Source organism: Flavonifractor hominis (assembly GCF_040095835.1).
GTDB classification, from domain to species: Bacteria; Bacillota; Clostridia; order Oscillospirales; family Oscillospiraceae; genus Flavonifractor; species Flavonifractor hominis.
Genome location: NZ_JBBMFT010000009.1, coordinates 1 through 54,583 on the forward strand (window position 1 = coordinate 1; position 54,583 = coordinate 54,583).

The window sequence follows — 54,583 nt, forward strand, 5'->3', positions numbered from 1 at the left end:
CCGGTGACGGCGGCGATGGACAGCGCTCCGGTCTCGGAATCATAGGTGTAGCCCTCGCCGGCGGTCAGGGTCTCGCCGGCCATGGTGACGGTGACGGTCTCGGGCAGGAGGTAGCCCTCCTCGGCGGTCAGGGTCACATTCAGGGGCTGGCCCTCCTCCACCTGGGCGGGAGCGCCGTCGGCGGTCAGGTTGGTCAGGGCGTAGGTGACGGCGTAGGTCACAGCGGGGACCTGGCCGTCGGTCAGGGTGTAGGTGTACAGCTCAGTGCCCTCGGCGTCGGACACGGTGAGGATGTCCCCATTCAGGATGATGTCGCCGGCGGTGCTCAGGCTGAGCTGAGCGCCCTCCAGGCCCACCAGAGAGACGTTGGACAGGAAGGCGTCCTTGCTCAGCTCGGCGGGAATGGTGATGGTGCGCTCGGTCTCATCCACGGGGTAGGCGCTCTCCAGCCGCCAGCCGTGGATGGTGAGCTCGTTGATGGAGGGGGCCTTGGCGTTGGCGCCCTCGCCGCTGGGGACCTTCACCACCAGGTAGCGGACCAGCTGCTGGTCCAGCACGTCGTGGACGGAGGTCTGGTAGTTGGTGTTGCCGGTGAAGATCTGGGTGTAGCCCTGCTCGGCAAAGTCCTTGTCCTTGGCCGCGCCCTCGCCCCACTCGCCGTCGGCCTTGGCCCACAGCTGGTAGTCATAGGCGCGCTCGGTGGGACGGTAATACTGGCTGTCCACGCTGGAGATGTGCCACACATCGCCCAGGTCCACTTCCAGCCAGTGGCCCCAGCCGCTGTCCACGCTCTTGTCGTAGCCAGACCAGCGGGTGTCCGGATCGCCGTCCACCGCCTTATCGGCCGAGTTGGTGCTGTTCTCCTCGCAGGAGGCCCGGACGGTCTTGTCCAGAGCCAGGTTGCCGGTCACCACCACGGTGGCCGGGTTGCTGGCGATGCCGCCCACCACGCAGTAGTAGTAATAGGTGCCCTCGGTGTCGGTGGAGAGGGTCAGGGTCTTGCCGGTGGCGCCGGGGATCGCCTGGCCGCCCTCGTTGCTGGCGGTGGTGTTGGAGTACCACTGGCAGGCCGCGCCCTCGGCGGTCTCCACGGACAGGGAGGCCCCGGCGTACAGGGGCAGCAGGGTGTAGGGCTCCGGCTGGCTCAGCAGGGGCACGCTCTCCACGGTGTACACCGTCTCACGGCCCAGGGAGTCGGTGACGGTGATCTTGTCCCCGTCGGCGATCCAGGCGGAGGAGTTGCCGATCTTCAGCGTGGCGCTGCCGGTCAGCTTCAGGTTCTGCTTGACGGTGTCCGCCAGCTCGTTGGCCGGGATCTGGATGGTCTTGGCGTCCTCATCGATGGAATAGGCATCGGAGCTCAGACGCCAGCCGTACACCTCCAGCTCGCACACGGAGGGGCCGAAGGCGCTCTTGTCCGGGCTGTCGGTGACCTTGATGAGCACATAGCGCACCAGGCCCGCGTCCTCAGGCACCGCGTCGGACACGGTGGTCACCTTCTCGGACGTGCCGTCGGCGACGATCTGGGTGTAGCCCTCGGCGGCCAGGTCCCGGTCCTTGCCGGTGTTGCCCCAGTCGGTGCCCTCGTCGCCCTTGACCCAGATCTCATACTTGTAGGTACGCTCGACGCCCTTGTAGTGGGAGGCGTCGATTTGAGAGAGGTAGTAGCCCTCGCCCAGGTCCACCTCGATCCAGTCGCCCCAGACATAGTTGCTGGAGAAGCCGGACCAGCGGGTGTTCATGTCGCCGTCCACCGCCAGATCGGCCGTGTTGGAGTTCTCCACATGGGAGGCCTTGGCCGGCTGGTCCAGGGCCAGGCTGGTGTTGGAGAAGAGATAGGTCTTCTGCGTCACGCCGTCCTCGGCGGTGACCACCAGCTTCATGCCTACGGTCAGCTCGGTGGCCTCGTCGCTCACCGGCTCGCCGGCGGCGGTGCGCAGCTCATAGCTCTGGTTGTAGGAGTCCACGATGGAGGCCTTGAACTCGCCCCAGGTCAGCGGACCGGAGAGCTGGATCTTGTCGTTGTTCACCGTCACGGCCTCGTTGTTCACGCTCAGGGAGACGGTGTAGGTGAAGCTGTCGATGCAGTCCTGGGCGTCCTGGGTCTTGAGCACGAAGCGCAGCAGGTTCTCGGTGGAGCGCTCCAGCTGCCAGCGCTGCAGGGTGCCGTTGGCCAGGGCCGCACGCAGGGCGTTGGGGTCGGGGCTGACGGCGGGGGCCTTCACATCGCCGCCGTTGAGCACGTCGTCCAGGTGGCTGGTGTGGGCGTAGAAGTCGGTCATCACAAAGCCGTCAAAGCCCCACTCGTCCCGCAGCACCTCGTTGAGCAGCTCGTAGTTGGCCGTGGAGTGGGTGCCGTTGATGCAGTTGTAGGAGGACATGATGGACCAGGGATGGGCCTCCTCCACGGTGATCTGGAAGCCCTTCAGGTAGATCTCCCGCAGGGCCCGCTCGGACACCCGGGAGTCGCCGTCCCAGCGGTTGGTCTCCTGGTTGTTGCAGGCGAAGTGCTTGAGCTGGGAGGCAAACTTCTGGCTCTGCACGCCGTTGGTGATGGCCACGCCCATCTTGCCCGTCAGGTAGGGGTCCTCGGAGAAATACTCAAAGTTACGCCCGCCCAGAGGGTTGCGGTGGATGTTCATGCCCGGGGCCTGCCACAGGCTCATGCCGAAGTAGCGGGCCTCGTTGCCCATGGCCGCGCCCAGCTGCTCAATGAGCTCCATGTTCCAGGTGGAGGCCTGCATGGTGGCGCAGGGATAGAAGGTGGAAGTGGTCTCCCAGGTCTTCTTGCTGCCGTTGTACTGGATGCCGGCCGGGCCGTTGGAGGTGCCGATCAGCGGAATGCCGTACACGTCCAGACCCGCCAGGCCCGTGCGGTGGCCCTTGTTGGACTCGGGATTGGTGCAGCCCACCATCTTGATGAGCTCATCGTCGGTCATGCGGCTGATGAAGGTGGTCAGCAGATCGTCCGCCGCCTGCTGGGCCTGCTCGTCCGCGTCGGGGGCGTTGGCCGCGTTGAAGGCCTCCACCACCTCGGGGAAGGTGATGAAGGGATCGTCCGACTCGGGCGGGTTGGTGTACTTGGCCTTCATCTCGGCCTCGGTGACCGAGTCCTTGGGGGCCGACTCGGTCTGGGTCAGCGCCTCATAGGTGCCGTCGGAGGTCAGGCGCTGGGTGAGCTTGGTGGTGTCGGGTACCATGTGGTGCTCCAGCTGCTCCACCACCTCCAGGGCGGACAGCTTGTAGGTGTCCACCTGCTGGGCATTGCGCACCGAGTTGCCCACATAGAAGGTGTAGTCCCCAGCCTCCAGAACATAGGCCGCCTCGTGGCCGGTGCGGCCCACGTCGTCGTAGCTGGCCATGTCGTCAAAGGCAAAGCTCATGGTGACCGTCTCGGACGCGCCGGGGCCCAGCTCGCCGGTCTTGGCGAAGGCCGCCAGCTCCCGGGCCGGCTGGTCCAGCGCACCCTCGGGCGCGCCGTAGTAGACCTGCACCACTTCCTTGCCGGAATAGGTGTCACTGTTGTTGGTCACCTTGGCCGTCACCGTCACGGTCCGGTCCCGGCCCTCGCCGGTCACCTCCACCGTCTGGTCGGTGATGGCAAAGTCGGCGTAGGACAGGCCGTAGCCAAACTCGTAATTGACCTTCTCGGCCGCGCCGGGAATGGTCTCAAAGTAGCGGTAGCCGACGTAGATGTCCTCTTCATAATTGGGGTTGCTGACGCCGAAGTTGGCGGTGGTGGAGTAGTCGTCCAGACTGGCCGCCCAGGTGTCCACCAGCTTGCCGGAGGGATAGGCGTCGCCGCACAGCACGTCCGCCATGGCCGTGCCGCCGTCCATGCCGGGCAGGTAGACCACCATGGCCGCGTCAATGTCCGCATTGTCCTTCAGCCAGGAGGTGTCCACCACGCCGGTGACGTTGAGGATCACGATGACCTTCTCAAAGCCGGCCGCCTCCACCGCGTCCAGCATGGCCTGCTCGTTGTCGCTGAGCAGGAAGTCGCCCTTGCCCGACTTGCGGTCGGAATCCTCGCCCGCCGGACGGCCGATGGTCACGATGGCGGTGTCCGCGTTGGCCGCCGCCTGGTTCACCTGCTCCTCGGTGACCGCCATCTCGCCGCCGAACATGATGACCGCGCCCTGAGTGGTGCCGTAGCCGTAGGTGCGCCCGTCGTTCTTCCAGTAGTTGTCGTAGTAGTCCTGATAGGACTGATACAGATCGTCATACAGGGTGAGATACCCCGCATCTTCCTTGGCCTTCAGCCCGTCGTATAGGCTGACGTAGCCCACCTGGTCGTTGGCCGACTCAAAGTTGCCCGAGCCGCCGCCGCCCCAGATGAAGTCCACCTGGTTGATGCCGAAGATGGCCACCTTCTCCCCCTTGGACAGGGGCAGGGCCTTCTCACCGGACTCCCCAACCGCGCGGTTCTCCAGAAGGACCATGCCTTCCTCCGCTACGGTGCGGGCCATCTCGATGCCGCCCATGTTGCCGGTGGCCTCGCTGGGCTCGGCGTTGTAGGCACCCGCCTGGGGCAGAAGTCCGCCCACCATCACGGCAGTGAGGCCCAGCGCCAGAAGCCGCCTCATGTGTTTCATAGATGTGTCTCCCTTCTTTCCTTTTTTCCATCCGGGCAAAGAATCGTGCAGAACTCCGCATGCCTCCTTTTTCCTGCGCCTGCCGCTGTCCACGGCAGAAGGACGGCCACAAGCCGTCCAGGATACCATAATTTTACTACAATCCCATCGGCCGGTCTATCATCAAATTGCGAAAAATCACACCCGTACATCTGTGCAGAAATGCGAAGCTACACAGGAAAAATTGAAAAAAGATGCACGCAAACGGGAAACTTCTCCCCCAAAAATCACCGGGGTTGAGGAGGGGGGAGCACGTGAAGAACGAACGGACACGGCTGCTGCGCCGGATGGAGGAACTGGCCCGGTGCAGAGTCAACGACGCGGTGAAGCTGGCTTTTCTGGACGCCGGGGACGCACAGGTCATCGACCGGCTGGACCTGGCCGCGCTGACCGAATTCAAGCGCAGCGCCTCCGGCGCGGTGGAGATCCGCCTGGTGGACCGCATGGCCGTCCTGGAAAAGCTGGTGGAGCTGACCGGCGGGGCGGAGGAGAGCGCCGCCGCCTTCTACCGGGCCCTGGCGCTGGGGGCCCGGGAGAGCGGGGCGGACGATGGAAATTGAGCGCTTTTCCCCCAAGCAGCGCCAGGTGCTCACCTGGTGGTGCCCCGGCTCGCCGCATGAGGCCAGGGAGGCCATCATCTGCGACGGCGCGGTGCGCAGCGGCAAGACCCTGTGCCTGGGGCTGTCCTTTTTCTCCTGGGCCATGGCCGGCTTCGACGGCGCAGCCTTCGGCCTGTGCGGCAAGACCGCCGGCGCCCTGCGGCGCAACCTGCTGGGGGAGCTGATGCCCCTGCTGGGGGAGTTGGGCTTCCGGTGGGAGGAGAAGGTCAGCCGCAACCTGCTGAAGGTCCGCTTCGGCGGGCGGGAGAACACCTTCTACCTCTTCGGCGGCCGGGACGAGGGCAGCGCCGCCCTCATCCAGGGGGTCACCCTGGCCGGGGTGCTGCTGGACGAGGCCGCCCTCATGCCCCGCTCCTTCGTGGAGCAGGCCTGCGCCCGCTGCTCGGTGACCGGCAGCCGGCTGTGGTTCTCCTGCAACCCCGAGGGGCCGGAGCACTGGTTTTACCAGGAGTGGATCCGCAAGAGCGGGGCGCGCAACGCCCTGTACCTCCACTTCACCATGGAGGACAACCCTGCCCTCTCCCCCCAGGTGCGGGAGCGCTACCGCCGCAGCTTCAGCGGCCCCTTTTACCGCCGGTTCGTGCTGGGAGAGTGGGCCGCCGCCCAGGGGCGGGTATACGACTTCTTTGACGAGAGTATGGTCCGGCCCGCCCCGGAGGGGGAGATGGAGCGCTGGTGCGTCTCCTGCGACTACGGCACCGCCAACCCCACCTCCATGGGCCTGTGGGGCCTCCGGGACGGGATCTGGTACCGGGTGGAGGAGTTCTACCACGACTCCCGCCGGGAGGGGAGGCAGATGACCGACGGGGAGTACGCCGACGCCCTGGAGCGGCTCACCGCCGGGCGGAGGATCTGGAAGGTGGTGGCCGACCCGTCGGCGGCCAGCTTCCTGGAGACCCTGCGCCGCCGGGGCTGGCCCGTACAGCCCGCCCGCAACGACGTGCTGGCCGGCATCCGGGTCACCGCCGGACTGCTCAAAAGCGGACGGCTGGTCATCTGCCCGCCCTGCCGGGACGCCATACGGGAGTTTTTCCTCTACCGCTGGGACGAGACGGCGGCGGGGGACCGGGTCAAAAAGTGCCACGACCACGCCATGGACGACATCCGCTACTTCGCCGCCACCGTGGCGGCCGGGACGGAGGACTGCCTGGACGGGTTCTGCGTGGAGCGGGGACGGTTTTAAGAGGAGGATGCCATGGGACTGTTGCAGAAAAAACAAACGCCGCAGGCCGCGCAGGCGGTCCAGATCCGGGAGGGGGGCAGACACCCCTTCGGCGTGCTGGACAGCTACGTGCCCCTGCGCAGCGGGGAGAATGAACTCTACCGCAGCATCCGGGAGGCCGTGCCCATCGTGGACGCCGCCATCTGGAAGCTCATCCGCCTGGCCGGGGGCGTGCAGGTCCGCTGCCGGGACCGGCGGGGACAGGAGGGGCTGGACTGGTTTCTCACCCACGTGGACACCGGACGGGGCCAGCGGGGCCTGCAGTCCTTCCTGGATGCCTACCTGGATTCCATGCTCACCTGCGGCCGGGCCGTGGGGGAGATCGTACCCGACCGCAGGCGGCGGGACATCGCCGCCGTGCTGTGCGCCGACCCCGCCGACGTGGAGATCCACCAGGGGGACTCCCCTTTGTCCTTCACCCTGTGGGGCCGGGACGAGACCGGCCAGACCCGGCCCCTGCCCCGGCAGGAGCTGCTGCTCTTCACCCCCTTCCAGCCCGAGGTGGGCAGCCCCTACGGGGTCAGCCTGCTGCGGTCCATGCCCTTTCTCACCGGCATCCTGCTGAAGATCTACCAGGCCGTGGGCATGAACTGGGAGCGGATGGGCAACCTGCGCTTCGCCGTGGTCTACAAGCCCGGGGACAACCCCCTGGACCAGTCCATGGCCCAGCAGCGTAGCCGCCAGATCGCCCAGGAGTGGTCGGCCGCCATGCAGGCCGGCCGGGAGGGGTGCGTGCGGGACTTCGTGGCCGTGGGCGACGTGGACATCCGGGTCATCGGCGCAGACGGCCAGGTGCTGGACAGCGAGGTGCCCGTGCGCCAGATCCTGGAGCAGCTGGTGGCCCGCACGGGCATCCCGCCCTTTTTGCTGGGCTTGTCCTGGTCCTCCACCGAGCGGATGAGCACCCAGCAGGCCGACATGATGACCAGTGAGATCACCGCCATCCGCCGGGGCCTGGAGCCGGTGGTGGAGCGCATCTGCGAGCTGTGGCTGCGCCTGCACGGGCTGGACAGCCGCGTGGAGGTGGACTGGCAGGATGTGAACCTCCAGGACCTGGTGGAGGAGGCCAGAGCCGAGCTCTACCGGGAGCAGGCCAGGACGGTGCGCATGGAAAACGACGCCAAGGAGAAAGGAGCGGGACTATGAACGTGACCAAACAAGCGGGGGTGGACCGGGGACTGGAGGTGGACCAGCGGGAGCTGGAACAGATCAACGCCATGAGCCGCAGGCCCCTGAACGCCGAGGAGGTCTATGCCTTCGCCGTGCGGCTGTGCGACAACGAGGTGGACCGGGACCACGAGCGCTTCCCCACCGCCACCCTGGAGGAGCTGGCCCCCCTGTTCGTGGGAAAGAGCGGGCTGTTCGACCACCAGTGGAGCGCCCGGGGCCAGACTGCCCGCCTCTACCGCACCGAGCTGGTGCAGGAGCCCGGACGCACCACCCGGGCGGGGGAGGGCTACTGCTACCTGAAGGGCTGCGCCTACATGCTGCGCACCGAGAGCAACCGGGAGCTCATCGCCGAGATCGAGGCCGGGATCAAAAAGGAGGTCAGCGTGGGCTGCGCCGTGGAGCGGGCGGTGTGCTCCATCTGCGGCGAGCCCATGGACCAGTGCCCCCACGAGAAGGGGGAGAACTACGGCGGCGCGGAGTGCTGGGCCGAACTCACCGGGGCGGCCGACGCCTATGAGTGGTCCTTCGTGGCCGTGCCCGCCCAGCCCATGGCCGGGGTGATCAAGGCCATGGACCGGGACGGCCGCTCCCGCCTGGAGCGGGAGGCCGCCCTGGGGCGCAAGTATCTCCAGCAGCTGCGCCAGGAGGTGGTCCGGCTGGGCGGCCTGTCCGGCCTGGAGCTGGAGCACGGCGTGCTCTGCCGGATCGCCCGGGCCCTGGAGGAGCCCGAGCTGGACGCCCTGCGCCGCTCCCTGGAGCGGCAGGCGGACCGGAACTACCCGGTCCAGACCCAATTGCACTACGACGGCGGCGCGGACCGGCCCGATGAGCGGGACGGCGCGTTTCGGATCTGAACAAGCGCCGAGGGGAAAGGAGAACAGGCAATGAGCAAGATTTCGTTTGAAGGCATCGGAGAAGTGGCGGCCACCTTCGCCTGCGAGGCGGAGGTACAGGCCGGCCAGGTGGTGGGCCTCACCGGCGACGGCACGGTGGGCCCCTGTGAGAGCGGCGGGCGGATCTGCGGCGTGGCCCTGTCCAGCGAGGACGGCTATGCCGCCGTGCAGATCGGCGGACTGTGCCGGGTGGCCAAGACCGGCGAGGAGGTTACCCCCGGCTTTGCCAAGCTCTCCGCCGACGGCACCGGCGGCATGAAAAAGGACGAGGCCGGCGGCACGGAGTACCTGGTGCTCCGGGTGGAGAGCGACGGCATGGTGATCCGGCTGTAAGAAAGGGAGGATGCGGGATATGGCTTATCGATACGACAATCTCAGACTGGAAAAGGGTATGTACAACGAGGCGGGGCGCACCTTCACCCAGGTGCTGGAGCGGGAGGACCCCGACGCGCAGTACAAAGGCACCGCCCTGGAGGGGCTGGACGCCTATCAGCGCCAGCTCAAGCGCTTTGACATCAAGGTGAAGGGCGCGGGCAGCGACGTGGTGGAGAAGTTCTTCGCCACCAGCCAGTCCGCCGTCCTCTTCCCCGAGTACGTGGCCCGGTCGGTGCGCCAGGGCATGGAGGAGAGCGACCTGCTCCCCCACCTCACCGCCGCGGTCACCCGCTTTGAGGGGATGGACTACCGCTCCATCGCCTCGGTGCCCGACGACGACCAGAAGGCCCTGCGCCGGGTGGAGGAGGGCACCGCCATCCCCCAGACCGCCGTCAAGACCCAGGAGAACCTGGTCAAGCTCCACAAGCGCGGGCGCATGCTGGTGGCCTCCTACGAGGCCATCCGCTACCAGAAACTGGACCTCTTCTCGGTCACCCTGCGGCAGATCGGCGCGCACATCAACCGCATGCACCTGGAGGACGCCATCGACGTGCTCATCAAGGGCGACGGCAACGACAACCCCGCCCAGGCCTTTACCGTGGGCAGCGAGCCCATCGGCGGCAGCGCCGGCACCCTGGGCTACGACGAGCTGGTGGACTTCTGGGCCCAGTTCGACCCCTACGAGATGAACACCCTGCTGGTCTCCGGCGAGATGATGCGCCAGATGCTCAAGCTGGACGAGTTCCAGAACCCCCTGACCGGCCTCAACTTCCAGGGCACCGGCAAGCTGGCCACCCCCCTGGGCGCCACCCTGCTGCGCACCTCCGCCCTGGAGAGCGGCACCCTCATCGGCCTGGACAAGCGCTACGCCCTGGAGATGGTGCAGGGCTCCGACGTGATGGTGGAGTACGACAAGCTCATCGACCGGCAGCTGGAGCGGGCCGCCATCACCAGCATCTCCGGCTTTGCCAAGCTCTTCACCGACGCATCCAAGGTGCTGAAGCTGAAATGACAGAGCAGATCGTAGCCATGGCCCGCAGCCTGGGGCACCTGGAGCCGGACCAGGAGCCCGCGCTGGAGGCCCTGTGCCGGGCGGCCCGGGGGGAGCTGGCCGGACGGCTGCGGGAGGGCATTGCCCCCGAGGACTGCGCCGGGGCCTTCGTGCTGGGCTGCGCCTGGCTGGCCCTGTCCTGGCTGGCCGGGGCGGAGGACGGGGCGGTGGAGCAGTTCACCGCCGGAGAGGTCTCCATCCGCACCCGGGGCAGCGGCGAGAGCGCCCAGCGGGCCGCCGCCCTGCGCCTGCAGGCCGAGACGGTGCTGGGGCCCTACCTGGCCGACCGGGGCTTCGCCTTTCGGGGGACGCCGGGATGAAGGGAAAGTGGAAGCAGATCCTGGAGCGGTACGGGCAGACGGTGACCCTCTGCCGGGGGGAGGAGCGCACCCAGTGCCGGGCCTTCCTCCAGCCCGTGCGGCAGACCGGTACCGACGCCTGGCAGCACCTGCCCACCCCCCTGGGCGAGGTGCGGCGGGACCGGTGGATCTATCTGGGCGACCCGGAGGTCTCCCTGGAGGGGGAGGCGTGGCTGCTCTGGCAGGGGCGGCGCTTTGACATCCGGGTGGCCCACCACGTGTGCGTGGGGGAGCAGTGGAGCCACTGGTGGGCTCTGCTGGAGCCGGGAGAGGAGGCGTGAGCATGGACTTTGCAGCCATACGGGAGCGGGTGGCCGAATATTTGCAGGGGCAGGGGATCGACGCGGTGAGCGCCTTCCCCGCCGGCGAGCGGGCCAGGCGCAGCGGCGTGGTGGCGGCGGTCTCCCTGCGGGCCTGCCAGGGCGGGCCCGAGGGCTTCCGCGACTACCTGGGCGAGCGCTACGACCCGGACAGCGGCACCTGGCAGGAGCTCTACGGGCGGCGGGTGCGCCTCACCTTCGGGCTGGACCTGTACGCCGGCCGGGAGAGCGGCGAGGCGGGCATCCAGCGGGCCTACGACCGGCTGGCCGAGGCCTTCCAGTGGGAGGGACCGCCGGGTCTGGCCCTCACCGAGCTCTCCTGCGGAGAGACCGTATTTGATCCCCAGGCCGGCCTCTACCGCCGGCCGGTGGAGGCCGTCTGCCAGGGCTACCTGTACGCGGTGGCCCAGGAGGGCGGCGCCTTCCTGGATTTTATTGTGAGAGGAGAGAGGCAGATTTGAGCACGAGCATCCATGAGCGGCCGGGGGTCTACTCCAGCTACGACATATCCACCGTGGTCAGCGGCAGCAGCGGCGGACAGAATGTGGGCCTGGCGGCCCTGTGCACCAAGGGAGAGGAAGAGAAGATCTACCAGCTGAGCCGGTATGAGCAGGCGGTGGAGGCCTTCGGCGCCGAGGAGACCCTGAGCCAGCTGGCGCGCATCCTCTTCCTCAACGGCGCGGCGGTGGTCAAGGCCGTGCCGGTGGCCGACGAGGAGAGCTATGCCGCGGCCTTCGCCCGGCTGGAGGCCGAGGAGGACATCGCGGTGGTGGTGTGCGACAGCCAGCAGCTGAGCGTGCAGCAGGCCCTGCGGGACAGCGTGTGCAGCGCCTCCGAGGCCCGGCGGGAGCGCATCGCCGTGGTGCCCGGCGCCGCCGGGGAGGACCCGGAGGCCCTGGTCACCCGGGCCGAGGGGCTCAACAGCGAGCGGGTGGTGCTGGTGGCCCCCCTGGGCGGGGACGGCGGGGCCCAGGTGGCCGCCGCCGTGGCCGGCGCCATCGCCGGGGAGAGCGACCCCGCCGTGCCCCTGGGAGGGGCCGAGCTGCGGGGGGTGAGCGGCCTGGCCGCCGCCTACACCGACGACGAGCTGGACGTCCTCATCCGGGGCGGGGTCACGCCGGTGGAACAGAGCGCCGGCGTACTCAGCGTGGTGCGGGGGGTGACCACCCGCACCAAGAGCGGCGAGGTCCCCGACCAGACCTGGCGGGAGCTGACCACCATCCGCATCGTGGACGACGTGATCCCCACGGTGCGCAACGCCCTGCGCGCCCGCTTCCGCCGGGCCAAAAACACCGAGCAGAGCCGGGGGGCCATCCGCTCCCAGGTGGTGCTGGAGCTGGAACAGAAGCTGGCGAGGGAGATCATCACCGGCTACGACGGCGTCACCGCCCAGGCCGACCCGGAAAACCCCACCGTGTGCCTGGTGGACTTCTCCTTCACCGTGGCCCACGGGCTCAACCAGATCTGGCTGAGCGCACACATTACGGTTTGAGAGGAGCGGCGGTATGAAGATAAGCGGATTTCCCACCAGCAGTGACATCTACCTGGAGGTGGACGGGGTCAAGGTGGCGGTGGTGCAGAGCTACACCGCCCGATCTACCCGCACCAGCCAGAACGTGGAGGCCTTCGGCGAGGACGAGCCGGTGGCCGCCATCCCCGGCCAGCGCACCCACGTCATCGAGCTGACCCGGCTCTACGCCACCGACGAGGCCATCCGGGACGGGCTCAACTTCCACGACCTGAAGGACTTCAGCCTGGTCATCTGCAAGCCCGACCGGAAGATCATCTACTCCGGCTGCCAGTGGAGCGCCATCGGCGAGACCGGCGCGCTGGGGGCCATGGTGGTGGAGAAGATCACCATCGTGGCCGCCAAGCGGATCGAGACGGCGGCCTGAGGAGGGAGAGAGCCATGCTGGAGGGAAAGGAACGGCTGCGCCTGGAGGACGGGCGCACCCTGCGGCTGCTCTCGGCCCTGGAGGTCCTCCAGGCCCGCCGGGAGGCCGCCGGGCTGGCCCGCAGTGAGGAGGAGCAGGCCCTGTGCACCAACGCCTGCCTGCTGGCCCGGGCCCTGGAGCGGCAGGGCGGACCGGTGTTCCGGGACGGAGCGCAGGTGCTGGAGTGCCTGAGCGCCCGGGAGATCGGGGCCCTGGCCGGGCGCTGGGCCGCCTTTGACCGGGCGGAAAACCCCTCCCCGGCCGACGACGAGCAGCGGGTACAAGCGGCAAAAAAAGCCTGGAGCACGCGCCGGATGCGCGCCTTCGCTGGCGCGTGCTCCGGGCCTTTGGGGCGCTTCCTACGGAGGAGCGGGCCAAACAAATGAAGGCGCGGGACTACCTCTGGTGCGCCCTCAACCTGGTGCTGGACCGGGAGGAACAGCTGCAGCAGCTGTGCCCCGACTGCCGCAGCCGGGTGGAGGAGGAGCGCTGTCCCGTGTGCGGGGCACCCCGGGGCAGCTGCACGGGGAGCGAAAACGCCGCCTTTGACCGGCAGCGGTACGAGAAGCTGATGCGGGGGGAGAAGCCATGACCGATTACATTGCCCTGCTGCTGGCCGGGCAGGAGCCGCCCCGGGGAGAGGAGCCGGCCCCCGCGCTGGCCCGGAGGGAGGACGAGCTGTGGACCCGGGCGGAGGAGCAGGGGGACGGGGAGGCGGCCCCGGAGGGGCCCGCCGGGTCCCCCAAAGGAGAGAACGTCCCCGGAGCGGAGGCGTCCTCAGGGCCGGAAGAGGGAACGGACCAAACCGGGCAGTTGCTCCGGCAGACGGCGGGGGAGCTGCCCGAAAGCGCCGGGGGGAGGTTGGAGGGCGGAGCGGCCCTCCAGGAAAGGTGCTTACGCCCCGCCGGGACGGCGGAGGACGCTTCCTTCGGCCAGGCCTCCGGCGGGGCGGAGTGGCTGGACCAGGCGGTGCGGGAGAGCCTGCGCCCCTGGAGCGCCGCCGTGGGAAAGGCCGCAGGGACCGGCACGGCGGCGGTCCGTCTCCTCCCGGCGGAGGGGGCGCGGCCGGGGCTGGAGGAGCTGGACCGGCTGGTCCGGCGGGATGCGAGACGCTATGACGGGGGGTTTGCGCTGTTGTGAGATTGACGGCAATGCGGTACAAGGACTATGTGTGGCCCCACAATCCCAGGGTGTACACCATCGGCTATGAGCGGACCATGGGGGCCCAGAAGGTGCCCTTCGGGCGCTACTGGCTGCAGGATCTGGGCCCGGCCCAGCGGGTGATGCGGGGCGAAGGGGAGTTCGTGGGCGCGGACGCCTACCAGCAGTTCAAGGCCCTGGCCAGCGTCTTTTATTCCGACGGGCCGGGCCTGCTGGTCCACCCCGTCTGGCAGACCGCCTGGGCCTATTTCGTGGAGCTCTCCCTGGCCCAGGAGCCCCGGGCGGACTACGTGCGGTATACCTTCACCTTCTGGGAGGGGTATGAGGGGCACAACACCGGCGTGACGGTCCAGGCCGCCGCCCCGGCCCAGACCACCTCCGCCGCCACCGCCGCCGGGACCGCCCAGGCCCAGTGGCACACCGTCCGGCAGGGGGAGAGCATGTGGAGCATCGCCCGCAGCTACGGCCTGACGCTGGACGCGCTCATCGCCCTCAACCCCCAGATCAAAAACCCCAGCCGCATCCAGGTGGGCCAGCAGGTGAGGGTGGCATGATGCAGGTGGTGCTGACATGCTGGGACGGGCGCAGGCTGCAGCTGCCCGACCCGGTGCGCTGGAGCTTCCGCTACGGCGGCGACGCCCCCTGCGACAGCTGCTCGGTCACCTGCCTGTGGCAGCCCGGAGGGGAGGACCTGCTGGCCGAGGCGGTGACCCTCACCGCCGAGGAGGACGGCAGGCGGATCTTCACCGGCGTGGTGGACGAGTGCGAGCGGGGCTGGGACAAGACGGGCAGCCGCCTGACGGTGTCCGGCCGGAGCATGGCCGCCCGGCTGGTGGACAACGAGGCCCTGGGCCAGCAGTACCAGGTGGCCACCCTGGAGGACATCCTGCGGGACCACGTGACCCCCTACGGCATCCAGGCCCGGGTGGAGGTCCAGCTGCCCAGCGTGCCCGGCTTTACGGTGGACACGGGCAGCAGCGAGTGGCAGGTGCTCTACGACTTCTGCCGCTACCACGGGGGGATCACCCCCCGGGTGGACCGGCAGGGACAGCTGGTCCTCGCCCCGTGGGCGGACGGCCAGACGCGGGTGCTGGGGCCGGAGGCGGCCATCACCGCCCTCACCCTGCGGGACCAGCGCTACGGGGTGCTCTCCGAAGTGCTGGTGCGGGAGCGGGGCGGAGAGAGCGTCCAGCGGGTGACCGACGAGGACTTTCTGGCCCGGGGCGGGCAGTGCCGCCGGGTGGTGACCATGCCGGACAAGAGCGGCTACCAGGCCATGCGCTACTCCGGCCGCTACCAGCTGGAGCAGTCCCGCACCGAGCTGCGGCGGCTGGAGCTGGAGCTGCCCGAGGCCTTCTGCGCCTGGCCGGGGGAGCTGGTGCAGGTCCAGGGGAGCCAGCCGGTGGGCCGGGGGCTGTGGCGGGTGGCCGAGAGCGTGTGCGCCCTGGAGGAGACGGGGCGGTACACCCGCCTGAGCCTGTGTCCGCCGGACACGGCGCTGTAACACAACGAGAAAGGAGCGGCGGGCATGTGGATCGCGCGACAGGGGCGCCGGCAGACCGGCGCCCAGCCCCAGGCCCAGGTGGGCCGGGTGACCCTGCCGGGAGACCCGGCGGGGGTCTATCTGTCCGGGGAGCGGCGGGAGCTGCCGGTGTTCGCACCGGGGGGCTACGTCTGGCGCCCGGCGGCGGGGCGTGAGGTACTGGTGCTCAAGACCGGGCCCGACGGGGCCGCGGCCTGTGTGGCCGGGGAGCGCTGCGGCGCGGAGGAGGGGCTGGAGGAGGGCGAGGTACTGCTCCACGCGGGCAAGGCCTCCATCCGCCTCAGCCCCGACGGCACCATCTGGCTGGAGGGCCAGCTGCGCCTCAACGGCAGCCCGGTGAGCCTGGCGGAGGGATGAGATGGAACTGATGGTACGGGACGGGGACTATGTCCCCGATGACACCGGCGGCTTCCGCCGGGCCGAGGGGAGCGACGGGCTGCTGCAGCGGGTGCTGTGGAAGCTCTCCATCCCCCGGGGCAGCTTTTTGCCCCTGCCCGAGCTGGGCAGCCGGCTGTACCGGCTGGGCCGGTCCGCCCCCAGCGAGCGGGAGGCCCTGGCCCGGCAGTATGTGGCCGAGGCCCTGGCCGATGAGAGCGGGCTGAGCGTCACCGGGGTGACGCTGGAGAGCGGCGGAACGCTGCGCGTGGCGCTGGAGTGGGAGGGCGAGGCCCTCTCCGTGGCGCTGGAGACGGAGGGGATGTGACAGGATGACAGTGGACGAGATCTATGCCGGGATGACGGCGACCTTTCAGGAGCAGACCGGGCTGACCGCCGCGGGGGACGGGGATCTGGCGGTGCGCCTTTACGCGGTGGCCAGCCAGATCTACGCCCTGTATGTGCAGGGGCAGTGGACCCTGCACCAGTGCTTTCCCCAGAGCGCCCAGGGGGAGTACCTGGATCAGCACGCCCAGCTGCGGGGGCTGGAGCGCCGGGCGGCCACGGCGGCCGAAGGGAGCATCCGCTTTGAGCGGGACGGAGGGACCGAGACCGCCCTCACCATCCCCCAGGGCACGGTGTGCATGACGGGGACGCTGGTGCGCTTTGAGACCACCGAGCAGGGGAGCATCCCCGCCGGGGAGACCGGGGCCGAGGTGCCCGCCCGGGCGCTGGAGGCCGGGGCGGCGGGCAACGTGGCCGCCGGGAGCATCCGGGCCATGGCGGTGCCCCCGGTGGGAGTGAGCCGCTGCACCAATCCCCAGGCCTTCACCGGCGGCACCGACGCCGAGGACGACGAGACCCTGCGCGCCCGGGTGCTGGAGACCTTCCGGCGGATGCCCAACGGCGCCAACGCCGCCTTTTACCAGCAGCAGGCCATGTCCTTTCCCGAGGTGGCCGCCGCCGCGGTCATCCCCCGGCCCAGGGGGGTGGGCACGGTGGACGTGGTGGTGTCTACCGCCGCGGGCCTGCCGGAGGAGGAGCTGCTGGAGCGGCTGCGGCAGCACCTGGAGCAGATGCGGGAGATCGCGGTGGACGTCCAGGTCCGGGCCCCGGAGGAAAAGAAGGTCAACGTGACGGTGCAGGTGGCGCCGGAGGAGGGCGCGGACTTCGCCCAGGTCAAGACGGCGGTGGAGGAGGCGCTGGGGAACTGGTTTGACGGGAGCCTGCTGGGGCGCAGCGTCCTGCGGGCCCAGCTGGTGGCCCTGGTGTTCGGCGTGGAGGGCGTGGCCAACTGCGCCGTCACCACCCCCGCCGCCGACGTGAGTGCCGAAAGCGACCAGCTGCCCCGGCTGGGCACGCTGAGCGTCGTGGAAATGGGGGGCTGAATATGGGCTATGCCGAAGATCTGAGGGCCCTGCTGCGGCCCATGCGGATCTACCGCCTGGAGGGGAGCGTCAACGGCGGCGAGCTGGAGGCCCAGGGCCGGGCCCTGGACCGGGAGGAGCAGCGGCTGGAGGAGCTGGAGCGGGAGATGCTCCTCACCACCGCCCAGGACTGGGGGCTGGAGGCCGTGGAGGGCCTGCTGACCCGCCGGCCGGTGAGCACCACCCCGGAGGGACGGCGGCAGGCGCTGCAGGCCCTGCTGCGCATCGGCGGGGACAGCTTTACCCTGGCGGCCATCAACGACAACCTGAAGGGCTGCGGCCTCAACGCCGTGGCCAGCGAGACCGGCACCCCCGGCGTGGTGGAGATCTATTTCCCCGATGTGCCCGGCATCCCCGACGGCTTTGCGCAGATGCGGGCCATCCTGGAGGACATCCTGCCCTGCCACCTGGACATCCGCTACCACTTCTGGTACGCCACCTGGGCGGGGCTGGAGGCGCGCTTTGCCACCTGGGGGGACATCGAGGCCCTCGCTCCCACCTGGGAGGAGATCGAAAAGCTGGTATGAAAAACCGCCGGCCTGAACCAGAGTTCAGGCCGGCGGTTCTGTTTGGATCAGGGGCCGGTCAAAAAAGCGGGAGAGCACGGTGCGCAGCTGCTGGTCGGTGAGGGTGCCGGCAGGGTCCAGCTCCCCGGTGGGGGACCAGTCCATCAGCCCTGTGCCCGCCGCCCAGTAGAGGGAGTCGTCCGCCCAGGGGGAGATGCCCTCATACTCGTTGCAGGCGGCCACCCCCTCGGGATAGAAGGTGTCCCGACCCAGGCAGGCGGCGTAGCGGCGCAGGAGTACGGCGGCCTCCTCCCGGGTGATGGGCCGCTGGGGGGTGAAGAGGTCGCCGCCGGTGCCCCGGACCACACCCAGATCGTAGGCCCAGCAGATGGCGGGGGCCTCCTCCAGCTCCAGCGGCACGTCGGTGAAGGGGGCGTCCCCCCGGTAGGGCAGCGCCCCCGCCCCCACCCACAGGGCGTACACGAACCGGGCCCGGCTCACCGCCGGCTGAGCGGCGACGGCCGACGGGAGCAGCAGGGTCAGCAGCAGCAGCGCGGGAATCATCAGTCGCATGGCATATCCTCCTTTGCACAAGAATATACCATAAACTGGGAAAAGATGCCGTCGAAGCGGGGCCGGCCCAATCAGCGCATGCGGTTGCGCAGGGGCTGGCCGGCGGTATAGCGGCGCAGGTTGTCCAGGAAGAGGGCGCGGATGCGCTCCAGGGTCAGCTCCATGTGGTTGTAGCCGCCGGCGGTGTGGGGGGTGATGAGGGCGCCGGGGGCGTCCCACAGGGGGTGCTCCGGGGGGAGGGGCTCCGGGTCGGTCACGTCCATGCCCGCCCCCAGCAGGCGCCCCTGGGCCAGCAGCTCGGCCAGGGCGGCGCAGTCCACGGCGGAGCCCCGCCCGGCGTTGAGGAGCACGGCCCCCGGCTTCATCCGCTCCAGCCGGGCCCGGCTGAGCAGGCCGGCGGTCTCCGGGGTGTGGGGGAGGGCCAGGGCCACCACATCGGCCTGGCCCAGCAGTTCGTCCAGGGCGGAGAGGGGATAGGTCTCGTCAAAGCCCTCCACCGGGGCGTCCGAGCGGTGGACCCCCACCACACGGGCGGCCCCGAAGGCCCGGCACAGGCCGGCGAAGTGCCGGCCGATGTCCCCGGTGCCCCCCACCAGCACGCTGGCGCCGGACAGGGACCACACATGCCCCAGGTCCTGCCAGACGTGGGCGTGCTGCTGGTCCCGGTAGGCGGGCAGGCGCTTGTAGATGGCCAGCAGCATGGCCAGCATGTGCTCGGACACGGCGGGGCCGTAGGCCCCCACGGCGGAGGTGACCGCCACGTGGCCGGGCAGCACGCCGGGGGCCAGGTAGGGGTCCACCCCGGCGTTCCAGCTCTGGACCCACTTCAGCCGGGGAAAGCTCTTCAGGTCCGCCGGGGGCACGAAGCCCATGAGCACGGTGACCCGCTCCCGCCAGTCTTGGGGGATGTCCGCGGCCCCGCCGCGGTCGCTGGTGGGAAGAAAAAGATGCTCCGCCTCCGGCGCCGCGGCCTGAAAGGCGGGACGCTGGTCCTGAGGGATGGGGAGCAGATGCAGAATGGTTTCCATATTGGTCGAATGCCTCCTTACAGGGATGTTGGCCGGCGCCGGGCGGAGATGCGCCGCGGGTCCATAACGGACTGATTATAGCAACTCCCTCCCCGCTTTGCAAGCCGGCCCCGCACTTGCCCCGCACCTGGAAATGTGCTACACTACAGGGACATGGAAAGGGGGGAGCGGGATATGGAGCTGCACCTGGACACGCCGGTGGAGGCCCTGCCCGGCGTGGGTCCGGCCCGGGCGGGACACCTGGCCCGGCTGGGGCTGGCCACGGTGGGGGATCTGCTGGGCTACTTCCCCCGGGACTATGAGGACCGGCGGGCCGGTTCCACCATCGCCGCCGCGCCGCCGGACCGGCCGGTGTGCCTGACCCTGATGGCGGCCGAGCCGCCCCGGCTCTCCCGCATCCGCAAGGGGCTGGAGCTGGTGAAGCTGCGCATGGTGGACGACACGGGCAGCCTGAACGTCACCTTTTTCAACCAGTCCTATTTAAAGGAAGCCCTCCACCCCGGGGAGTACTACATCTGCTACGGCACGGTGGAGGGCCCTCCCGGCCGCCGCCAGATGACCAACCCCGTGTGCGAGCCCGCCGGGCGGGCCCGCTTCACCGGGTGCATCCTGCCGGTGTATCCCCTGACCCGGGGGATCTCCAACAACCTGCTGGCCGGGCTGACCCGCCGCTGCGCCGAGGCCTGCGCCGGCCAGGTGGAGGAGGCCCTGCCGCCGGAGCTGCGGCACAGGTATGAGCTGGCGGGGGTGGAGTTTGCCTACCGCAACATCCACATGCCCGCCGACGAGCAGGCCCTGGAGAGCGCCCGCAGGCGGCTGATCTTTGAGGAGCTGTTCCAGCTCACCTGCGGCATGGCCCTGCTGCGCTCCCGCCGGGACCGGGCCCGGGGCATCCGGTTTTCCACACCGCCGGTGGAACACTTTCTGGCGCTGCTGCCCTTTGCCCTCACCGGGGCCCAGCGCCGGGCCATGGCCGAGATCGCGGCGGACACCGCCTCCGGCGCGCCCATGAACCGCCTGGTCCAGGGGGACGTGGGCTCGGGCAAGACCATGGTGGCGGCCTACGGGGCCTGGCTGGCCGCCGCCAGCGGGGTGCAGTGCGCCCTCATGGCCCCCACCGAGCTGCTGGCCGAGCAGCATATGCGCTCCCTGGCGCCGCTGCTGGAGCGGGCGGGCATCCGCACCGGGCTGCTCACCGGCTCGGTGAAGGGCCGGGCCCGCAGGCAGCTGTACGCCGCGCTGGAGGCCGGGGAGCTGGACCTGGTCATCGGCACCCACGCCCTGCTCAGCGAGGGGGTGTGCTTCCGGGAGCTGGGGCTGGTCATCACCGACGAGCAGCACCGCTTCGGCGTGGCCCAGCGGGCCCGCCTGGCCGCCAAGGCCCGGCAGACCCCCCACGTGCTGGTGCTGTCGGCCACCCCCATCCCCCGCACCCTGGCTCTCATCATCTACGGGGATCTGGACGTGTCGGTGATCGACGAGCTGCCCCCCGGCCGCACCCCGGTGGAGACCTACGTGGTGGGGGAGGACAAGCGCCAGCGGATGTACGGCTTTGTGCGCAAATTGGTGGGGGAGGGCCGCCAGGTCTATGTGGTCTGCCCCGCCGTGGAGGAGGGGGAGGGCGGCGACGGGCTGAAGGCCGCCGTGGCCTACGCCGAGACCCTCCGGGCGGAAGTCTTTCCCGAGCTGCGGGTGGGCCTGGTCCACGGCAAGATGAAGAGCCGGGACAAGGACGCGGTGATGAGCCGCTTTGCCGCCGGGGAGCTGGACGTGCTGGTGTCCACCACGGTGATCGAGGTGGGGGTGGACGTGCCCAACGCCGCGCTGATGGTGGTGGAGAACGCCGACCGCTTCGGCCTGTCCCAGCTCCACCAGCTCCGGGGCCGGGTAGGCCGGGGAAAGCACCAGTCTTACTGCGTGCTGGTCAGCGACACCCGCAGCGCCGCCAGCCGGGAGCGGCTGCGGGTCTTGTCAAAGACCACCGACGGGTTTAAAATAGCCGAGGAAGACCTGAAGCTGCGCGGGCCGGGCGACTTTTTCGGCCAGCGGCAGCACGGTCTGCCCCAGCTGTCCATCGCCGATCTGGCGGGGGACATGCGGGTGCTCAAGCAGGCCCAGCAGGCGGCCGAGGAGCTGCTGGCGGCCGACCCGGGGCTCACCCGGCCGGAGCACGCCCCGCTGCTGGAGCGGGTGCGGCGGCTGTTTGCCGAGCACGGGGAGATGTTTAACTGAGGATACGAGGTGTTCACAATGGATCGAATGGAAGAGGTCCGGGCCCTGCGGGCCGACCCCCAGGTACACTACAACTGCTGCCAGGCGGTGCTGGTGCCCTTCTGCGAGGCCTGCGGGCTGAGCCGGGAGCAGGCCTTCGCCCTGGGCAGCAACTTCGGCTCGGGCATGCGCCACGGCTCCACCTGCGGCGCGGTGACGGGCGCGCTGATGGTGCTGGGCATGGCGGGAGCGGACAGCCAGGCCGGTACCGAGCTGCTGCGCCGCTTCCGGGCCAAGAACCAGACGCTGGACTGCGCCAGTCTGCTGCGCATGGCCAGCGAGCGGGGCGAGGAGCGCAAGAGCCACTGCGACCGCATGGTATTTGATGCCGCGGAGCTGCTGGAAGAGCTGATGAAATGAAAAAAGAGAACTTTCCTTTGGGAAAGTTCTCTTTTTTTGTATTGTGCCCCGGGGGAAAGGGGTGTATGATGAAGCCAGATCAGAAAAAGAGAGGAAGTGCTGGTATGAAACGACAGATGTTCCTGCGCCGGGCGGCGGCACTGGTCTGCGCGCTGGCCTGCACCGCCGTCCTGCTGCCGGCCCGGGCCGCCGGGGCGGAGCCCGCCGTCAGCAGCAACGACGCCAAACAGACCTACAGCAGCTGGTCCGGCCCGGTGGACTCCTACCTGATGGAGGAGGGCGGGGTACTTACCCGGGTGGAGTACATCGGCGAGAGCATCGTGGTGGAGGACTACGACGCCGGGAGCTTCACCCTGCAGGGCAGCCGGAGCATCCCCATGGAGCTGCCCCTCTTCGGCGGGTTCTTCGCCGGGGAGGAGTATAACTTCTTTGTCTTCGGCCAGGAAAACCCCAACGAGGACGACAGCCGGGAGGTCGTCCGGGTGGTGAAGTACTCCAAGCAGTGGCAGCGCCTGGGTCAGGCCAGCCTGTACGGGGCCAATACCGTCACCCCCTTTAAGGCCGGCTCCTGCCGCATGGCCGAGGGCAACGGCGTGCTCTTTGTGCGCACCTGCCATGAGATGTACCAAACCTCCGACGGGCTCAACCACCAGTCCAGCTTCACCTTCACCCTGGATGAGGATTCCATGGAATTCCTCACCACCCAGACGGGGATATCCAACCTGGCCACCGGCTACGTGAGCCACTCCTTCAACCAGTTCCTGCTGCTGGACGGGGACAACCTGGTGGCCGCCGACCACGGAGACGCCTACCCCCGGTCCATCGTGCTCATCCGCTACATGGGCGACAACGCCAAAAACGGCGTGCTGGGTCTGTGCCAGGGGATCGACGTGCTGGAGATCTACGGCCAGACGGGGAACAACGTCACCGGCGCCACCCTGGGCGGCCTGGCCGCCGGGAAGGACCACTATGTGGTGGCGGGCACCTCGGTGGCCCAGGACGGCAGCGCCGCCAACGGCGGCGGCGGAGAGAACCTCTTTGTGGGCAGCGTGGACAAGGACAGCGGCGCGGTGGAGCTGCACTGGCTGACCGACTATGCCCCCATAAGCGGCTCCCTGTCGGGCGCCACCTGGTGGGAGGCCAGTACCCCCCATCTGATCCCCCTGGAGGACGGCACCTTCCTGCTGATGTGGCAGCTGTGGTTCCGGGGCGGCAAGGTGGCCGTGGTGCAGTACGCGGTGGTGGAGGAGACCGGGAACGTGCTGCGGAGCGGCCAGCTCCAGGGGGTCTGCCTCTCCGACTGCCAGGGCATCCTGGTGGACGGGGACGTGGTGTGGTACACCACCGAGGAGAGCGGGCCCACCTTCTACCGCTTTGATCCCGACGACGGGACGTGTACGGCGGAGGACCGGTACGGCAGCGCCCTGAGCGCCTTTTCCGCCGACCAGCCTGTCCCCACCTTTACCGACGTGCCGGCGGACGCCTGGTACCGGGAGACGGTGGAGCAGGTCTGCGCCCTGGGGCTGATGAAGGGCACGGGGGCGGACACCTTCTCCCCCGACGCCAAGCTGACCAACGCCGAGGCGGCGGTGCTGGCCGCCCGGGTGCGCAGCCTGTGCCAGCAGGACGGGACCACCTTCGTCCAGGGTGACCCCTGGTACCAGAGCTATTGGGACTACGCCTTCCAGCACGGCTGCGCAGGCTCCGTCATGGGGACCAACGCCCAGCCCCAGCAGCTGTGTACCCGGGCGGGCTTTGCCGGCAGTCTGGCCGCCGCCGTGCCCGAGTCGGTCCTGCAGCCGCTGCCCCATCTGGAAGGGTTTTCGGACAGCGCGCTCATCCGCTCGGACTACGCCAGTGCCCGGCAGGGCATCTCCCTGCTGTACACCTCTGGGGTGATCTCCGGCGTGCCCGCCGGGGACGGCAGCCTGGCCTTCTGCCCCGGCAACCCCATCACCCGGGCGGAGGCGGCGGCCATCCTGGCCCGCCTGATCCTGCCCGAGCTGCGGCAGGCAGACCTGCCCACCCAGGCCGACGGCGCGCCGGCCATGTAACGGCGCAGATGAAAATAAGCCCCCGCCTCCGCGCAAACGGCGCGGAGGCGGGGGCTTTGTGTTTTGCGTCAGGTCCCGGCCAGAGCCCGGGCGTTTTGCAGGTAGCGCTCCAGCACGTACCGCAAATCCCCCCGGGGCAGCTCCTCGGGGGCGACGCCCTCCAGCGCCGGGCGGGGCGGGGTCATCCCGGCCTGGAGCCGCTGGGCCAGCCGGTCCAGGGCGGCGTACTGCTCCGGCGGCGCCGCGCCGGTCTGGATGAGGCACTCCACCTGCTCCAGCTCGGAGAACATGTTCCACAGCAGCAGCAGCCGGGCGCGCAGGGGCTTGGCCTGCTCCGCGGGCGCCTGGCTCAGGAAGAGGGAGGCCTCGTGGTAGACCAGGTGGAACTGGGAGAGCAGCTCGCTGAACAGGGCGGGGGGGACCGCCTGGCGCAGGCTGCGGCGGACCACGCCCCAGTAGTAGGATTGCAGGGTGAACAGGGCGTTGACGTTCCAGCGGAACTGCCGGTCCTTCCGGTTGGGCAGCAGGAAGCGGTTGACCACCAGCACCAGGGCCACGGCCAGCAGCAGGTAGAACATCCGCAGCTGGATGGCCTGGGTCTCCTCCACGGTGAGGGTGGCCATGGTCAGGGCGAAGGAGGTGGAGAAGATGGGGTGGACCCAGGTGCCGGGGGTGCAGCAGTACATCAGGGAGATCATGCACAGGGAGAAGGCGAAGATCCCCGGCAGGCCGGGCAGGTAGGGGTAAACCAGGTGGACCAGCGCGCAGCCGATGGCGGTGCCCACCGGGCGGGTGAGCATGCGGTGGGCGCTCTCCTCATAGCTGGGCTGGAGCAGCAGGAAGGCGTGCATGGGGAACCAGTAGGTGTGCTCAAACTCCCACAAAAAGCTGACGGTGCAGCTGATGGTCATCACCACCGCCAGGCGCAGGGCGAAGCGGAACTCAAAGCGCTCCAGGGAGCAGCGCTGGCGGAAGGCGTCCCACACCTGCCGCCAGGGGACCTGCTTCCACAGGGGGACGCGTCCGGCGGGGGCGGGGGGCCGGCAGAAGAGCAGCAGCATGTGCAGAAAGCTGCGGTAGAAGATGCGCAGCCGTCCCTCGGGCAGGTCGGTGTCCTCCAGCAGGGCCTGGACCCGGCCGGCCAGCGCCTGGCGGGCTTCGGCATCCCCGGCGGCCTGTAACTGGCGCACCAGCCCGGCCAGGGTGTGCATGCTCCGGGGGAAGGCGGGCATCTCCCGGCTGTCGGCCCAGCTGACGTCGGCGATGAGGTAGGCCGCCCGCTGGAAGAGCAGGGCAAAGAGATGGCAGCGCTGCTTCTCCTCGTCGGGCAGGCGGAGCAGGCGGCGGCGCTCGTAGCCCATGCGGTGGAACTTCTGGGCCATGGCGTCGAACTCCGCCCGGGCGGCTCCGGCGTCCCCGCCGTCGGCCAGCTGGTCCAGCAGCTGGGCCAGCCGGGTCAGCCCGTCCTGGAACTGCCGGGCGGCGGACTGGGAGGTCCGCTTCAGCCGGGCGCAGAGCAGCAGGCAGAGCACCAGCAGGGCCGAGCAGAAGACCACCGCCAGCAGCTGCACGGGGAGGTCCTCCAGCGTGGGGGGGCGCAGCTCCAGGAAGATGAAGGTCATGGCGAAGCCGAAATAGGCCTTGGGGGCGAACTGGCTGCTCTGGAGGAACACCAGCAGGAAGGGCACTGTGAAGTTGAGGATCACGCACAGCCACACCGTCTGGGAGGCCAGGAAGGCCAGCACGCACAGGACCACCGAGCCGAAGAAGAGCCGGGCGTAATCCCCGGGGGTGTTGTCCCGGTTGCGGCGGATCTGGAACAGGGTGGTGGCCGAGGAGACCACCATGGCGTACTGACTGCCGAAGAGCGCACTGACCAGCAAAAACAGGATGACAAAGTACAAGATGGTGGGGAAGGCGGCCTTCCACCGGCGGCAGAACAGGCCGGGAAAGCGCTTGCAGGCGGCGAGGATCTCCATGGCGGCCCCTCCTTTCAGACGGATTTCTCCTTTATTATACCGTCTTTTACCACCTGGGCGCAAGAGGGGGCGGCGCTCAGGTCAGGGGGAGGGCCAGGTCGGGGTCGCACTGGGTGGCGTGGGAGTAGAACGGCTCGGCCTCCACCGTGTCCCAGGGGTAGTCCCGCAGGGGGAAGGCCAGGTCAAAGTAGCCCTCCAGGTCGCTGCCGTCCTCCGCCCTGGCAAAGGTGTTGGAAAACTGGTCGATGTGGTACTCGCTGCCGTCGGGGGCCCGGCAGAGGCCGGAGAAGAGCTGGTAGAAGAGGGTGCCGCTGTCCCGCATGGGGGCACGGAAGCTGAGGGTCCAGTCCGCCCCCGTCCGCTCCGCGCCCAGGAAGCGGACCCCCTCGGGCAGACCCTCGGCCTGCCCGGCGGCCAGGTCCACCGTGACCCAGGGCTGGTCCTTGTTCCGCCAGACGGCCCCGCCGATGTGGAGGGTCAGATCCCCGGCCTTGGAGAAGTAGTCGCTCTCAAAGTGGTAGGAGGTCACCCGGTCCTGGGCGCTGCCGTGGGCGGTGAGGCCATCGGGCCGGCCGTAGCGGTTGCCGTCGGCGTCCTCCAGCCAGCAGTCCAGGCTTTGCAGCTGGGCGGAGTTGGCGGCGTCCTCCTCGATCTCCACCCGCACGTGGGTGGGGTAGCGCTCCAGGGCGGTGATGCGGAGGGCCTGCCCGTCCAGGGTGAAGGGCACGTCCAGCGCCACGCGCTCCCCCTCGGCGGTGTACCGGGGGTCAAAGTGCAGCGTAAAGCGGAAGCTGGCCGCCGCCTCCGGCTCCTCCGGCACGTCGTCCCACCAGCCGCTGTCCAGCGGGGCGGGGGCATCCTCCGACGCCACCGGCCAGAAGGAGTAGTCCAGCACCAGGGTGTCGGGCACATCGTTGTCGGTAAAGTCGGCCTGGAGACGCCACAGCCCGTCCGGGTCCTCCGGGGGCTGGGGGAAGGAGATGCCGCAGCCCGCCCGGCCGCCGTCGGGCAGGGACAGGTCCCCCGAGCCCTCCAGGGCGCCGTAGGGGCCGCTCTGGACGGTGAAAAAGACGTTGACCTGCTTTTGGTCCACGATGATGTGCTCCACCGTCATGGTCACGCCGTGGTCGGTCTGGCTCTGGCCGATGTACTGCACGTACTCGTTCTCCACCGCGGCCTTCAGGCTGGGGGAGAGGGCCACCGCGGCGGTGAGCTGCCGCAGGAAGGGCACCCCGGAGCAGGCCAGGGCGAAGGGAGTGGACAGGTTGACCAGCAGTACGAAGGCGGCGAACACCGCCGCCACGCTCCCGGCGGGGGCGGCCCACAGGCGGCGCAGCCGCCGGCGTCTGGCCCGCTTCCGGGCCCGCTCCACGGCGCCGTCCAGCGCCGGGGGCGCGGGCAGGGTGCGCAGGGCCTCATATTCTTCCATACGGTCCATGGCTATACCTCCTCGCTCAGTTCCAGTTTCAGCAGGGCCAGGGCCCGGCGCTGCCGGGTGGAGACGGTGCCCGGCGGGATGTCCAGGGCCCGGGCGGTCTCGGCCAGGGTCAGCTCCTGGAAAAAGCGCAGCACCACCACCGCCCGCAGCTCCCGGGGCAGGCGGGCCACCGCCTCCCGCAGGGGCAGGGCGTCGAAGGCCTCGGCGGCCGACTCGGGCAGCTCCTCCACCGCCTGCTCCCGCTTGCGGCGGCGCAGCTCGGCGTTGCAGGCGTTGATGAGGATGCGGGTCATCCAGGTGGTAAAGTATTCCGGCTGCCGCAGGCTTTTATAGTGCAGCAGACCCTGATACACCGCCTCGTCCACCGCGTCCAGGGCATAGGCCTCGCTGCCCAGGTAGAGGTAGGCGGTGCGGTAGAGCCGGGCCTTGATCGCCTCGGCTTGGGAGATGAATTCCTGTTCGGTCAAGGGCGGCGCCCCCCTTTCTGCCTATTAGAGAAACAAGCGGGCCGGTTTCATTGCCTTTGTTGAAAAAAAGACGGCTTCATTGTATAATACTCTGAACCCAACGAACACACCGGGGGCCGGGGGCCCCCATGGGGAGGTAACCATTGAATCAACTGGAACAATTGCCCATTCCCCTGCTGGAGTGGTACCGGGAGAACGCCCGGGTGCTGCCCTGGCGGAGCGATCCCACCCCCTACCACGTGTGGATCAGCGAGATCATGCTGCAGCAGACCCGGGTGGCGGCGGTGCTGGAGTACTACCGCCGCTTTATGGAGGCGCTGCCCACCGTGGCCGACCTGGCGGCGGTGGAGGAGGACCGGCTCATGAAGCTGTGGCAGGGGCTGGGATATTATAACCGGGCCCGCAACCTGCAAAAGGCGGCCCGGCAGGTGATGGAGCGCTTCGGCGGGGTCTTCCCCGGGCGCTATGAGGACATCCTCACCCTGGCCGGGGTGGGGGAGTACACGGCGGGGGCGGTGGCCTCCATCGCCTTCGGCGTCCCCGTCCCGGCGGTGGATGGCAACGTACTGCGGGTGGCCGCCCGCATCACCGGGGACGAGCGGGACATCACCCGCCCCCAGACCAAGGCCGCCGTGGGGGCGGCGCTGCAGGCGGTGATGCCCCTGCAGGCGCCGGGAGACTTCAACCAGGCCCTGATGGAGCTGGGGGCCACCGTGTGCCTGCCCAACGGCGCGCCCCTGTGCGAGCGCTGCCCCGCCGGGGCCTTCTGCGCGGCCCGGCGGGAGGGGCGGACGGCGGACTTGCCGGTGAAGGCCCCCAAAAAGCCCCGCCGGGTGGAGGAGCGGACGGTGTTCCTCATCTTTTCCGGCGGGAAGGTGGCCCTGCGCCGCCGCCCCGCCCGTGGCCTGCTGGCGGGGCTGTGGGAGTATCCCAACGAGCCTGCCGGCGCGCCCTGCCCGGTGGAGGCCCTCCGGTTGGAGGACGGCCCGGCGGGGAAACATATGTTCAGCCACATCGAGTGGCACATGACGGCGTGCATCGTGACGGCGGCGGGAGAGACGCTGCCCCGGGGCTGGGTCTGGGCCGACCGGGCCGCCCTGGCGCGGGAATACGCCGTGCCCAACGCCTTCCGCGCCTTTGACCGGGCGGTGGAGGACCGCATTTCATAACAAAGGAGAACCCTATGCATTCCATTCTGGCTGCCCAGCGGCAGTATTTCAACACCGATGTCACCAAGACCCTGGCCTTCCGGCAGGAGATGCTCACCCGGCTGGAGCTGGCCCTGGTCCGGTGGGAGGGGGACTTTCTGGACGCGCTGAAGGCCGACCTCAACAAGTCGCCCTACGAGGCGTATATGAGCGAGCTGGGCCCCACGCTGGAGGAGCTGCGCTTTGCCCGCAAGCACCTGCGCCGCTGGATGCGGCCCAGCCGCCGGCCCACCCCCATGTCCCAGTTCCCCTCCAGGAGCACGGTGTACCGGGAGCCCTACGGCGTCAGCCTCATCCTCTCGCCCTGGAACTACCCCGTTTACCTGACCCTGGGGCCCCTGGTGTCGGCCATTGCCGCCGGGTGCACCGCGGTGGTGAAGCCGGGGGAGGACGCCCCGGCCACCGCCCATGTGCTGGCCCGGGTGCTGGGGGAGGTCTTCCCGCCGGAGTATATCCGCGTGGTGGAGGGGGACCGGACGGCGGCCGAGGCGCTGCTGGAGCAGCCCTTTGACTATATCTTCTTCACCGGCAGCCCCGCCGTGGGGCGCAAGGTGATGGCGGCGGCGGCCCGGAACCTGACCCCCGTGACGTTGGAGCTGGGGGGCAAGTCCCCGGTGATCCTGACCGGGGACGCCGACCTGGAGCTGGCGGCCCGGCGCATCGCCTGGGGCAAGTTCCTCAACGCGGGGCAGACCTGCGTGGCCCCCGACCACGTGTGGGTGCCCGCCGCCCGGCAGGAGGCCTTTGTCCAGGCCCTGGGGCGGCAGATCGAGGCCCTGTACGGCCCCGACCCCCTGGCGGGGGAGGATCTGCCCCGCATCGTGAACCAGCGGCACTTCGACCGTCTGCTGGCCCTGATGGAGGGGGCCCGGGTGGCCGTGGGCGGTGGGAGCGACCGGGCGCGGCTGCGCATCGCCCCCACGGTGCTGACGGAGGTGACGGAGCAGTCCCCGGCCATGGGGGAGGAGATCTTCGGGCCCATCCTGCCGGTGCTGAGCTACGACAGCCTGCCCGAGCTGGTGGCCCGGCAGAAGGACAAGCCCCGGCCCCTGGCCCTGTATCTCTTCACCCGCAGCAGCCAGGCCGAGCGCCTGGTGCTGGGCAGCCTGTCCTACGGCGGCGGGTGCGTCAACGACACCATCGTCCACCTGGCCACCCCCCACCTGCCCTTCGGCGGGGTGGGCAACAGCGGCATGGGCAGCTGCCACGGCAAGGCGGGCTTCGACACCTTTACCCACGAAAAGAGCGTGCTGAAAAAGGGACGGCTGGATCTGCCGGTGCGCTATCCGCCCTACGGCGGCAAGAAGCTGTCCACCCTGAAAAAACTTCTCTGAGACGGGGGCGATGTGCCATGGCAAAATTATACTTCCGTTACGGGGTCATGGGCTCCAGCAAGACGGCCAACGCGCTGATGGTGCGCTACAACTATGAGGAGCGGGGGCAGGACGCCCTGCTGGTCAAGCCCGCCATCGACCAGCGGGACGGGGCCCGGTTCGTGGCCTCCCGGGCGGGGCTGAGCCACCCGTGCATCTATGTCTCGGAGCTGATGGAGATGACCCCCCGGCAGCTGCAGCCCTACGCCTGCATCATCGTGGACGAGGCCCAGTTCCTCAGCCGGGAGGAGGTGCGCTACCTCACCGACCTGGTGGACGACTGGAACATCCCGGTGATCTGCTACGGCCTGCGGGCCGACTTCAAGGGGGACCTCTTCCCCGGCTCGGCGGAGCTGCTGGCCACCGCCGACGTCATCGAGGAGGTCAAGACCATCTGCTGGTGCGGCAAGAAGGCCCTGTGCAACGCCCGCTTCGACGAGCACGGCCATGTGCTCAAAGAGGGCGAGCAGGTGGTGCTGGGGGCCAACGACAAGTACATCGGCCTGTGCCGCAAGCACTGGAAAGAGGGCAATTTAGGCCCCAAATAAGTCGGGGCCCAGGCACTCCGCCGCCAGGGTCAGCCCCAGCCTCAGGCCCTGGGCAAAGGCGTACATGCCGTGGCCGGCGGCGGGGTTGCCCCGCAGCTCCTCCGGCCACTGGCCGGGGTCGGGCGGGCCCACGAAATAGTGGTAGAGCAGTTCCATGGTAGGGGACATGCGAACACCTCCATAATACGCAGTTGACTGTGTATTATGATCGTAACACGCAGTAGACTGTGTGTCAAGGGGGAAACACGATGTTTGCACAACGGATTCGTATCCTGCGGGGGGAGCGGCATCTCACGCAGGCGGAAGTGGCGCGGGAAGTACAGCTCTCCCCGCGGGGCTATCAGGATTTGGAGCTGGGGCGTCTGCCCAAGTATGAGACGCTGCTCCGCCTGGCCGACTTCTACGGGGTGTCGGTGGACTGGCTCATGGGCCGGACCCAGCGGCGGGAGGTGTGGCGATGATCTGCAACCTCTGCCCCAGACAGTGCGGGGCCCTGCGCAATGAGACCGAGGGCCGGGGCGTGTGCCGCATGCCGGCGGCGCCGGTGGTGGCCCGGGCGGCCCTCCACCGGTGGGAGGAGCCCCCCATCTCGGGCACCCGGGGCTCGGGCACGGTGTTTTTCTCCGGCTGCTCCCTGGGGTGCGTGTTCTGCCAGAACGAGCAGATCAGCCACCGGGACTTCGGCCGCAGCGTCACGGTGGAGCGCCTGCGGGCCATCTTTGAGGAGCTGGTGGACCAGGGGGCCCACAACATCAACCTGGTCAACCCCACCCACTACGCCCACGTGGTGCTCCAGGCCCTGGAGCGGCCCCTGCCCGTGCCGGTGGTGTGGAACAGCGGCGGCTACGACCGGGTGGAGACCCTGCGGGCCCTGGAGGGCAAGGTACAGATCTACCTGCCCGACTGCAAGTACCGCACGCCGGAGTACGCCGAACGCTACTCCGGCGCGGCCGACTATCCCCAGGCGGCGGAGGCCGCCATCCGGGAGATGGTCCGCCAGACCGGCCCCTGCGTGTACGACGGAGACGGGCTTCTGCAGCGGGGGGTGATCATCCGCCACCTGCTCCTGCCCGGCCGGCTGGCCGAGGCCAAGCGGGTGATGGACTGGGTGGCCGAAACCTTCCCGCCGGGGACGGTGCTCTTCTCCCTCATGAGCCAGTACATCCCCTGGGGCCGGGCATCGGAGTACCCCGAGATTAACCGGCGGCTGCGCCCCTCGGAGGCCCGGGCGGCTGAACAGTACATGGACGCGCTGGGTCTGGAGGGTTTTGCCCAGGACGGCGGCGCCGACCAGGCCGGGTACATCCCCCCCTTCGACCTCACCGGAGTATGACAAAACGGGCGGCCCCACGGTTGGGGCCGCCCGTTTACTGCGGCCGGGCCAGCAGCCGGGCCATGTCCTCCGGCAGGGGCTGCCTCCAGGTGAGCACCGCCCCGCTCACCGGGTGGCGGAGGGTGAGCCGGGCGGAGTGGAGGGCGGGCCGGGCGATGAGGCTCTTGTCCTCCCGGCCGTACAGGAAGTCCCCCGTCAGCGGGCAGCCCAGGTGGGCCATGTGCACCCGGATCTGGTGGGTGCGCCCGGTGTCCAGCGTCAGCTCCACCAGGGCCCGGCCCCCGGCGGTATCCACCACCCGGTAGCGGGTGCGGGCGCTCTGCCCCGCCGGGTCCACCCGCCGGGCGATGATGGAGTCGGGGGAGCGGCCGATGGGGGCGTCCACCACCCCCTCCGCCGGAGCGGGCACCCCGTCGCACACCGCCAGATACACCCGCTGGAAGTCCGGGGTGTGGAGCTGGCGCTTGAGCTGCTCCTGGGCGTGGGGGTGCTTGGCCACCACCATCAGCCCCGAAGTGCCCCGGTCCAGCCGCTGGACCGGGTGAACGTCGGCGCAGATACCCTTTGTTTGGTAATAATAGGCGATGAAATTACAGATGGTATTGGGCGGCTGGCCCGCTCCGGCGTGGACCAGCACGCCGGGGGCCTTGTTGAGGACCAGCAGGTCCCCGTCCTCATACACGATGTCCAGCGGGCCGGGGGCGGCCACGGTGTGCCCGGCCTGCCCCGGGTCGGCCACCCGGACCGAGAGGCTCTGCCCCGCCTCCACCCGCTGGGCGGTGGTGACCCGCACCCCGTCCAGCAGGATGCCGTCCTCCAGCCACTTGATCCGGCGGATGACCGTGCCCGAGAGGTTCAGCTCCCGGCGCAGCAGGGCGTCCACCGTGGCCCCCGCCTGCTCCGGGGCGACGGTCAGCTCCAGCCGCCGGGCGGGCTGCTGTTCCATGGCGCTCCCTCCTTTGTCTTGCTGCCCCAGTATAACACGGCCGCGGCGGCTTTTCAAACGCCGGATTTTGTAGTATAATAGATCCATTAAGCGAAACGAGGTGTCCTCAATGGCGGAGAAACTGGGCCTTTACATCCACATTCCCTTCTGCCGCAGCAAGTGCGATTACTGCGACTTTTACTCCCTGGCGGGGAAGGAAGCGCGGATGGACGACTATCAGAAGGCGCTCATCGCCCATATGAAGGAGACCGCCCCCCTCACCCGGGGCTGGCAGGTGGACACCGTCTACTTCGGCGGCGGCACCCCCAGCTATTACGGGGAGAAGCGCCTGCGGGAGCTGCTCAAGTTCATCGCCCGGCGCTTCGACCTGGCCAAGGACGCGGAGATCACCGTGGAGTGCAACCCCGACAGCGTGGAGCGCAAGATGCTGCTGAGCCTGCGCCGGGCGGGGGTGAACCGCATCTCCCTTGGGGTGCAGTCGGCCCACGACTGCGAGCTGCACAACCTCCACCGCCCCCACGACTTCCGGCAGGCCCAGCGGGCGGTGTCGGCGGCCCGGGCGGCCAAGATCGGCAACATCAGCCTGGACCTCATCTACGGCCTGCCCGGCCAGGACCTGGAGGGCTGGAAGGACACGGTGGAGCAGGCCCTGTCCCTCGCGCCGGAGCACCTGAGCTGCTACGGGCTGAAGGTGGAGCCGGGCACCCCGCTGGACGACCGGGTGATCCGGGGGGAGAAGCTGCCCGACGACGACCAGCAGGCCGACATGTACCTCTGGACGGTGGAGCGCCTGGCGGCGGAGGGGTACCGGCAGTATGAGATCTCCAACTTCGCCCGGGCGGGCTACCAGTCCCGGCACAACCTGAAGTACTGGATGGGCCGGCCCTACATCGGCTTCGGCCCCGGGGCCCACTCCGACTTCGGCGGGCGGCGCTACTCCTTCCAGCGGGATCTGGAGGGGTATATCTCCGGCGTGCTCCACGGCGGCACGGTGATCGACGAGTCCGAGCTCATCCCCCAGCGGGAGCGGGGCAGCGAGTATCTCATGCTCCGCCTGCGCACCACCCGGGGCATTGAGGAGTGGGAGTACCGGCGGGAATTCTTCCTGAACTTCGACCCCATCGAGCAGAAGCTGGAGGAGTACGAGCGCCAGGGCTGGGCCGAGCGGCACGACCGCCGCTGGAACCTGACGCCCAAGGGCTTTCTGGTGTCCAACCAGCTCATTGGCGATCTGCTGAGCATTCAGGAGGAGGCCACGCTGGAAAAGACCCTGCCCCGGCTCAAGCAAGGCCGGCCGGACAAGGAATAAATGTCAGAAAAACTTCACAGTTTGATCCCGCGTTCCGGAGCCCCCGCTTGTTTACAAGCGGGGGCTTTTGTGTTAACATAACGACCATGTGGAACTTTGCAACCCGGAACACAGGAGGACAACTATGAAGCAATGCATTCGACGGGGCGCGGCCCTGGTCCTGGCGCTGGCGGTGACCGTTACGGCGGCCTGCGCATCCAACGCCATGGGCTGGGACGTACATACGAGCCGCGTGCCGCTGGCCCAGAGCGCCCAGATGGGGAAAAACATCTTTTGGAGCGACACCTATTCCGACCTGCGCACGGAATATTATGTGGAATACACCCCCAATGCCGACGTGACCCCCACCGTGGCCTACGGCAGCAAGGTGACCGACCGGGTCACCCTCTCGGACATGGCCCAGACCCTGGAGAGCCAGGGCAAGCGGGTGGTCTCCGGCCTCAACGGGGACTGGTACGTGCTCAACACCGGCGCGCCCACCGGCCTGGTGGTCACCGACGGGGTGGTGCGCTCCACGTCCTATTACAATGACTCCTGGGCCATCGGCTTTCTGGAGGACGGCACCGCCTTCATCGGCCAGCCGGCTCTGAGTATGTCGGTCTCCTTCGGCGGACAGGCCGTCAAGCTCAGCGGCGGCATCAACAAGGTGCGCAAGATCACCGCCAGCGACACCTCCGGCGGCCTGACCCTGCTGACCTCCGATTTTGCCTCCACCACCCAGAACACCGAGCCGGGGGTGGACGTGATCCTCACCCCGGTGGACGACGGATTTTACTCCCCCCAGCCCCGCATCGGCCGCCAGACCCAGTACGTGGTGGAGCAGGTGCTGGAGTCCACCGGCAGCATCGCCATCCCCGAGGGCAAGGCGGTGCTCACCATGAACGGCAAGGACAACGCCACGGTGCTGGCCAGCCTCCGGGCCCTGAAGCCCGGGGACACCGTCACCCTCACCGTGGCCACCACCGATGACCGCTGGTCCAACGCCGTGCAGGCCCTGGGCGGGGTGTGCAAGCTGGTGACCAACGGCCAGGTGGTCTCCGGCCTGGACACCAAAAAGACCGCCTGGCCCGCCGTGGGTATCAAGGCCGACGGCACCGTGGTCTTTTACGCCATGGACGGGCTCCAGTCCGGCTACAGCGTGGGGGCCACCCAGACCCAGATCGCCCAGCGCCTGGTGGAGCTGGGGTGCGTGGAGGCCCTGTGCATGGACGGCGGCGGCTCCACCACCATCGGCGTCACCTACCCGGGCCAGAGCGGCATGCAGGTGGTCAACAAGCCCTCTGACGGCACCCAGCGGAAAAACAGCACCGCCATCTTCCTGACCACCACCCTCCAGCCCACCGGGGAGCTGGGCAGCTATGCCATCAGCCCCACCGACGCCATGGTCCTCTCGGGGGCCACCCTCCAGATGACCGCCTCCGGGCTGGACACCAACTACTATTCCACCTACGCAAACCCCGTGACCTGGTCGGCCACCGGCGGCACGGTGAATGAAAACGGCCTGTTCACCGCCGGCAGCCAGAGCGGCTTTTATCAGGTGACGGCCACCGACGGCGCCGCCTCGGGCACGGCCTACATCACCACCGTCTCCACCCCCGAGTCCATCCGCCTGACCAACGCCGCCACCGGCAGCACGGTCACCGCCCTGAACCTGGACCCCGGCGAGCAGGTGGACCTGACCGCCACGGCCATCTACCGGAAAATGGCCCTGGTGTCCCAGGACAGCTGCTTCACCTGGGCGGCCGACCCGGCCGTCGGCACGGTGGACCAGAACGGCGTGTTCACCGCCGGGGAGAAGAGCGGCAGCGGCACCCTCACCGTCTCGGTGGGGGGGACCACCACCACCATCCCGGTGAGCATCGCCGGCCACGTCAAGACCCTGGAGAGCTGCGAGGGCACGCTGGAGTCCTTCACCGCCACCGACACCGCCAGCTTTGCCGGCGAGACCGGCCTGGACTACGTCCACAACGGCAGCCAGAGCCTGAAGGTGAGCTATGACGCCTCCCTGGCCGGCACGGCCAGCCTGAACACCGGCCTCACCATCCCCACCGGCGAGCACTACCTGGGCCTGTGGGTGTACGGCGACGGCTCGGGCAACACACTCATGGCCACCGTGACCGGCGCGGACCAGCAGAGCCAGCAGGTCCTGCTCACCGCCCTGGACTTCACCGGCTGGAAGCACGTGTGCGTGGAGCTGCCCGACGGCGCCGCCGCCCTGACCAGCCTGGACGTCATCTACGGCGGCACGGGCGGCCCGGCGGGGAGCATCTGGCTGGACCACTTCACCACCTCCAACGAGGAGATGCACGACACCACCGCCCCCACCCTCTCCCTGCAGGTCAGCGGCACCCAGCTCACCGCCGTCATGCAGGACGACGTGGACAAGACCCTCGCCCAGGGCAACCTGTCCCTGACCTATGACGGGGCCGAGCTGCCCTTTACCTGGAACGAGAGCACCGGCACCCTGACGGCCACCCTGCCCGCCGCCGACAGCGGCTACCACCGGGTGAGCGTGTACGCCGCCGACGCCAGCGGCAACCTGGCCCGCGCCTCCGCCGACGTGCAGCCCGCCACCCCCCGCACCTCTCCCTTCAGCGACATGACGGGCAACTGGGCCGACGCCTACGCCACCTACCTCTACGACACCGGCGTGTCCAACGGCACCGGGGGGGACACCCCCGCCTTCCAGCCCTCCCGGCAGATCACCCGGGCGGAGTTCTTCGCCATGGTGGCCCGCTGGATGGGGCTGGACCTGACCCAGTACGCCGATGTGGAGCTGCCCTTTGCCGACGCCGACTCCATCCCCGACTGGGCCATCAACGAGGTCAAGGCCATGTACAGCCTGGGCATCCTCAAGGGCGCCAATGAGAACGGCGTGCTGAAGGTCAACGCCCAGTCCACCATCACCCGGGCCGAGGCCATCACCATCCTGGGCCGGACCCAGCCCAAGGGCTACGCTGAGCCTGAGCTGAGCTTTGACGACGCGTCCCTGGTGGCCGACTGGTCGGCCCCCTATATCAAGAGCCTGGTGGGCCAGGGCGTGGTGACGGGCAACGACAACCGCATCCGCCCCAACGACCTGCTCACCCGCGGCGAGGTAGCCAAGCTGCTCTACGCCATGCGGTAACCGGCATACAAAAAACGCTCCCCCGGCATCGGGGGAGCGTTTTTTCTGTCTTATGCGGGGGCCGGTCACATCTCCCGGCGGCCCTCCAGGGCCCGCATGAGGGTGGCGTCGTCGGCGTACTCCAGGTGGCTGCCCACCGGGATGCCGTAGGCCAGACGGGTGATCTTCACCCCGAAGGGGCGCAGCAGGCGGGAGAGGTACATGGCGGTGGCCTCTCCCTCGGTGTCCGGGTTGGTGGCCATGATGACCTCGCTGACGCCGCCGGCGGCCACCCGGCCCACCAGCTCCTTGACGTGCAGGTCGTCCGGCCCCACGTGGTTCATGGGGGAGATGACGCCGTGGAGCACGTGGTAGAGCCCGGGGTACTCCCGGGAGCGCTCCATGGCCACCACGTCCTTGGGGTCGGCCACCACGCAGATGAGGGAGGTGTCCCGCTTGGGGTCCTGGCAGATGGGGCACAGCCCGTCCCCCTCCGAGAAGTTCTGGCACACGGGGCAGCAGTGGATGGCGGCCTTGGCCCCCACGATGGCGTCGGCAAAGGCGGCGGCGTCCTCCTCCGGCAGGGAGAGCACGTAGAAGGCCAGCCGCTGGGCGGTCTTGGCCCCGATGCCGGGCAGGCGGGCGAACTGCTCCACCAGCCGCTCCAGGGCGGGCGGGAAGTACTGCATGCCTTACGCCTCCCGCAGCGCGGCGATGGCCGCGGCCGGGTCGGCCGCGCCGTACACCGCCGAGCCCGCCACCAGGGTGTCGGCACCGGCGGCAATGACCTTGCCGGCGGTCTTGGGGCTGACGCCGCCGTCCACCTCCAGCCGGCAGGCGGGGTTGTACTGGTTGATCAGCTCCCGTACCTGGCGGATGGTGTCCAGCTGGTGCTCCATAAAGGCCTGGCCGCCGAAGCCGGGCTCCACCGTCATCACCAGCACCATGTCCAGCTGCTCCAGGTAGGGCAGCACGGCGCTGGCGGCGGTGATGGGCCGCAGGGCCACCGCCTTCTGCACGCCGCACTGCTCCATCAGGCGCAGGGCCTCGGCGATGCGGGTGGGGTGGTCGGCCTCCAGGTGGACGGACAGAAGGTCCGCCCCCGCCTTGGCAAAGGCCTCCACGTAGCGCACGGGCTTGTCGATCATCAGGTGGACGTCCAGGAACATGTCGGTGCACTTGCGGATGGACTGCACCACCGGTACGCCGATGGTGATGTTGGGCACGAAGCAGCCGTCCATCACATCCACGTGGAGCCAGTCGGCGGAGGACACCCGCTGGATGTCACGCTCCAGGTTGACAAAATCGGCCGAGAGAATGGAGGGGGCGATTTTAACCATCTTTTATCACTCCTTAAGGAAACCTTCAAACATCTGTGGTAGCATGGACCACAGCCGGCACGCACCGGCCGGGGCGGGGGCACATAAGATACACCAAGCGGATGACGCCCGGGGCCCCGCCGGTCCTCCCCACGCGCCCACGGGCTGCCGGACCGGCGGCCCATGCCCCGGAAACCGCGCGCCGCATCAGATAGTGTCCGGGAGGGCCAAGGCTCTCCCGGACACGCATGGTAAATCAGTTGTAGAAGTCGTTGGTGTGGCACTCCCGGGCGGGATACCCGGCGGCGCACATGGCGTCCAGAATGGCCCGCTTGTGGGTGTGGCCGAAGGCCTCCAGCGTGACCCGCAGCTCCACGCCGCTCTGGCGGTTGATGTTGACGAACTGGTTGTGCTCCAGCTTGATGATGTTGCCGTTGGCCTGGGCCACGATCTGGGCCACCCGCAGCAGCTCGCCGGGGCGGTCGGGCAGCTGCACCGAGAAGGTGAACACACGACCCCGGTTGATGAGCCCATGCTGCACCAGGCTGGCCACGGTGATCACGTCCATGTTGCCTCCGGAGAGGACAGGCACCACGTTCTTGCCCTTGCAGTCCAGGTGGCTCAGGGCCGCCATGGGCAGCAGTCCGGCGTTCTCCACGATCATCTTGTGCTTTTCCATCATGTCCAGGAAGGCGTCCACCAGCTCGTTGTCGTCGATGGTGATGATGTCGTCGATGTTCTGCTGGATGTAGGGGAAGATCTGGTCGCCGGGGGTCTTGACGGCCACGCCGTCGGCGATGGTCTCCACCTTGTCCAGGGTGACCACGTGGCCGGCCTCCAGGCTGGCCTTCATGGAGGCCGCCCCGGTGGGCTCCACGCCGATGACGGTGACGTTGGGGTTGAGCAGCTTGGCCAGGGTGGACACGCCGGTGGCCAGTCCGCCGCCGCCGATGGGCACCAGAATCACGTCCACGTCGGGCAGGTCCTGGAAGATCTCATAGGAGATGGTGCCCTGGCCGGTGGCGATGGCAGGGTCATTGAAGGGGTGGACGTAGGTCAGCCCCTCCTCCTCGGACAGCTTGGCGGCCAGCTCGGCGGCGTCGTCAAAGGTCTCGCCGTGGAGCACCACCTTGGCGCCGTAGTCCTTGGTGTTGTTCACCTTCACCAGGGGGGTGGTGGTGGGCATGACGATGGTGGCGGCCACGCCGGCCTGCTGGGCGGCATAGGCCACGCCCTGGGCGTGGTTGCCGGCCGAGGCGGTGACCAGGCCCCGGGCCTTCTCCTCCTCGGACAGGGTGCTGATCTTATAGTAGGCGCCCCGGATCTTGTACGCGCCGGTGATCTGCATGTTTTCCGGCTTGATGTACACGTGGTTGCCGGTGGCCTTGGAAAAGGCGGGGCTGTAGAGCAGGCTGGTGTCCCGGATGACGCCGGAGAGCACGCTGCGGGCCTCTTTGAATTCCTTCAGGGTGAGCATGGGGCAGACTTCCTCTCTATATATAGGCGATATATGTACTTTATCATACTGAGTTTTTTGGACAAAGTCAACGTGTTCTTGACACCCCGGAGGAGGAAAGGTACAATGAGAGAAACCAAGGACAGTGCGTATGACCGGCCCGGCGCGTCCGGACCGGAGATGGAATATAAGGGAGGAACGATACGATGAGCGATTCTATGGACTTCACCCCTGAGCTGACGCTGAGTCCCGATCTGAGCAAGGATACCGCCGCGGCGGAAGCGCCCCGCGCGCCCGAGGCTCCGGGCCTGACCCTGGGCACGCCGGCGGCCGACCCCGCTTTGCAGGAGCAGGCCCAGGCCATCCAGCTGGACGAGAGCCAGCTGTCCGAGGCCGAGCGCAAGATGGTGGACGATTTTGCCAAGAAGATCGACATCATGGACTCCAACGTGGTGCTGCAGTACGGCGCGGCGGCCCAGAAGAACATCGCCGGCTTTTCCGAGAGCACCCTCAACTCGGTGCGCACCAAGGACCTGGGCGAAGTGGGACAGGCCCTGTCCTCCCTGGTGGTGGAGCTCAAGGGCTTCGGCAAGGAAGAGGAGAAGGGCGTGTTCGGCTTCTTCAAGAAGAAGCGCAACGAGCTGGAGGCCATGAAGGCCTCCTACACCAAGGCCGAGGCCAATGTGGACAAGATTGTCCAGGTGCTGGAGGGCCACCAGGTGACCCTGATGAAGGACATCGCCATGCTGGACCAGATGTACGAGCTCAACACCAAGTATTACAAAGAGCTGACCATGTACATCCTGGCGGGCAAGAAGCGCCTGATGCAGGTGCGCACGGAGGATCTGGAGCGGCTGCGGGCCCGGGCGGCCCAGACCGGCGCCCAGGAGGACGCCCAGGCCTACAACGACCTGGCCAACATGGTCTCCCGGTTTGAGAAGAAGATCCACGACCTGGAGCTGACACGGATGATCTCCATCCAGATGGGCCCCCAGACCCGCCTGATCCAGAACAACGACACCCTGATGCTGGAGAAGATCCAGTCCTCCCTGGTGAACACCATCCCGCTGTGGAAGAGCCAGATGGTGCTGGCCCTGGGGCTGGAGCACTCCCGCCAGGCCACCGCCGCCCAGAGCGCGGTGACCAACATGACCAACGAGCTGCTGAAGAAGAACGCCGACATGCTGAAGATGGGCACCATCGAGACCGCCCGGGAGGCCGAGCGCAGCGTGGTGGACATCCAGACCCTGCAGCATACCAACGAGCAGCTCATCTCCACCTTGGATGAGGTCATGAACATCCAGAAGGAGGGCGCCCAGAAGCGCCGGGAGGCCGAGGTGGAGCTGGGCCGCATCGAGGGCCAGCTGAAGCAGAAGCTGCTGGAACTGCGGGGCTGAGGTGTCCGACAGCCCAACCGAAACGGGCTGCGGGGCTGAGCCCGCGGCATATAGAAACGAATAAGGGGAAGAAACGATGGGATATAACCGAGTGGAATCCAAGCGCCTGGCGCGCCAGGCCATACGGGGCGTGAGCCCCCACCCGATGCTGGTCACGCTGGTGTATGTGCTGCTGACCGGTGTGCTTTCCTATGTGATCGCCTATTTTGTCTCCAACCCGTTTAACATGGCCTACCTCTATCTGCTGGACGGGGTGTACGCCCCGGAGCAGATCTATCGGACCATCTTTACCCCCGGCCGGGTGGGCCTGTTCCTGCTGATGGAGATCCTGCTGACCCTGTACCAGTGGGTGATGGCCTTCGGCTACACCTCCTACGCCCTGCGCCTGGCCCGGGGGGAGGGCCCCGGCTTCCGTAACCTGCTGGACGGCTTCGCGGTGCTGGGCCGGTCCATCCTGGTGAGCCTGCTGGTGTGGCTGTTCACCGTCCTGTGGTCCCTGCTGGGCATGATCCCCTATGTGCTCCTGGTGATGCTGGGCGTGCTGCTGAACAGCTTTTTCCCGGTGGTCCTGGGCATCATCGTGCTGGTGGTGTGGGTCGTGGTGGTCTCCTACCGCTACCGGCTGAGCCTCTACTTCGCCCTGGACAATCCCCAGATGGGGGCTCTGGAGACGCTGCGGCAGAGCAAGCTGGCCATGCAGGGCTGCAAGCGGATCCTGTTTGTGCAGGACCTGTCCTTCCTGGGATGGGAGATCCTCTCCATATTCACCCTGGGCATCCTGGGCCTGTGGGTGATCCCCTACGCGAGCGCCGCCGACGCCAACTTCTACGACTGGATGGTCCACGGCTCCTTCACCACCCCCGGCGGGTATGAGAGCCAGTATGGCCAGGACCCCTTCCGCAAGGACGACCTTTCCGATTACTGAGTCAAACCCATAAAACGCGGGCCCCGGAGTAATTCCGGGGCCCGCGTTTTGTTATGCCTTGTTCCGGCTGGTCACCCGCTTGATGACCTTCAGCCGGGCGAATTCCTCCCGCTCCTTTTCCTCCAGCGCGTCAGTGATGAAGCGCACGGTGCCGTCCAGGTCGGGGATGACGATGTTCTGCAGGGCGTTGGCCCGCTTCTGGGTCTTGCGGATGGCGTCGGCCAGGCGGTAGATGGAGGTCTCCACCTCGGCCAGCCGGCGGGTCAGCTCCTTGACCTTGTAGAACTTCAGGTAGCACTCGTCCAGGGCGGAGGAGGTCTCCGCCAGGCCGTATTCCGGCCGGGGGGGCGGGGACTGGCCGGGGATGCGGGGCAGCTCCACCCCCATGACGGAGCGGTAGCGGATCTCCAGCGAGTCGTCCACCTCCACCGCCTCGGCAATGCGGTCGCAGATGCCCAGGCGGATGTTGGCCGCCTGGAGGGCGGCGTAGGCGTCGGTAAAGACGGTGTCGATCTGTTCCTGCAGCTGCTTGGCGGTGTCCATCATGCCCATCAGCTCCCGGATGAGGATGTTGCGCTTGCGGTCCATCAGCTCGTAGCCGGTCTGGGCCAGCGCCCGGGAGCGCTTGGCGGCGATCAGGTTGCCCTTGGTGGGCAGCAGGTTGGCCATGGCTCTTCAGCTCCTTTCCCGCCGGGCCGGCTCAGGCCTGCTTGTGGTGGAACAGGTCCTTCCAGGCCCCCTCCACATAGTGGGCGTCGATGGTCTTGGCGTCGATGCGGTCCAGCTCCGACTTGGGCAGCATGCTCAGCAGCTTCCAGCCCAGCTCCAGCGTGTCCTGGATGGTGCGGTTCTCCACCAGACTCTGGTTGATGAAGCGGCTTTCAAAGGCGTTGCCGAAGGCCAGGTACTGTTTGTCCAGCTCACCCAGCTCGTCCTCGCCGATGACGCTGGCCAGGCTGCGGGCGTCCTGCACCTTGGAGTAGGAGGCGAACAGCTGGTTGGACACGTCGTAGTGGTCGGCCCGGGTGAAGCCCTCGCCGATGCCGTCCTTCATCAGGCGGGACAGGGAGGGGAGGATGGCGATGGGGGGATAGATGCCCTTCTGCTCCAGGTCCCGGTCCAGCACGATCTGACCCTCGGTGATGTAGCCGGTCAGGTCGGGGATGGGGTGGGTGATGTCGTCGTTGGGCATGGTGAGCACCGGCACCTGGGTAACCGAGCCGCTGCGGCCGTGGATCATGCCGGCCCGCTCGTAGAGGGAGGCCAGGTCGGAGTACAGGTAGGCGGGGAAGCCCTTGCGGGAGGGGATCTCACCCTTGGAGGAGGAGAACTCGCGCAGGGCCTCGCAGTAGGAGGTCATGTCGGTGAGGACCACCAGCACGTGGTAGCCGTGCTCGAAGGCCAGAAACTCCGCCGCCGTCAGGGCGCAGCGGGGGGTGAGGATGCGCTCGATGATGGGGTCGGAGGCCAGGTTGAGGAACATGGTGACCCGGCTGAGGGCGCCCGCCTCCTCAAAGGAGCGGCGGAAGAACTCCGCGGTGTCGTTCTTGACGCCCATGGCGGCAAAGACGATGGCGAACTCGCCGTCCTGATCGGGGACCTTGGCCTGGCGCACGATCTGGGCGGCCAGCTCGTTGTGCTTCATGCCCGAGCCGGAGAAGATGGGCAGCTTCTGCCCCCGGATGAGGGTGGAGCAGCCGTCGATGGCGGAGATGCCGGTGTAGATGCAGCTGCGGGGGTATTTGCGGGAGACGGGGTTGATGGCCGAGCCGTTGATGTCCCGCCGCTCCTCGGGGTAGATCTGCCCCAGCCCGTCGATGGGGCGGCCCGCCCCGTCGAACACCCGGCCCAGCATCTCCTTGGACAGGGCGATGTCCATGGACTTGCCGGTGAAGTGGGTGCTGGCGTTTTCCAGGGAGATGCCCCGGGTGCCCTCAAAGACCTGCAGGACCACCCGGTCCCCGTCGATGAGGATGACCCGCCCGTAGCGGCGCTCGCCGCTGTCCAGGGTGATCTCGGCCATCTCGTCGAAGGCCACGTCCTTGACCCCCTCCAGGGCGATGAGGGAGCCGGAGAGCTCCGAAAGGCCGATGTATTCCAGTCTCATGTCTGTGATTCACCTCGCTGCGCGCGCATTACCGGTTGGCCTCGTTGACCTGGCGCAGAGCTGCGTCGATGGCCTGGTCGTAAGCGGCGAATTTCTCCTGTTGGTCGTTGGGGACCTCGTATTTCATCTTGGCCAGGGACTCGAAAATGCCGGTGGCCTTCAGCTGGGACAGGGGGATGGCCCGGGAGACGATGTCCTTGGCCCCGGCGTAGAGCTTGAGGATGAGCTGCATCATCTTCAGCTGCTTGTCCAGAGGCACGTAGGTGTCGATGGCGTGGTAGGCGTTCTGCTGCAGAAAGCCCACCCGGATGAGCTTGGCGGTCTCGATGATGAGCTTTTGATCCTCGGGCAGCACGTCGGCGCCGATGAGCTTGACGATCTCCATCAGCTCCGACTCCTTGAGCAGCAGGTGGGAGAGCTGGTGCCGGGCGGGGACGAATTCCGGCCCCACGTGCTCGTCGTACCAGGGGCGCAGGTCGTCGGCGTACTCGGAATAGGAGGTCAGCCAGTTGATAGAGGGGAAGTGGCGGGCGTAGGCCAGGGCACGGTCCAGGCCCCAGAAGGTGCGCACATAGCGCTTGGTGTTCTGGGTGACCGGCTCGGAAAAGTCGCCGCCCTGGGGGGACACCGCGCCGATGACGGTGACCGAGCCCTCCTTGCCCTCCAGGGTGCGGACGTAGCCCGCCCGCTCGTAGAACTCCGCCAGCCGGGAGGCCAGATAGGCGGGGAAGCCCTCCTCGGCGGGCATCTCCTCCAGCCGGCCGGAGATCTCACGCAGGGCCTCGGCCCAGCGGGAGGTGGAGTCGGCCATGAGGGCCACGTGGTAGCCCATGTCCCGGTAATATTCCGCAATGGTCATGCCGGTGTACACCGACGCCTCGCGGGCGGCCACCGGCATGTTGGAGGTGTTGGCGATGAGGATAGTCCGGTTCATCAGCGGCTGCTGGCTCTTGGGGTCCAGCAGCTCGGAGAACTCCTCCAGGGCCTGGGTCATCTCGTTGCCGCGCTCGCCGCAGCCCAGGTAGACGATGATGTCCGCGTCCGACCACTTGGCCAGCTGGTGCTGGGTCATGGTCTTGCCCGCGCCGAAGGGGCCGGGGATGGCGGCGGCGCCCCCCTTGCCGATGGGGAAGAGGGTGTCGATGATCCGCTGGCCGGTGACCAGGGGCCGGTCGATGGGCAGGCGCTCGGCCATGGGCCGGGCGGTGCGGATGGGCCAGCGCTGGGCCAGCTTCAGGGTGTGGGTGCGGCCGTGGTCGTCGGTGAGCTCCACCAGCGGCTCGGTGACGGTGTGGGGCCCGGGCTGGGCCACCGCGGTGACCGAGCCGGACAGCCCGGCGGGGACCAGGCAGCGGTGGACGATCAGCGGGGTCTCCGGGCAGGAGGCGTACAGCGTGCCCGGGCTCACCCGGTCCCCCACCTTGACGTGGAGGGTGACCTCCCACTGCCTGGACTCGTCCAGGGAGGGCAGGTTCAGCCCCCGGCGGATGAAGGGACCGCTCAGGTCCTGGACCACCTTCAGGGGGCGGGCGATGCCGTCGAAAATATTGGTCAGCAGGCCGGGGCCCAGGGTGATGGCCATGGGGGCTCCCTGGCTCACCACCGGCTGGCCGGGCTTGAGCCCGGCGGTGTCCTCATAGACCTGGACGGTGGCGGCGTCCCGGTCGACGCTGACCACCTCGCCGATCAGGCCCTCCTCGCCCACGTGGACCATGTCCATCATGGCCAGGCCCCGGTCGCCGGTGACCTTGACCACCGGGCCGTTGATGCCGTGGATGGTATAGCGGGGTTGGTTCATCGTAGTGGCGCCATCCTTTCTCATTCGTCGGACAGAGACAGCCCGAACAGTTCTGCAAAATGGCCGGACAGGTCGCCGGCGGCGCTGTCAAAGGAGGAGTCCACCCGCAGGCCCAGGGCGTGGGATTCGGCGATGAGCCCGCCCATGCGGAACTCCCCCTCCCGGAAGTGCAGCGGCACCCCCGGCGCGGCGGCCGACAGGGCCGCCTGATACCCCATGTCGTCGGGGCGGAGGGTGACCAGCACGTCCTGGGCCCCCTCCAGCTGCTCCAGCGCCTGGCGCAGCAGTTCCTCCAGCCGCCGGCCGTAGGCCGGGGTGCGGGTGAAGGCGGCGATCTTGGCCCGCACCAGGGCAAAGACCTCCTGGGCCATCTCGCTGCGGCGCAGGTAGAGGGCCTTCTTGTTCTCCAGCATGTGGCGGGAGACCGTGCGGCCCGCCTCGGCCTGGATGCGGGAGACCTCCTCGTGAATGTATTCGTAGGCGTCCTTGAGGGCCTCGCTCTCCGCCTCCTGGAACCGCTGGTCCCGGCGGCGGCGCACCTCCTCCATGGCCCGCTTGCTCTCGGCGGAGGCCTCCGCCAGGATCTTGGCGGTGAAGCGGTCCAGTTTCTGGTTCATATCAGGCATGGTAAACCTCCCTGCCGGGCCATCAGAGCTTGATGCCGATGGCCTCGCGGATATAGCGTGTGATGGAGTCGGGCGCCCGGCCGGCGCTGTGCCGGTCGGGGATCTCCACCACCAGGGGCCGTTTGCCGGTAAGCTTCAGCGGGGCGATGACGTCCCGGCACAGGCCGGCCAGATGTTCCGTGATGAGCAGCACGGCGATCTCCGGGTCGTCGGCGGCGGTTTGGATGGCGGCGCGGGCCAGCGCCTCCTCCCGGACCACCACGCCCTCGATCCCCGCCAGGCGCAGCCCCACCTGGGTGTCCGTGCTGTCGGTGATGACAAAGTATTTCATAGATAGCCTCACAGTCCTTCCGCCCCGGCGGAAGTCAGATGGAACGGCGGATCACACGAACAGCAGCAGCAGGGCCACGATCAGGCCGTACAGGGCCACGCCTTCGGCCAGGCCCACGAAGATCAGGGCCTTACCGAAGGCCTTGTCGTTCTCCGAGATGGCGCCCAGGGCGGCCGAGGCGGAGGAGGCCACGGCGATGCCGCCGCCGATGCCGCTCAGGCCCACGGCCAGGGCGGCGCCCACGTACTTGAGGCCCTCGGCGATGCCGCCGGCGGCCGCGGCGGCCTCAGCCCCGGCAGCGGAGGCGCTGCCGCCGATGCCCACCACGCTGGCCAGCACCAGGAAGGCGAAGAAGGAGGCGATGTTGGCCCCCAGGGCGCGCTTGGCCTTGCGGCCGGTGTACTTGCGGATGCCGATGAGGAACAGGGGGGAGAAGACCGCAAAGGCGGCGAACAGCAGGACGATGAATTTCAGCATGATTGATTGACCTCCTCAGGTTGTTCAGTTGATGCGGGTGGCATAGTCGATCTTTTTGGGGGTAAAGGGGATGCCGCCGTCGTCGTAGAAGCGGCCGAAGAGCTCGTAAAATTCCAGACGGAGTACCTGGATGCCCACCAGCAGGCCCTCAAAGCCCATGACGAAGGCGTTGCCCAGCACCAGGATGAGGATGCCCACCGGGCCGCCCACGCCGCCGGCCAGCTCGGCCAGCATGTGGACCACCAGCATCAGGCCCACGTGGGTGATGGCGTAGGCGCCCACGCGCATGAAGGACAGGGTGTTGGTCAGGTAGCTCAGCAGGGTTTCAAACAGCTCGAACACGCCGGTGCCCAGCACCTCGCCGGGGGAGAAGCGCTTCCAGTCCGGATCGCCGGCCAGCAGGTGGGACAGCGGCTCCCGCAGGAGCATGAGCACCAGGGGCAGGATCAGCACCGGCAGCACGTAGGCCGGCACGAAGAGGTTGACGCCGAAGGCCAGGGTGGCCACCGCGGCAAAGAGCAGCCCGGCGTAAAAGACGATGCCGGCCACGCCGTTGGGCCCGAAGAGGATCTTTTCGTAATTTTTCTGCCGGATGCCGTTGAGGATGTTGATGACCATCACCAGCAGCAGCATGAACACGCCCAGGCAGATGGACATCACCAGCAGCAGCAGCACGTTGCTCACCACGCCCAGCCCGGCAAAGGTGGTCTCCTCCATGATCTTGAACCCGGGCAGCAGCTCTTCAAAGCCGAAGACCGAGCCGTAGACGCACCCGAACAGCGCGCCGGACAGGCCGCAGCAGGTGATGATGCCGCCCAGCCACATGCGCTTCCACCGGGAGAGCACCAGCCCGATGAGGGCCAGGCACAGCCCCTGGCCCAGATCGCCGAACATGATGCCGAAGAACAGGCAGTAGGTGAGGGCCATGAAGAGGGAGGGGTCCTTCTCGTTGTAGGCGGGCAGGCCGTACATCTCCAGGAAGGGCTGGAACACCCGGCCCAGGAAGGAGTTTTTCAGCTTGGTGGGGGGCTTGACGTGGTGTACGTCGTCGGCGGTGTCGGCCACGCAGGAGAGGTTGGGGAAGCCGGCCAGCTTGCCCTCGATCTCGGGCAGGTCGGCCGCCGGGACCCAGCCGGTGAGGTAGAAGGTCCCCCGGCTGCGGCAGGCGTACCGCCGCAGGTCGCAGCACTCGCTGTGCCAGCGCAGGCAGGAGTAGGCCGAGAGGATCTTCTCCCGCTCCTGCTCCCGCAGGGCGTTGGCCTGTTCCTCCAGCTGGGCCAGGGCGGCGCGGGTCTCGCTGGCCTGGGCCTCCAGCTGGGCGATGGCGGTGTCCACCGTGCCGTGGGGCGGGTCCTCCAGGCGGATGCGGTGGAAGTGCAGGGAGTTGAGCAGGGAGTCCACCTTGTGGTGGGCGTCCTTGGTGGTGAAGTAGACCCCGTAGACCCGGCGGGAGCCCACCATGGTGGGCACGAAGAAGAGGTCCTCCTCGTCGTTGAAGGTCTCACGGAAGCTGTCGTAGGTCTCCCGGGGGAGATAGCCGTAGCGGAAGCGGGCGTAATCCATGCCCATCAGCTCGTCCAGGCTGACGTTGAGGCCGCGCAGGTTTTGCAGCCGCTCCTTGGTGCCGTGGATCTCGTCGGCCTTGTGCTCCAGCTCCTCCCGCCGGGCGGAGAGCTGGCTGACGCGCTGGGACAGCCCGTCGAAATAGGCGCTGAGCTGTTCGCTCTGGGTGTCTGGGTCAAAGGGGGCGTATGCCAGGGGGATACCCGCCTCATCGGCCACCTCCACCGAGCGGTGGAGAAGGGCGCGGTAGGGGTTTTCCGGCTCCAGGGGGCGCAGGCCCTTGACGCTCTTGAGCAGGGTTATGGCCTGTTCCGGGTGAAACTCCTGATCGATGACGCAGGCGCGGACCACATCGTCGAACCGCTCCAGCGGGCCGGCGATGGTCAGCAGCTTCATCGGGACAACGGACATCGCGGTAGCTCCTTCCTCAGATGGACGGCGGGGTCATTCCCCCACCAGATCTGCAAATTCCTTGTTGTAGGGCACGCCGTACTTCACCGACTCGATCACGTTGACCAGCACCGAGGTCTCCAGATCCTTCAGCTCCAGATAGGCCATGGCGGTGTAGACCGACGGGGGCACGCTGGCCAGCTGGCGCTTGTTGAAGCGGTAGATGGCGCGCAGGTAGTATTCCTCCACCTCGTCCACATGCACGTTCTCGAAGCAGTCCCGGTAGGGGGAGTCCCGCAGCAGGGCGAACACCCCCTCGGCGCCGGGGGCGGCGCAGAGGCTGCGGGTGAACTCCGGATTGAGCCGGTAGTGGAAGGGGAAGAGGATGCGCAGGTAGGTGTCCGGCTCGGTCTGGGGGAAATAGGTCTTGAGCCGGAGCACGTGGATGATGTTCAACAGGTCGATCTGCTCCCCCAGGGCCCGCAGCAGGACCTTCTGAGTATGGCCCCGGTACTGCTGGCGGACGATGCGGTAAAAGTAGGCGTAATAGGCCGTGCGCAGCAGGGCCTCGGTGAGGGTGTAGTCGGGCACCTCCCCCTCCCGGGCGGGGCGCAGCTGCTGGAGCACCGGGGCGTAGATGGTGTCCCGGGCGGCCTGGAGCAGCTGGTCGTAGCTGGTGCAGGCGGCGGTGGCGGCCTCGTCCAGCCGGCCGTGGAGCAGGATGGCGTGGGCCGGTGGGGCGGGGAGGGCGTATTTGCCCGACTTGAGCCGGCGCAGGGCGTTGAGGATGGCGGTGCGCTCGGCCGCGCGCACCCGGAACTGCATCAGGGGCTTGTCCGTGCGGGGGACGTAGTAGCACAGGCTCTGGTACTCCAGGCGCAACTCCTCCTGCAGGGCGGACTCCACCTCGATGCGCCCCACATACCCCCAGCTGCCCGGCGGGATAAGGGCCAGAGCACGGCTCCACCCCGGGTGCTGGCGCAGGTATTCCAGGATCTCCGCCTCATTGCGCAGCCCGGCCAGATGGGCAAAATCAGCCGCGCGCAGGCGTTTGCCGTACAGCGCGCGGACTTTGGCCGAGAGCGCCCCGTAGGTCATCTCCGCCCCCATCACGGCTGTACGCCCACGATCATGGAGAACAGGGTGTCCACCCAGCGCTCCTTATTCTTTTCGTAAGAGGACTCCACCGCCCGCATCACGTTGTCCAGCCGCTGGTCCAGTTTTTCCAGGGCCTCCTGGGCGGCGCGCTCCTCCGTGTGCTGGACGGTTTCCAGGCGGTTGCGGGCCCGGTCCATGTAGCTCTCCCGCATGGCGGCCACGTCCCGCTCCAGATCGGCCTGGGCCTGTTCCCGGCGCTCCCGGGCCTCCTCGGCCAGGGCCTTGGCGCCCTGTTCGGCGGCCATGATCTGGCTGACCATCTCGGCATAGTCCATATCGCTTACACCTCCGTTGTCATTGGCTTGGAAGAGAATGGGCATGTTTTTATTATCATACCATGGGGCGCAGGATAATTCCACAAGAAATTGATACAGTCAACAAAAATCTTTTTGCACAGCGTACAAAGCGGCCACCGCCGGGCGGCGCGGATGTGGATGGACTATTGTAATCCGGGAAAGGGGCGTATATAATAAATCCAATCATACGTTTCCGGCGATTCCGGAGACCGGTAGAGATAGGAGGAAGCATTATGACGAAGCTGCTCCGGCTTTTGGAGGGGGACTGCACCCTGACCCCCGAACAGCTTGCATCCATGACCGGCATGACCGTGGAAGAAGTCCAGGCTGCCGTGCGCCGTTATGAAGAAGAGAAGGTCATTCTGGGCTACCAGGCCATCGTGGACTGGGACCGCACCGACCGGGAGGCGGTGACCGCCCTGATCGAGGTAAAGGTGACCCCCCAGCGCGGGGAGGGCTTCGACCGGGTGGCCGAGCGCATCTACCAGTATGACGAGGTGGAGAGCGTCTACCTCATGAGCGGCGCGTTCGATCTGACGGTCATCATCTCGGGCCGCACCCTGAAAGAGGTGGCCCAGTTTGTGGGGGAGCGCCTGTCCACCCTGGAGGACGTGACGGGCACCGCCACCCATTTCATCCTGCATAAATATAAGGAGAAGCACCTGATCTTTGAAAAGCAGGAGCAGCAGGCGAAGGAGTGGATTTTCTCATGAATTACGACGAAATACTCTGCCGGCGCATCCAGCAGGTCCAGCCCTCTGGCATCCGGCGTTTTTTTGACATCCTGGAGGAGATGAAGGACGCCATCTCCCTGGGCGTGGGCGAGCCCGATTTCGTCACCCCCTGGCACATCCGGGATGCGGGCATCTACTCCCTGGAGAAGGGCTTTACCAAATACACCTCCAACGCCGGTATGGCCGAGCTGCGCCGGGAGATCGCGGCCTATCTGGAGCGCCGGTTCGATTTGCGGTATGACTTTGCCCGGCAGATCATTGTGACGGTGGGCGGCAGCGAGGCCATCGACCTGGCCATGCGCTGCCTGCTCAACCCCGGCGACGAGGTCATCATCCCCGTGCCCTCCTTTGTGTGCTACGGGCCGCTGGCCTCCATGGCGGGGGGCACCCCGGTGTATGTGGAGCTCAAGGCGGAGAACGAGTTCCGCCTCACCCCCGAGCAGCTCCGCGCCGCCATCACCCCCCGCACCAAGATCCTGGTGCTCCCCTTCCCCTCCAACCCCACCGGCGGCATCATGGAGCGCGCCGACCTGGAGGCCATTGCCGACGTGCTGCGGGGCACCGACATCATGGTGCTCTCCGACGAGATCTACGCCGAGCTGACCTACGGCCAGCACCACGTGTCCATGGCCAACCTGCCCGACATGTATGAGCGCACCCTGGTGGTCAACGGCTTCTCCAAGAGCCACGCCATGACGGGCTGGCGCATGGGCTACCTCTGCGGGCCGGCCCCCCTGATCCAGCAGATGCTCAAGCTGCATCAGTTCGGCATCATGTCCGCCCCCACCATCAGCCAGTACGCTGCCATCGAGGCCATGCGCAACGGCGACGGGGACATCGAGAAGATGCGCGATGAGTACGACGGCCGCCGCCGCTATCTGGTGGAAGGGCTGCGGCGCATCGGCCTGCCCTGCTTTGAGCCCAAGGGCGCCTTCTACGTCTTCCCCGACATCCGCAGCACCGGGCTGAGCTCGGACGAGTTCTGCGAGCGGTTTTTGATGGAGGAGAAGGTGGCGGTCATCTCGGGCGCCGCCTTCGGCCCGGGGGGCGAGGGCTTTGTGCGCTGCTGCTACGCCACCAGCATGAAGGACATCGCCGAGGCCCTGACCCGTATGGACAACTTCCTGACCAACCTGCGCAAGAAGCAGGGCCGGCAGGACTGAGCGCCGGAAGGCGCCGCGAAAGGAGGAGCGGAGCATGTACATCACCTGTCTGGATATGGAGGGGGTCCTGGTCCCCGAGATCTGGATCGCCTTTGCCGAGGCCGCCGGCATCCCGGAGCTCAAGCGCACCACCCGGGACGAGCCGGACTACGACAAACTCATGCGTTTCCGCCTGGACATCCTGAAGGAGCACGGCCTGGGCCTGAAGGAGATCCAGCGGACCATCGAAGGCATCGACCCGCTGCCCGGGGCCAGGGAATTCCTGGACGAGCTGCGGTCCTTCACCCAGGTCATCATCCTCAGCGATACCTTTGAGCAGTTCGCCCAGCCCCTGATGAAAAAGCTGAACTGGCCCACCCTGTTCTGCAACACCCTGGAGGTGGCGGGCGACGGGACCATCACCGGCTTTCAGATGCGCTGTCCCCAGTCCAAGCTCACCACGGTGAAGGCCCTGCAGAGCATCGGCTACGAGACCATTGCCGCCGGGGACAGCTTCAACGATCTGGGCATGATTCAGGCCAGCAAGGCGGGCTTCCTGTTCAAGAGCACCGAGCAGATCAAGGCCGATCATCCCGAGCTGCCCGCCTATGAGCGATTCCCCGACCTGCTGGCCGCCATCCGCGGCGCCATGGTCTGATTTCAGTCCGGAAGTGAGTGAGGAACATGCTGCGGCAATTTGACAGTTTGCCTTTCCGCCCCGCCGATATCCTGCTGCCCCAGCACTGCGAGTACCGCAAGTGGTCCGTGGTGGCCTGCGACCAGTATACCTCGCAGCCGGAATATTGGCAGCGTGTGGAGGAATATGTGGGCTCCGCCCCCTCCGCCCTGCGGCTCATCCTGCCGGAGAGCTGCCTGGACGGCCCCAATGTGGAGACCGACATTATGGAGGTCAACAACACCATGACCCGCTATCTGCGGGAGGACCGGTTCAAGAGTCTGCCCGGGGCGCTCATCTACGTGGAGCGCCGGCTGGACAGCGGCAAGGTGCGCCGGGGCCTGGTGGGCATGGTGGACCTGGAGCAGTACGACTACGAGCGGGGGGCCACCTCCCTGGTGCGGGCCACCGAGGGCACCGTGCTCGCCCGCATCCCGCCCCGGGTGGCGGTGCGCAAGAACGCCCCGCTGGAGCTGCCCCACGCCATGCTGCTGACCGACGACCCGGAGCGGACCGTCATCGAGCCGCTGGAAGGGCGCAAGGACCGGATGGAGCTGCTCTATGACTTCGATCTGATGGAGCGGGGCGGCCACATCACCGGCTGG

Annotated in this window: 56 protein-coding genes (1 of these 56 cut by a window edge); 36 read left to right on the top strand and 20 right to left on the bottom strand. The window is 67.9% G+C overall.

The genetic code is table 11. The annotated features are described in order from the left end of the window. Positions 1 to 4,595 (bottom strand): glycoside hydrolase family 3 C-terminal domain-containing protein (locus tag WMO45_RS11515; protein WP_349140925.1); only part of this gene is annotated, 4,595 nt, incomplete at its 3' end. Between the two features lie 293 nt (positions 4,596 to 4,888). Between WMO45_RS11515 and WMO45_RS11520 the strand changes: the two genes are divergently transcribed. The 20 genes from WMO45_RS11520 to WMO45_RS11615 are packed head-to-tail and all read left to right on the top strand — an operon-like array spanning position 4,889 to position 17,611. Further along, entirely contained in the window at positions 4,889 to 5,194 is a 306-nt protein-coding gene (locus WMO45_RS11520; protein WP_349140926.1) for an XRE family transcriptional regulator, read from the top strand. After that, positions 5,184 to 6,437: a PBSX family phage terminase large subunit gene (locus tag WMO45_RS11525; protein ID WP_349140927.1), complete on the top strand. Its 1,254-nt coding sequence runs from the start codon at positions 5,184 to 5,186 to the stop codon at positions 6,435 to 6,437. Before WMO45_RS11520 ends, WMO45_RS11525 begins: the two co-directional genes overlap by 11 nt. 12 nt (positions 6,438 to 6,449) lie before the next feature. Beyond that, positions 6,450 to 7,622, top strand: a complete 1,173-nt coding sequence (locus WMO45_RS11530; protein ID WP_349140929.1) for a serine/threonine protein phosphatase — start codon at positions 6,450 to 6,452, stop codon at positions 7,620 to 7,622. Next, positions 7,619 to 8,500: a hypothetical protein gene (locus WMO45_RS11535; RefSeq protein ID WP_349140930.1), complete on the top strand. Its 882-nt coding sequence runs from the start codon at positions 7,619 to 7,621 to the stop codon at positions 8,498 to 8,500. The genes WMO45_RS11530 and WMO45_RS11535 overlap by 4 nt, the downstream gene beginning before the upstream one ends. A gap of 30 nt (positions 8,501 to 8,530) precedes the next feature. After that, positions 8,531 to 8,872 carry a hypothetical protein gene (locus tag WMO45_RS11540; protein ID WP_349140931.1) on the top strand — a complete coding sequence of 114 codons (342 nt, stop codon included), beginning with the start codon at positions 8,531 to 8,533 and terminating at the stop codon, positions 8,870 to 8,872. Between the two features lie 19 nt (positions 8,873 to 8,891). Continuing rightward, the gene (locus tag WMO45_RS11545; RefSeq protein ID WP_349140932.1) at positions 8,892 to 9,926 is read left to right on the top strand and encodes a phage major capsid protein; all 1,035 of its coding nucleotides are present in this window, start codon (positions 8,892 to 8,894) and stop codon (positions 9,924 to 9,926) included. After that, a complete protein-coding gene (locus tag WMO45_RS11550; RefSeq protein WP_349140933.1) occupies positions 9,923 to 10,285 on the top strand; it encodes a hypothetical protein in 363 nt (120 codons plus the stop codon). The genes WMO45_RS11545 and WMO45_RS11550 overlap by 4 nt, the downstream gene beginning before the upstream one ends. Beyond that, a complete protein-coding gene (locus tag WMO45_RS11555) occupies positions 10,282 to 10,605 on the top strand; it encodes a hypothetical protein (protein ID WP_349140934.1) in 324 nt (107 codons plus the stop codon). Before WMO45_RS11550 ends, WMO45_RS11555 begins: the two co-directional genes overlap by 4 nt. 2 nt (positions 10,606 to 10,607) lie before the next feature. Next, entirely contained in the window at positions 10,608 to 11,105 is a 498-nt protein-coding gene (locus WMO45_RS11560) for a hypothetical protein (protein ID WP_349140935.1), read from the top strand. Then, positions 11,102 to 12,136 (top strand): phage tail sheath subtilisin-like domain-containing protein, encoded by a 1,035-nt coding sequence (locus tag WMO45_RS11565; protein ID WP_349140936.1) that lies wholly within the window; start codon positions 11,102 to 11,104, stop codon positions 12,134 to 12,136. The genes WMO45_RS11560 and WMO45_RS11565 overlap by 4 nt, the downstream gene beginning before the upstream one ends. 13 nt (positions 12,137 to 12,149) lie before the next feature. Continuing rightward, the gene (locus tag WMO45_RS11570) at positions 12,150 to 12,539 is read left to right on the top strand and encodes a hypothetical protein (RefSeq protein ID WP_349140938.1); all 390 of its coding nucleotides are present in this window, start codon (positions 12,150 to 12,152) and stop codon (positions 12,537 to 12,539) included. A gap of 14 nt (positions 12,540 to 12,553) precedes the next feature. Continuing rightward, on the top strand, positions 12,554 to 12,964 hold the full coding sequence (locus tag WMO45_RS11575; RefSeq protein ID WP_349140939.1) for a hypothetical protein: 411 nt from the start codon (positions 12,554 to 12,556) through the stop codon (positions 12,962 to 12,964). Continuing rightward, entirely contained in the window at positions 12,961 to 13,170 is a 210-nt protein-coding gene (locus tag WMO45_RS11580) for a molybdopterin oxidoreductase (protein WP_349140940.1), read from the top strand. Before WMO45_RS11575 ends, WMO45_RS11580 begins: the two co-directional genes overlap by 4 nt. After that, positions 13,167 to 13,718, top strand: a complete 552-nt coding sequence (locus WMO45_RS11585) for a hypothetical protein (RefSeq protein ID WP_349140941.1) — start codon at positions 13,167 to 13,169, stop codon at positions 13,716 to 13,718. The genes WMO45_RS11580 and WMO45_RS11585 overlap by 4 nt, the downstream gene beginning before the upstream one ends. Then, the gene (locus tag WMO45_RS11590; RefSeq protein ID WP_349140942.1) at positions 13,715 to 14,293 is read left to right on the top strand and encodes a LysM peptidoglycan-binding domain-containing protein; all 579 of its coding nucleotides are present in this window, start codon (positions 13,715 to 13,717) and stop codon (positions 14,291 to 14,293) included. Before WMO45_RS11585 ends, WMO45_RS11590 begins: the two co-directional genes overlap by 4 nt. Beyond that, a complete protein-coding gene (locus WMO45_RS11595; RefSeq protein WP_349140943.1) occupies positions 14,290 to 15,243 on the top strand; it encodes a hypothetical protein in 954 nt (317 codons plus the stop codon). The genes WMO45_RS11590 and WMO45_RS11595 overlap by 4 nt, the downstream gene beginning before the upstream one ends. A 24-nt stretch (positions 15,244 to 15,267) precedes the next feature. Then, positions 15,268 to 15,639: a hypothetical protein gene (locus tag WMO45_RS11600; protein WP_349140944.1), complete on the top strand. Its 372-nt coding sequence runs from the start codon at positions 15,268 to 15,270 to the stop codon at positions 15,637 to 15,639. Position 15,640: 1 nt separating this feature from the next. Continuing rightward, positions 15,641 to 15,985, top strand: a complete 345-nt coding sequence (locus WMO45_RS11605) for a hypothetical protein (RefSeq protein ID WP_349140945.1) — start codon at positions 15,641 to 15,643, stop codon at positions 15,983 to 15,985. 4 nt (positions 15,986 to 15,989) lie between these two features. Then, positions 15,990 to 17,045: a baseplate J/gp47 family protein gene (locus WMO45_RS11610; protein WP_349140946.1), complete on the top strand. Its 1,056-nt coding sequence runs from the start codon at positions 15,990 to 15,992 to the stop codon at positions 17,043 to 17,045. 2 nt (positions 17,046 to 17,047) lie between these two features. Next, a complete protein-coding gene (locus WMO45_RS11615) occupies positions 17,048 to 17,611 on the top strand; it encodes a DUF2313 domain-containing protein (RefSeq protein WP_349140948.1) in 564 nt (187 codons plus the stop codon). A 24-nt stretch (positions 17,612 to 17,635) separates the two neighbouring features. Here WMO45_RS11615 and WMO45_RS11620 read toward each other — a convergent pair whose 3' ends face one another. Further along, positions 17,636 to 18,163 (bottom strand): S-layer homology domain-containing protein, encoded by a 528-nt coding sequence (locus WMO45_RS11620; protein ID WP_349140949.1) that lies wholly within the window; start codon positions 18,161 to 18,163, stop codon positions 17,636 to 17,638. A gap of 71 nt (positions 18,164 to 18,234) precedes the next feature. Next, on the bottom strand, positions 18,235 to 19,191 hold the full coding sequence (locus WMO45_RS11625; RefSeq protein ID WP_349140950.1) for a D-2-hydroxyacid dehydrogenase: 957 nt from the start codon (positions 19,189 to 19,191) through the stop codon (positions 18,235 to 18,237). A 174-nt stretch (positions 19,192 to 19,365) separates the two neighbouring features. Between WMO45_RS11625 and recG the strand changes: the two genes are divergently transcribed. From recG to WMO45_RS11640, 3 genes are all read left to right on the top strand, one after another. Next, entirely contained in the window at positions 19,366 to 21,423 is a 2,058-nt protein-coding gene (gene recG, locus WMO45_RS11630; protein ID WP_349140951.1) for an ATP-dependent DNA helicase RecG, read from the top strand. A gap of 18 nt (positions 21,424 to 21,441) precedes the next feature. Further along, the gene (locus WMO45_RS11635) at positions 21,442 to 21,822 is read left to right on the top strand and encodes a C-GCAxxG-C-C family protein (RefSeq protein WP_349140952.1); all 381 of its coding nucleotides are present in this window, start codon (positions 21,442 to 21,444) and stop codon (positions 21,820 to 21,822) included. 104 nt (positions 21,823 to 21,926) lie between these two features. Continuing rightward, positions 21,927 to 23,876, top strand: coding sequence for an S-layer homology domain-containing protein (locus WMO45_RS11640; RefSeq protein WP_349140953.1), 1,950 nt, complete (start codon positions 21,927 to 21,929; stop codon positions 23,874 to 23,876). A gap of 68 nt (positions 23,877 to 23,944) precedes the next feature. Here WMO45_RS11640 and WMO45_RS11645 read toward each other — a convergent pair whose 3' ends face one another. The 3 genes from WMO45_RS11645 to WMO45_RS11655 form a co-directional block, all read right to left on the bottom strand. Next, on the bottom strand, positions 23,945 to 25,855 hold the full coding sequence (locus WMO45_RS11645) for an FUSC family protein (protein ID WP_349140954.1): 1,911 nt from the start codon (positions 25,853 to 25,855) through the stop codon (positions 23,945 to 23,947). A gap of 76 nt (positions 25,856 to 25,931) precedes the next feature. Further along, positions 25,932 to 27,293 carry a DUF4179 domain-containing protein gene (locus WMO45_RS11650; RefSeq protein WP_349140955.1) on the bottom strand — a complete coding sequence of 454 codons (1,362 nt, stop codon included), beginning with the start codon at positions 27,291 to 27,293 and terminating at the stop codon, positions 25,932 to 25,934. A gap of 2 nt (positions 27,294 to 27,295) precedes the next feature. Then, positions 27,296 to 27,760 (bottom strand): sigma-70 family RNA polymerase sigma factor, encoded by a 465-nt coding sequence (locus WMO45_RS11655; RefSeq protein WP_349140956.1) that lies wholly within the window; start codon positions 27,758 to 27,760, stop codon positions 27,296 to 27,298. Positions 27,761 to 27,903: 143 nt separating this feature from the next. On the opposite strand from WMO45_RS11655, the gene mutY reads away from it, so the two are divergent. Genes mutY through WMO45_RS11670 form a run of 3 tightly spaced genes read left to right on the top strand, consistent with a single transcriptional unit; the run spans position 27,904 to position 30,889 of the window. Continuing rightward, on the top strand, positions 27,904 to 28,929 hold the full coding sequence (mutY, locus tag WMO45_RS11660) for an A/G-specific adenine glycosylase (RefSeq protein WP_349140957.1): 1,026 nt from the start codon (positions 27,904 to 27,906) through the stop codon (positions 28,927 to 28,929). Between the two features lie 14 nt (positions 28,930 to 28,943). Beyond that, positions 28,944 to 30,302 carry an aldehyde dehydrogenase gene (locus WMO45_RS11665; protein WP_349140959.1) on the top strand — a complete coding sequence of 453 codons (1,359 nt, stop codon included), beginning with the start codon at positions 28,944 to 28,946 and terminating at the stop codon, positions 30,300 to 30,302. Between the two features lie 17 nt (positions 30,303 to 30,319). Further along, on the top strand, positions 30,320 to 30,889 hold the full coding sequence (locus WMO45_RS11670; RefSeq protein ID WP_349140960.1) for a thymidine kinase: 570 nt from the start codon (positions 30,320 to 30,322) through the stop codon (positions 30,887 to 30,889). On the opposite strand, the gene WMO45_RS11675 is transcribed toward WMO45_RS11670, so the two are convergent. Beyond that, the gene (locus WMO45_RS11675; RefSeq protein ID WP_349140961.1) at positions 30,875 to 31,057 is read right to left on the bottom strand and encodes a hypothetical protein; all 183 of its coding nucleotides are present in this window, start codon (positions 31,055 to 31,057) and stop codon (positions 30,875 to 30,877) included. The two genes, WMO45_RS11670 and WMO45_RS11675, sit on opposite strands and share 15 nt — an antisense overlap. A gap of 80 nt (positions 31,058 to 31,137) precedes the next feature. On the opposite strand from WMO45_RS11675, the gene WMO45_RS11680 reads away from it, so the two are divergent. Beyond that, a complete protein-coding gene (locus WMO45_RS11680; RefSeq protein WP_349140963.1) occupies positions 31,138 to 31,350 on the top strand; it encodes a helix-turn-helix domain-containing protein in 213 nt (70 codons plus the stop codon). Continuing rightward, positions 31,347 to 32,222, top strand: coding sequence for a radical SAM protein (locus WMO45_RS11685; RefSeq protein WP_349140964.1), 876 nt, complete (start codon positions 31,347 to 31,349; stop codon positions 32,220 to 32,222). Before WMO45_RS11680 ends, WMO45_RS11685 begins: the two co-directional genes overlap by 4 nt. Positions 32,223 to 32,256: 34 nt before the next feature. Here WMO45_RS11685 and WMO45_RS11690 read toward each other — a convergent pair whose 3' ends face one another. Further along, positions 32,257 to 33,168 (bottom strand): RluA family pseudouridine synthase, encoded by a 912-nt coding sequence (locus WMO45_RS11690; protein ID WP_349140965.1) that lies wholly within the window; start codon positions 33,166 to 33,168, stop codon positions 32,257 to 32,259. Between the two features lie 109 nt (positions 33,169 to 33,277). Here WMO45_RS11690 and hemW point away from each other — a divergent pair, with 109 nt between their 5' ends. Then, positions 33,278 to 34,477 carry a radical SAM family heme chaperone HemW gene (hemW, locus tag WMO45_RS11695; protein ID WP_349140966.1) on the top strand — a complete coding sequence of 400 codons (1,200 nt, stop codon included), beginning with the start codon at positions 33,278 to 33,280 and terminating at the stop codon, positions 34,475 to 34,477. Positions 34,478 to 34,601: 124 nt separating this feature from the next. Further along, positions 34,602 to 37,604 (top strand): S-layer homology domain-containing protein, encoded by a 3,003-nt coding sequence (locus WMO45_RS11700; RefSeq protein ID WP_349140967.1) that lies wholly within the window; start codon positions 34,602 to 34,604, stop codon positions 37,602 to 37,604. A gap of 65 nt (positions 37,605 to 37,669) precedes the next feature. Here WMO45_RS11700 and recR read toward each other — a convergent pair whose 3' ends face one another. The 3 genes from recR to ilvA all read right to left on the bottom strand — a co-directional run bounded on the left by recR (position 37,670) and on the right by ilvA (position 40,379). Beyond that, positions 37,670 to 38,272, bottom strand: a complete 603-nt coding sequence (recR, locus tag WMO45_RS11705) for a recombination mediator RecR (RefSeq protein ID WP_349140968.1) — start codon at positions 38,270 to 38,272, stop codon at positions 37,670 to 37,672. Positions 38,273 to 38,275: 3 nt separating this feature from the next. Then, positions 38,276 to 38,923: a ribulose-phosphate 3-epimerase gene (rpe, locus tag WMO45_RS11710; protein ID WP_349140969.1), complete on the bottom strand. Its 648-nt coding sequence runs from the start codon at positions 38,921 to 38,923 to the stop codon at positions 38,276 to 38,278. Between the two features lie 235 nt (positions 38,924 to 39,158). Then, positions 39,159 to 40,379 (bottom strand): threonine ammonia-lyase, encoded by a 1,221-nt coding sequence (gene ilvA, locus WMO45_RS11715; protein WP_349140970.1) that lies wholly within the window; start codon positions 40,377 to 40,379, stop codon positions 39,159 to 39,161. A gap of 185 nt (positions 40,380 to 40,564) precedes the next feature. Here ilvA and WMO45_RS11720 point away from each other — a divergent pair, with 185 nt between their 5' ends. Further along, positions 40,565 to 41,755, top strand: a complete 1,191-nt coding sequence (locus tag WMO45_RS11720) for a toxic anion resistance protein (RefSeq protein ID WP_349140971.1) — start codon at positions 40,565 to 40,567, stop codon at positions 41,753 to 41,755. A gap of 76 nt (positions 41,756 to 41,831) precedes the next feature. Beyond that, complete coding sequence (locus WMO45_RS11725) at positions 41,832 to 42,680, top strand: DUF975 family protein (RefSeq protein ID WP_349140972.1); 849 nt, start codon at positions 41,832 to 41,834, stop codon at positions 42,678 to 42,680. 51 nt (positions 42,681 to 42,731) lie between these two features. Here the strand turns inward: WMO45_RS11725 and WMO45_RS11730 are convergent, their stop codons facing one another. From WMO45_RS11730 to WMO45_RS11770, 9 genes are read right to left on the bottom strand one after another with little or no spacing between them, the layout of a single operon-like run. Continuing rightward, positions 42,732 to 43,349, bottom strand: coding sequence for a V-type ATP synthase subunit D (locus WMO45_RS11730; protein ID WP_349140973.1), 618 nt, complete (start codon positions 43,347 to 43,349; stop codon positions 42,732 to 42,734). 31 nt (positions 43,350 to 43,380) lie between these two features. Beyond that, positions 43,381 to 44,787 carry a V-type ATP synthase subunit B gene (locus tag WMO45_RS11735; protein ID WP_349140974.1) on the bottom strand — a complete coding sequence of 469 codons (1,407 nt, stop codon included), beginning with the start codon at positions 44,785 to 44,787 and terminating at the stop codon, positions 43,381 to 43,383. A gap of 28 nt (positions 44,788 to 44,815) precedes the next feature. Continuing rightward, positions 44,816 to 46,585 carry a V-type ATP synthase subunit A gene (locus WMO45_RS11740; RefSeq protein WP_349140975.1) on the bottom strand — a complete coding sequence of 590 codons (1,770 nt, stop codon included), beginning with the start codon at positions 46,583 to 46,585 and terminating at the stop codon, positions 44,816 to 44,818. A 20-nt stretch (positions 46,586 to 46,605) separates the two neighbouring features. Continuing rightward, the gene (locus WMO45_RS11745; RefSeq protein WP_349140976.1) at positions 46,606 to 47,211 is read right to left on the bottom strand and encodes a V-type ATP synthase subunit E; all 606 of its coding nucleotides are present in this window, start codon (positions 47,209 to 47,211) and stop codon (positions 46,606 to 46,608) included. Positions 47,212 to 47,233: 22 nt separating this feature from the next. After that, a complete protein-coding gene (locus tag WMO45_RS11750) occupies positions 47,234 to 47,542 on the bottom strand; it encodes a V-type ATP synthase subunit F (RefSeq protein WP_349140977.1) in 309 nt (102 codons plus the stop codon). Between the two features lie 51 nt (positions 47,543 to 47,593). Further along, positions 47,594 to 48,019 (bottom strand): ATP synthase subunit C, encoded by a 426-nt coding sequence (locus tag WMO45_RS11755; RefSeq protein WP_349140978.1) that lies wholly within the window; start codon positions 48,017 to 48,019, stop codon positions 47,594 to 47,596. 24 nt (positions 48,020 to 48,043) lie between these two features. After that, positions 48,044 to 49,993: a V-type ATP synthase subunit I gene (locus tag WMO45_RS11760; protein WP_349140980.1), complete on the bottom strand. Its 1,950-nt coding sequence runs from the start codon at positions 49,991 to 49,993 to the stop codon at positions 48,044 to 48,046. A 33-nt stretch (positions 49,994 to 50,026) separates the two neighbouring features. After that, entirely contained in the window at positions 50,027 to 51,070 is a 1,044-nt protein-coding gene (locus WMO45_RS11765) for a V0D/AC39 family V-type ATPase subunit (protein ID WP_349140981.1), read from the bottom strand. Between the two features lie 11 nt (positions 51,071 to 51,081). Continuing rightward, positions 51,082 to 51,405, bottom strand: a complete 324-nt coding sequence (locus WMO45_RS11770) for a hypothetical protein (protein WP_349140982.1) — start codon at positions 51,403 to 51,405, stop codon at positions 51,082 to 51,084. Positions 51,406 to 51,659: 254 nt separating this feature from the next. Here WMO45_RS11770 and WMO45_RS11775 point away from each other — a divergent pair, with 254 nt between their 5' ends. The 4 genes in view from WMO45_RS11775 to WMO45_RS11790 are tightly spaced (at most 34 nt apart) and all read left to right on the top strand, a layout consistent with a single transcriptional unit that may run on beyond the window. Then, the gene (locus WMO45_RS11775; protein WP_349140983.1) at positions 51,660 to 52,139 is read left to right on the top strand and encodes an Lrp/AsnC family transcriptional regulator; all 480 of its coding nucleotides are present in this window, start codon (positions 51,660 to 51,662) and stop codon (positions 52,137 to 52,139) included. Beyond that, on the top strand, positions 52,136 to 53,323 hold the full coding sequence (locus WMO45_RS11780; RefSeq protein WP_349140984.1) for an aminotransferase class I/II-fold pyridoxal phosphate-dependent enzyme: 1,188 nt from the start codon (positions 52,136 to 52,138) through the stop codon (positions 53,321 to 53,323). Before WMO45_RS11775 ends, WMO45_RS11780 begins: the two co-directional genes overlap by 4 nt. Before the next feature lie 34 nt (positions 53,324 to 53,357). After that, the gene (thrH, locus tag WMO45_RS11785) at positions 53,358 to 53,960 is read left to right on the top strand and encodes a bifunctional phosphoserine phosphatase/homoserine phosphotransferase ThrH (RefSeq protein WP_349140985.1); all 603 of its coding nucleotides are present in this window, start codon (positions 53,358 to 53,360) and stop codon (positions 53,958 to 53,960) included. Positions 53,961 to 53,986: 26 nt separating this feature from the next. Beyond that, a protein-coding gene (locus WMO45_RS11790; RefSeq protein WP_349140986.1) for a DUF1015 domain-containing protein crosses the window boundary here: on the top strand, positions 53,987 to 54,583 show its 5' portion. Its footprint extends 684 nt past the window's final position; the window shows 597 of its 1,281 coding nt (coding positions 1-597); the start codon lies at positions 53,987 to 53,989; its stop codon lies beyond the right edge, outside the window.

What these genes read in the sequence shown, in the direction of transcription:
- WMO45_RS11775 (WP_349140983.1), top strand. Translation starts at nt 51,660, where the DNA reads ATGACGAAGCTGCTCCGGCTTTTGGAGGGGGACTGCACCCTGACCCCC.
- WMO45_RS11740 (WP_349140975.1), bottom strand. Translation starts at nt 46,585, where the DNA reads ATGAACCAACCCCGCTATACCATCCACGGCATCAACGGCCCGGTGGTC.
- WMO45_RS11575 (WP_349140939.1), top strand. Translation starts at nt 12,554, where the DNA reads ATGCTGGAGGGAAAGGAACGGCTGCGCCTGGAGGACGGGCGCACCCTG.
- WMO45_RS11540 (WP_349140931.1), top strand. Translation starts at nt 8,531, where the DNA reads ATGAGCAAGATTTCGTTTGAAGGCATCGGAGAAGTGGCGGCCACCTTC.
- WMO45_RS11605 (WP_349140945.1), top strand. Translation starts at nt 15,641, where the DNA reads ATGGAACTGATGGTACGGGACGGGGACTATGTCCCCGATGACACCGGC.
- recG (WP_349140951.1), top strand. Translation starts at nt 19,366, where the DNA reads ATGGAGCTGCACCTGGACACGCCGGTGGAGGCCCTGCCCGGCGTGGGT.
- WMO45_RS11615 (WP_349140948.1), top strand. Translation starts at nt 17,048, where the DNA reads ATGGGCTATGCCGAAGATCTGAGGGCCCTGCTGCGGCCCATGCGGATC.
- WMO45_RS11650 (WP_349140955.1), bottom strand. Translation starts at nt 27,293, where the DNA reads ATGGACCGTATGGAAGAATATGAGGCCCTGCGCACCCTGCCCGCGCCC.
- recR (WP_349140968.1), bottom strand. Translation starts at nt 38,272, where the DNA reads ATGCAGTACTTCCCGCCCGCCCTGGAGCGGCTGGTGGAGCAGTTCGCC.
- WMO45_RS11720 (WP_349140971.1), top strand. Translation starts at nt 40,565, where the DNA reads ATGAGCGATTCTATGGACTTCACCCCTGAGCTGACGCTGAGTCCCGAT.
- WMO45_RS11645 (WP_349140954.1), bottom strand. Translation starts at nt 25,855, where the DNA reads ATGGAGATCCTCGCCGCCTGCAAGCGCTTTCCCGGCCTGTTCTGCCGC.
- WMO45_RS11600 (WP_349140944.1), top strand. Translation starts at nt 15,268, where the DNA reads ATGTGGATCGCGCGACAGGGGCGCCGGCAGACCGGCGCCCAGCCCCAG.
- WMO45_RS11535 (WP_349140930.1), top strand. Translation starts at nt 7,619, where the DNA reads ATGAACGTGACCAAACAAGCGGGGGTGGACCGGGGACTGGAGGTGGAC.
- WMO45_RS11525 (WP_349140927.1), top strand. Translation starts at nt 5,184, where the DNA reads ATGGAAATTGAGCGCTTTTCCCCCAAGCAGCGCCAGGTGCTCACCTGG.
- WMO45_RS11620 (WP_349140949.1), bottom strand. Translation starts at nt 18,163, where the DNA reads ATGCGACTGATGATTCCCGCGCTGCTGCTGCTGACCCTGCTGCTCCCG.
- WMO45_RS11685 (WP_349140964.1), top strand. Translation starts at nt 31,347, where the DNA reads ATGATCTGCAACCTCTGCCCCAGACAGTGCGGGGCCCTGCGCAATGAG.
- WMO45_RS11550 (WP_349140933.1), top strand. Translation starts at nt 9,923, where the DNA reads ATGACAGAGCAGATCGTAGCCATGGCCCGCAGCCTGGGGCACCTGGAG.
- thrH (WP_349140985.1), top strand. Translation starts at nt 53,358, where the DNA reads ATGTACATCACCTGTCTGGATATGGAGGGGGTCCTGGTCCCCGAGATC.
- ilvA (WP_349140970.1), bottom strand. Translation starts at nt 40,379, where the DNA reads ATGCTCACCCTGAAGGAATTCAAAGAGGCCCGCAGCGTGCTCTCCGGC.
- WMO45_RS11770 (WP_349140982.1), bottom strand. Translation starts at nt 51,405, where the DNA reads ATGGACTATGCCGAGATGGTCAGCCAGATCATGGCCGCCGAACAGGGC.
- WMO45_RS11680 (WP_349140963.1), top strand. Translation starts at nt 31,138, where the DNA reads ATGTTTGCACAACGGATTCGTATCCTGCGGGGGGAGCGGCATCTCACG.
- WMO45_RS11555 (WP_349140934.1), top strand. Translation starts at nt 10,282, where the DNA reads ATGAAGGGAAAGTGGAAGCAGATCCTGGAGCGGTACGGGCAGACGGTG.
- WMO45_RS11675 (WP_349140961.1), bottom strand. Translation starts at nt 31,057, where the DNA reads ATGTCCCCTACCATGGAACTGCTCTACCACTATTTCGTGGGCCCGCCC.
- WMO45_RS11745 (WP_349140976.1), bottom strand. Translation starts at nt 47,211, where the DNA reads ATGCCTGATATGAACCAGAAACTGGACCGCTTCACCGCCAAGATCCTG.
- WMO45_RS11735 (WP_349140974.1), bottom strand. Translation starts at nt 44,787, where the DNA reads ATGAGACTGGAATACATCGGCCTTTCGGAGCTCTCCGGCTCCCTCATC.
- WMO45_RS11765 (WP_349140981.1), bottom strand. Translation starts at nt 51,070, where the DNA reads ATGACCTACGGGGCGCTCTCGGCCAAAGTCCGCGCGCTGTACGGCAAA.
- WMO45_RS11595 (WP_349140943.1), top strand. Translation starts at nt 14,290, where the DNA reads ATGATGCAGGTGGTGCTGACATGCTGGGACGGGCGCAGGCTGCAGCTG.
- rpe (WP_349140969.1), bottom strand. Translation starts at nt 38,923, where the DNA reads ATGGTTAAAATCGCCCCCTCCATTCTCTCGGCCGATTTTGTCAACCTG.
- WMO45_RS11580 (WP_349140940.1), top strand. Translation starts at nt 12,961, where the DNA reads ATGAAGGCGCGGGACTACCTCTGGTGCGCCCTCAACCTGGTGCTGGAC.
- WMO45_RS11560 (WP_349140935.1), top strand. Translation starts at nt 10,608, where the DNA reads ATGGACTTTGCAGCCATACGGGAGCGGGTGGCCGAATATTTGCAGGGG.
- WMO45_RS11570 (WP_349140938.1), top strand. Translation starts at nt 12,150, where the DNA reads ATGAAGATAAGCGGATTTCCCACCAGCAGTGACATCTACCTGGAGGTG.
- WMO45_RS11730 (WP_349140973.1), bottom strand. Translation starts at nt 43,349, where the DNA reads ATGGCCAACCTGCTGCCCACCAAGGGCAACCTGATCGCCGCCAAGCGC.
- WMO45_RS11700 (WP_349140967.1), top strand. Translation starts at nt 34,602, where the DNA reads ATGAAGCAATGCATTCGACGGGGCGCGGCCCTGGTCCTGGCGCTGGCG.
- WMO45_RS11670 (WP_349140960.1), top strand. Translation starts at nt 30,320, where the DNA reads ATGGCAAAATTATACTTCCGTTACGGGGTCATGGGCTCCAGCAAGACG.
- WMO45_RS11530 (WP_349140929.1), top strand. Translation starts at nt 6,450, where the DNA reads ATGGGACTGTTGCAGAAAAAACAAACGCCGCAGGCCGCGCAGGCGGTC.
- WMO45_RS11780 (WP_349140984.1), top strand. Translation starts at nt 52,136, where the DNA reads ATGAATTACGACGAAATACTCTGCCGGCGCATCCAGCAGGTCCAGCCC.
- WMO45_RS11690 (WP_349140965.1), bottom strand. Translation starts at nt 33,168, where the DNA reads ATGGAACAGCAGCCCGCCCGGCGGCTGGAGCTGACCGTCGCCCCGGAG.
- WMO45_RS11635 (WP_349140952.1), top strand. Translation starts at nt 21,442, where the DNA reads ATGGATCGAATGGAAGAGGTCCGGGCCCTGCGGGCCGACCCCCAGGTA.
- WMO45_RS11725 (WP_349140972.1), top strand. Translation starts at nt 41,832, where the DNA reads ATGGGATATAACCGAGTGGAATCCAAGCGCCTGGCGCGCCAGGCCATA.
- WMO45_RS11585 (WP_349140941.1), top strand. Translation starts at nt 13,167, where the DNA reads ATGACCGATTACATTGCCCTGCTGCTGGCCGGGCAGGAGCCGCCCCGG.
- WMO45_RS11750 (WP_349140977.1), bottom strand. Translation starts at nt 47,542, where the DNA reads ATGAAATACTTTGTCATCACCGACAGCACGGACACCCAGGTGGGGCTG.
- WMO45_RS11665 (WP_349140959.1), top strand. Translation starts at nt 28,944, where the DNA reads ATGCATTCCATTCTGGCTGCCCAGCGGCAGTATTTCAACACCGATGTC.
- WMO45_RS11625 (WP_349140950.1), bottom strand. Translation starts at nt 19,191, where the DNA reads ATGGAAACCATTCTGCATCTGCTCCCCATCCCTCAGGACCAGCGTCCC.
- WMO45_RS11610 (WP_349140946.1), top strand. Translation starts at nt 15,990, where the DNA reads ATGACAGTGGACGAGATCTATGCCGGGATGACGGCGACCTTTCAGGAG.
- WMO45_RS11640 (WP_349140953.1), top strand. Translation starts at nt 21,927, where the DNA reads ATGAAACGACAGATGTTCCTGCGCCGGGCGGCGGCACTGGTCTGCGCG.
- hemW (WP_349140966.1), top strand. Translation starts at nt 33,278, where the DNA reads ATGGCGGAGAAACTGGGCCTTTACATCCACATTCCCTTCTGCCGCAGC.
- WMO45_RS11760 (WP_349140980.1), bottom strand. Translation starts at nt 49,993, where the DNA reads ATGTCCGTTGTCCCGATGAAGCTGCTGACCATCGCCGGCCCGCTGGAG.
- WMO45_RS11545 (WP_349140932.1), top strand. Translation starts at nt 8,892, where the DNA reads ATGGCTTATCGATACGACAATCTCAGACTGGAAAAGGGTATGTACAAC.
- WMO45_RS11755 (WP_349140978.1), bottom strand. Translation starts at nt 48,019, where the DNA reads ATGCTGAAATTCATCGTCCTGCTGTTCGCCGCCTTTGCGGTCTTCTCC.